Genomic DNA, 57,671 nt, shown 5'->3' on the forward strand with positions numbered 1-57,671 from the left:
ACGATGCGAGTGAGTTGGATCCCGGGTTGCTCGTCGGCGTGAAGATCGTCGGTTTGACCGCCGGCGCCTCGACGTCGGAGATGTTGGGTCCGACTTGTCGGCGAAGTCCGGCATACAGATCCCTGATCGAAAAGGCCATGCGGATCGCCGAGGAAGTCGGGCCAGGCGATCGGCGAGTGTGAGCCCACCGTCACCGCCGGCCGAGGTGGTGGTTTCAGCGGTGTACATGTCCTATTCGGATGGAGAACAGTGGAGTGAGAGCGGGGTACGACTTTGTGCGAGGACGGACGGTATCGCTGCCCGATCGGCGTGTGTGTGCTGGTGACCCGCGACGATGGCGCGCTGCTGTTGGTGGAGCGACTCGGCACGGCCTACGCGGACGGAAAGCTGTGCGTGCCCGGGGGGCATCTCGAGCAAGACGAGTCGCTTGTCGGCGCAGCGGCCAGGGAGGTGTGGGAAGAAGTTGGCGTACTTGTGGAACATCCGGATCTGCAGTTCGTCCATGTAGCGCATCAACGGGACAGCGATAGACAGGAACGCCTCATTTTCTTTTTCAAGGCGTTGCGCTGGAGTGGTGAACCATACAATCGCGAACCTGAGCGGTGTAACGGGCTTTACTGGGCCAGACCCGGCGAGCTTCCTCCCACGGCGATCGACTACGTGGCGGACGCGATCACCTTGGCCAGCGAAGGCCAGGCGCTCTCGATGTACGGTTGGTAAGTGGTGCGGGACCGCGGCCGCTCACAACGATTGTGCCCCGTGTGAGGTGTTGACCTTGTCGGCCTCGGTGTAGCGACGAGCGGTGCGGAACCACACGTGCAGGCCGCTCGCCCAGCCTGCTGTGGCTCGCATCTGCCGCCGCAGGGGGCTGAAAAGAGGCTCGGTGCGCTCGATTTCCTCGACAAGTGAGTCGAGCCGGTATACGTAGGCCTCGACGACGGCAACTGCTGATCTGATGGCCGTAACGAGGGGGACGTTCTGGTGGTGCGCCAGGACGAAGACGTAATTGCAGAGGTCGAATCGATTGGTGCAGGCGAGATCTTTCGGAACGCCAAGGATGTCATTGTCCAGGCCGCTGATCAGGGCGACGAGAGCCGCGGTGTCGCGGAGGAGAAGACCGGCCGACCCCTGGCCGACGGGGCCGCCCGCCACCCACTGGTGTAGTGCGATCATGGGGCCGATGCTCATGGCATCCTGGCGCAAGGACAGATAGGCTGCGGGGTCCGGCAGCCGGTCGTCACGCAGGTATTGCTGCTGGCGCGCCATGCCGCGCAAGCTGGCGACGGTCCGGTCGGCGAGGAGGGGCAGACAGGCGGTTGCGCCTAATTTCTCTGTCTGCTCGCGCACGATGCTCAAGCAGCGCGCCGTGGCGGAGTCGTCGTCTCCGGGGCAGTGCCGTCGGCGCAGGATTCGATTGGCGGTGCTACTGATCTCACGAAGCGGGTCTCCTTGTTCCGCGACGCCGTCGTCGACAGCGGTCACGAAGGCGAAGAGCATGGCCAGAGGAAGCCACAGATTCGGGCCACTGCAGGGCGCGCACAGGCGCACGGCTCGGCCGCACTCAAGTGCGGAGAGCTCCTGCCGCGTGCTCCCGCTGTAGATGCCGATGTTCAAGGCGCAGTCGTAAACTTCTTTGTCGAAAGGATCCTCCTCCGGGACGTCCGGGCTCTGGGGGAAGAGCGCGTCGAGCCGCGCCCGCGCCCAGGGCATGAGCGCTTGCACTTCCTCGGATTCGTGTTGCCACAGCGGGTGAAGCTCGCTGACATGAGACATGGGAACTCCCTGGCACTCTGGACCGTCGATAGGTCGCCCGAATCATGCACCGTAACGGCGCCGGCGATGGGCAAAGGCCTCAATGGCTTCCAGTAGGTCGGCCCGACTGAAGTCCGGCCAGAGCCGGTCGCAGAAGTACAGCTCTGCCCGCGCTGCCTGCCACAGCAGGAATCCTGACGTGCGGAATTCACCGGAGGGTCGGATGACGAGATCCGGATCGGGCTGGCCAGCGGTGGGCAGGCGCTCGGAGATCAGAGCCTCGGTGACTTCAATACTGTTGTCGGCACGCAGATCTTCGGCAAGTGTGCGCATCGCGGCGACGATGTCGCTGCGACCCCCGTGAGCGATGGCCAAGTTGACGTCCATCCCGCGGACGTTGGAGGAGCACCGCTCGGCGGTATCCAGCAGCGAAACCAGCCGGGCGGGGAGCAACTCCGTCCTTCCCACATGGCGTAGCCGCCACCGGCGGAACGCGATGAGTTCGTTGATCACGCGTTCGTTTATGGCGTGCAGGTCGCGGATTTCTTCCGCGTGCCGGTGGGCGATGTTGTCGTCGGAGAGCATCCACAAGGTGACGACCTTGATGCCCAGTTCGTCACACCAGGACAGCACCTCAGGGATCTTGCGGAAGCCGGTACGGTGACCATCCGCGGCAGTGGGCAGTCCGCGCCGCCGGGCCCAGCGGCGATTGCCGTCCAAGATGATGCCCAGGTGTTGCGGGACGCCCGGTGGCGTGACGCCGGTCAAGGTCTGAGCCGTGGTGGCGATGTCGTAAGCAGTCATGCCGGCTCGTTCTCCTGAGACTAGAGGGCGGCACATCTTCCAGAGCCGTGTTCTCCCTGGCGGTCGTTCGTTGGGGGCGCACGAATTCGTGGAAAGGCGTCGCCATCAAGGAAAGGAATTCGGAGGCTATGGTTTCATGGTAGCTCGTAACGTAGTCGTGGTCACTGTTCGCGTCAATGCCGTGACTCGCCATACTGGCCGATCGGACATTGTTCGCGATGTGCTCGGTAATCCTTTGGGTACTACGACGCCCCAGTGCCTGTGGGCGCACGGTTTCTTCTGCTTGCGTAGTCTACTGTCAGCTCCGAGGAGTGATAGCGTTGCTTGGCCTGTATCACTGCGGCGTTTTAGTGGAAACATGTGAAATTTGACAAGAATTTCATCTCAAGATAAGAGTGCGAATGCGTCCCAGTATTAATCGAAAGATTGTCGGACCGGGCGAGAGCAAGGTCGCCGGGAAACCGGGTTCCGGCCTACCGAGCGTGCCACCCGAGGTGGACACGGCCGCTGTCGGCCGATGGCGTGATTCCGGCGGCGACCTGATTGACCTGCTGACCCGGGCACACCTGCTCGGCGGAGTCAGCTCGTTCCGTATCGGCCCAAAACCGACGGTTCTGGTCACGGATCCGCAAGCTGTGCAGCACGTTCTCGTCCGCCACACCGATCGCTACGTCAAACATCCACACCGGGCTCGTGTCCTGCTCGGCGACGGGGTAGTGGCCATCGCACCTGACGATAAGTGGAAGAGGCAACGCCGGCTGCTGCACTCCCAGTTCACCGGTGAAGGAATCCTTCGTTACGAACAGCGGATCGAAGACGCTGTCCAGCGTGTCGCCGACAAATGGGCTTACAGTGCTCGCTCCGGCCGACCACGTGATCTGGCGGAGGATATGGAGTTCTTCGCCATGGACACCATCTGGCGTACCTTGACCGGTCATCTTCTGGACACGGAAACTCACCGCGAGCTGCGTGCTCTGGAAACAGTGGTCACAGCCATTGCTTCGGTGTCCGCGCCCCAAGTCGAACTGGCGCCCCATGTAGCCGCTGAGCTAGCGAGGGTCGACGCCGTGGCCGAGCGTGCGATCGAGGCAGCCCACAGTGAACCGATGGGGCCGGCAGGCCCGGGAGTGCTCCATGTGCTGTTGGACGCTGTGGCGGAGTATCCTCAATACACCCGAAAACTGGTGCGCGATGAGCTGGTCACCCTGTTGTTGGCCGGCCAGGAAACCACCGCCACTACCTTGACTTGGGTGTTCGTTCTGCTCGCCGGCCATCCTGAGCTGCGTGAATGGGTTCTGGACACCGAGCAGACGGGATGCCCCGCTCGTACCAGCGTGATCCAAGCTCTGATCAATGAGACCTTGCGGCTCTATCCGGCTGCTTGGATAGTGCCGCGCACTGCGGCTGAGGACGATGTTCTCTGCGGATTCCGCATCGAGGCGGGCAGTAAGGTCGTGGCCTGTCCCTACCTGACGCACCGTGATCCCGCCATCTGGCCTGACAGCGACCGGTTCATCCCGCGGCGCTTCCTCGCCGCGGAACGCCCCAGGCGAACTGGCGCTTACTACCCTTTCGGCATCGGCCCCAGGACGTGCATCGGCATGCAGTTCACCATGCGTGAGATGACTATGCTGCTCGAGCATCTGCTACCGGCCTTCCTGCCCACGTTGCATGTGGCTCCCCAGGCCGTCTTCGGCAGCATTACAGTCAAACCTGAGGGCCCTGTAGTCGCTACCGTCGAGGCTTGTCCATGACCCGGTTCCGTTGGTGACACGGGGACGCTGTGATGCGCAGCCCAAGGTAGGACCGGCGGGTACGACGTATGACGATCAGCCGCACCCCAGCCAATCCGGCCGCGGCCTCAGCAGTCACCGACCGCTTTGCCGAGTTCCTGGCGTGTGAGCGCCGCCCACGGCGGCCCTAAGGTTCCCGTCTGCATCGGGCCCCTCGTCGCCGGCCACGGAGCGAACAACGCGCCTGTCGGCTCCTGGCGATCCCCGACCTCAACCACGTAGCCGAACACCTCGGAATCAGTCTGTCAACTCGGACATGCTGTAGGCAGAACCTTGATCGAGGCCGCCCGGTCCCCGTGGGCTCACGCTGACTCCCGCAAGTGAACAGCTCACACGGGACGTACTCCCTGTTCTCGAGCGACCCGACCGATCCGCCTGAACCCGGGCCGCGAAATGATCGCTCGGCAGATTCGGCGTGTGCGCGCCGCGCCGTCAACACCTCGTTCGGACTCGACAGCCGCTTATCAACATCGCATCAGTGGCGCACGTCTGGCCTGGTCGATCGGCTTGTATGACCTCTGCCCCGATGACAACGGCAGAGGACGGCGATGTATACCCCGAAGCGCTCCCGCTTTCGGCGCAAGGCTCACCCAAAGCAGCACCGGGACGGCGCGGCGCGGAATGTGGTGATCGGTGGTACCGTCGCCGGCCCGGCTCGGGGTGACAGCACAAGCGTCGTTGACGCCACGTGCTCCGCTCCACCGGTCGGAAGTTCGATGGACTCGGCCGCCCCCGGTAAGCCCGTACGGCCGCTGATCGCGTTCGTCCGTTTCCTCAGCGGCCTAGCCCAAGTGGGCTCGGTGACCGCGAGCAGACCGCTGGTCATGCAAGCGATCGACGACCTCCCCGAGGCCGTGCCGGGCGGTTGGCTGGGCGCGGTCGGCACGGGCGACAGCGGCGGGAACGCCTCGACCGGCGGCGCTCGGGAGACGTCCGCGATGGGACGGAAGCCGGAGCTGACGATCCCCAATGCTCCGGTGTCCGCGAGGCCGGCCGTCGACCACCGGGACACGTTGTCTCCGGCCAGCGGCGCCGTGCTGTTCCCGCTCCTCGACGCTACCGCAGGAAACGCGGCGCTCGCCGGAGCACAGGAACTGCTTGCAGGCCCAACTGCGGCGGCGATCGAGCTGGAACGGGAGCTGTCCGCGGTGCTACCGCCGCACGACGGGACGGCGCGCGACTGCGTGATCCGGCTCGACGCCTTGCGCCGGCACTTCTGCGGGGATGCGCTCGTGACCCGTGACGACTTCGCTGGTGGATCGTCCCGGCCTGAACTTGAACTCGCCACGGCTGTCGGCGGTGTGTGGTGCCCGGTGCGCGGCGCGATCCTTGATGTCGTCCGGCAAGTGCGCGAACTCGGCCCTGGCGCGATGGCGTTCGTGCTGATCAAATCCCCCAGCAGGGAACCCCACGGAATCGTGCTGCGCAATCACGGCGGAACCCCGCTGTGGTTGGAAACCCAAGCCCCTCCGGGCTCCCGGGTGCGGACCGTACCGCCGCCGCTGCTGGTCGACGCCCGGGTGCTCGTGGTCGCTCCGACAGGCCGGGCGGTAGCGCCGACCGCAGGACCGTCCGGGGCCGTGGACGGCCTTCTGCACCCCAACGACGGGCTCAGCTACGGGTTTTTCACGCGTGTGTTCGGGGACAGCGGCCGTGCGAGCACCGCAGTGCCCGTCCCGATCGGCCCGATCATCTCTTCCACAGGACGGACCGTCCGCGCCAAGGGCCCGGATGGCCGACCGATCAACTTGGCGCTGCACGACATCGTCTACCAGGTAATGCCCGGCACCGGGCACGGCGTCGCCTTTACCCGAGACAAGACCTTCCGGCTCACCGGCCGCTACCACAACGCGATCAAGACTCTACCCGGCGAGACCGTGCACGACGCCCGCAGGCGCACCAGCCGCCCCCGATCGCAATTCCGGCTCGACGGGGACTTCCACGTGCACGCCGAGGGAACTCGCGACGGGTTTGCGGTGCCACTGCGCAACGGCACCTGGGCGACCCTCGAACCTCGCCAATTCGCGACCGCGCTCTCCCGCATCGAACAGCTGCGGACGCTGATCCGCGCAAAATCCGGCCTCAAGGTCGTGCTGCTTTCCTCCGGCGACCACAACGCGAAGGACACTGCGCGCGGACTGTTCAGGGAGGGGATAAACGTGTCCATGCTCAGCAATAACGGTACTGTCTCCCAGCTCGCCGACGGACGCTTCGGCGTCGCCCACAACCGTGGCTGGAGCACATACAAGTCCAGCCCACGGCCCTGGGACTGGTGGAAGCCGCAGCACCACCGGTTCGGCGTCTACTCCGACGGCAACATCAACAATGTCACCTTCTTCGAGAAGCACCTGCCGACGGCCAGATACATCCCCGACGCCGATCCCGACGCCGAAGTTGCGCTGCAAGGCAGGAACAAGCACGGTGACGTAATCGGCTTCTTCCCGCATGAGGTCGTACGCATCGGCCTGACTAGTACCAGTACCGGGTACGAACGCACCAACGGCCTCGACCTAACCGGCGACCACGAGGAACTGCTCGCGGAAATGGTGGGCCACCTCGATCAGATGACCCACGTCGTCCGGACCTTCCCCGGCGAAAGTGCCTGCGACATCCGCCGTGTCGAATGGGACAAGCTGCGCGATCGCGACCCGAACCGCCGACTCGTGGAGGTACCTTGGCCACCTGTAGTGCTCACCACCACCGACCAGAGGTCCGGACGGCCCAGGAAAGTCCGCGTCGGCCCCAACGCGATCATTGCGCATGGCCACTCGCGTGCCGTCCGGATCGCGATCGAGCGGGACGGCAAGGAGAGGCACCTCAGTGTCAGCGGCGACACTCTCATCGGCCTGCTGGTGCAGTTGCCGGAGTTCCAGCAGATGTACGCCGTCAACCCGCATAGCCCCTTTCTTCTGCTGATCTGCGGCACCGCGCAGTACGGCGCGCCGGTGCTGAAGGGAGCGGTGAAAGCAGCTCGGTACCTGACGCTGCCCAATACCTTCATAGGCTCGGGCAGCGACATCGTCGTGCGCAAGCAGAAGAGCGGGCCGATGCTGTCTGTGATGGACGACGCCGGTTTCACGATCAGCTCTCGCGTCCACAGCCACGAAGTCACGAAGACCCACGCCCGCTATCGGGAACCAGGGCCTGTTGGTGGCACCTCAAGTGAGACGCCTCAGCCTCGGGCGTCTCGCACCGAGCGTTCCGCACTGGAGGAGTTCCTCGACCCTGTGAACCCACCAGCCCACCGAACCGCCTGCACCACGGGCAGTTCGCGCCCGCAGGCTTGAGCAACCGGTGTTACGAGCTCCCCGCTCTGCGGCTGGGATGTCGTCGTGGACGTGGCTTCGTTCCTGCTGGCGTCGCACCCTGCGGCCAGGAATCCGGCGGCCCATGTCTCTGTGTCGGCGCCGCTGCTGTTCCTCGCGACATGGAGAACGACATCCGACTGTCCGATTCCTGAGCTTGCTCACGCCCGAGCCGCCCTGTAGTGGACCGAGCGTCCCCGGCCAGCCGGCTGTGCCCGCGATCGACGACTGATGATTTACCGCGTATAAACCAGGCCGATCGAGAGCGACTGGCGTCGAGTCAGAGCGTGAGCAAACGCAAACATCCCAGTTGAGTGCAACCGAGAACGACCGAGGTCAAGACCCGCCGATTAACCGGAGGGTTCTTGGTTCGAGTCCAAGCGGGGGAGCACAAGGCCCAGGTCGTCGACCTGGGCCTTCTTCGTGTCTTGTGATCCACGCGTCAGCCGGGCTCGCCCGGCAAGGCGTGCGTTTCCGTATGGCAGAGCGGGTCAGCCGCCAACGCGGCCCAGGTCTCGCCGGGATCGAGGAACCGCCAAGCCGGGTACGTCCCGGCGGAAGCGCTCGCGAGGACGGCGTGGACGGTGTGCGCGGCGACGACACCGCTCAGGCGGTATGGGTCGGTGGTCCGGAGCAACCGCCACGTTGTGGGGCCTTGCCGGTCGAGGTCGCGCCGTCGCACGAGGATCGTGTAGTGGGGCGCGTGTTCGGAGAGGTCTTCGGCCGCGGCCTTGGCGAGCTCTTCGGCCCAGGTCGTGGGGTCGTCGGGAGATTCGGCCCAGGCGGTGGCCAGTGTGGTCGGGATCCGTTCGGACACGTACACCGAGTGGCTCCGGAGCTCGCCGACGCCGTGGTGGCGCGCGAAGTCCACGGATTCGGCGGTCAGATAGGGCAGGGCGTGCACGGCATGGCCGAAGCGGGGCAGGGTGACGTTCCATTGTGGACTCTCTGATCCCTTGACGACTTCACCGTCGCGCCACGACGCCAGCGGCGTGCCGAAGTCGGGTCCGGTGGCCAGCAGGATGTCCTGCGCCGAGACCGGCGTGATCCGGACGGGCCCGCCGACGTGCAGGTCGATGGCGGTGCGCGCGGGATCGTCGCCGAGCAGCCCCCGGGGCAGGATCGCGGTCAGGCCGGGCATGACGCCGGCCGAGATGACGGCGAGGCGATCGGAGGGCGGCAGCGCGACGAGCCTGCGGAGCAAGGGCTGGTCGCCGGCGACGTCGACGTAGTGGGCGTTCGCGGCACTGGCGGCGAGTGCGACGGTGTCGAGGACCCGGTACGAGGGGCCGGCGCAGTTGAGGACGACGGTGGCTCCGGCGCAGAACGTGGCCAGGGAACGGTTGTCCGTCAGATCGACGGCATGCGCGGAAGCGTTTTCGCCTAGTTCTTCGCACAACGCGGACGCGGAGCGAAGATTCCGGCCGCCGACGCGGATCGGGATACCGGCCGTGGCGAGTCGGCGGGCCGCGGTGGCGCCGACGGCGCCATAGCCGCCGAGGATCGCGATGGTCATTGCCAGGGCCTTTCCGGGCGGGGGCGTCGACCGCCCAGACGATTTCTGATATTGATAGTCATTGTCGGAAACTGGGTGAGGGAGTGTGACCGTGTTCGATGTCATCGTGATCGGCGGCGGGGCCGCCGGGTTGAGCGCCGCGCAAGTGCTGGGCAGGCAACGGCGTTCGACGCTCGTGCTCGACGCGGGACGGCCGCGGAACGCGCCTTCCGACGGCGTGCACATGTTCCTGAGCCGGGACGGGTTCTCCCCGGCGGAGCTGCTGCGCGCCGGCCGGGAAGAACTGTCCCGCTACGAAACGGTCCGGCTGGAAAGCGTGGCGGTGACGGCCGTGTCCGGCGAACTGGACGACTTCCGCGTCGAGCTGGCGGACGGCCGCGTCGAGCGGGCCCGGCGGCTCGTGCTCGCCACCGGGCAGGTGGACGAGCCCTGGGAGATCCCGGGGCTGGCCGAGCGGTTCGGCGAATGCGTGTTCCACTGCCCGTTCTGCCACGGTTACGAGACCACCGGCAAAACCCTCGCCGTACTCGGCCGTGACGTGCCGCAGGTGATGCTCGGGCTGTACGTCGCCGACCGGTTCGGCAAGGACGTCGTGGTGCTGACCGACGGCGCGCACGAACTGCCCGTCGAGGCGCTGGCCCGGTTGGACAAGGCGGGAATCCCGGTGCGGACGGATCGCGTCGAGCGGGTGGCCGGTGAGCTGGACGCGGTGGAGATCCGGCTGGCCGGTGGCGAGGTCGTGCGGCGCGAGGCGCTGTTCCATCGGGCTCCGACGCGCCAGGGCGCGCCGTTCGCCGCCGACCTCGGCTGCGAAATCCTCGATGACGGCTGTGTCCGGGTCGACGAGTTCCAGGCCACCACGGTGCCCGGTGTGTCCGCGGCGGGAGACCTGGCGAGGCTGCCTGCGCTGCCCGACGCGTTGACGCTGGTCAGCCAGGCCGCCGCCGATGGGGTGCGGGCGGCGGTCTGGCTGGAGCAGGGCCTGTTCCGCGCCGGGCTGGCCGGCGCGGAACAGGCTTAGCGACCGGCTCACGACGAATGTGGCCGTGCGGCGCGGATCCGGGCGGCCACACTCGCGAGGGTCGGCGAGGCGAGGAAGTCCCGGACGCTCACCGCGGTGCCGGTCTCGCGGGCGACGCGGGCCAGCGCGCGCACGGCGAGCAGCGAGTCCCCGCCCATCGTGAAGAAGTTCCCGGCCCGATCGACCTCCGCGACGTCGAGGATCTCCTGCCACAGCGCGGCGATCCGGCGTTCCACCTCGTCCCGCGCGGGGCCGGATTCCTCGGCCGCCGCCGCGTCGGACCGCGCGTACCGGCCCAGCACCAGGGCGTCCGGAGCGGGATCGGGATGTTCCCTGTCGGGCAGCGGCACGGGAGAGTCCCAGGTACGCGGCTCGGCGAGCGTCCGGACGTGATCGAGCAGTTCGGCGAACATGCCGGTGACGAGGCCGGGTTCGAAGATCTCCTCGACGTAGGAGAACACCGCGGTCATGGTGTCGTCGAGTTCGAACAGCCGGACTTCGAGCGCGACCTGCGGGGTGCGGAGCTGTTGGTGGTGGTCATGCATGTCGATCACCCCGAGCGGCCCGGCGTCACCGGGCAGCCGACGGCCCATCGCCGCGTCCATGCCGAGCGTGCTTTGGAAGACCACGGGTGCCACCGGCCGGTGTGTTCCGCGGTGCCTGCCCAGTTCACGGGACACCTCGACGCCGCTGACCAGGTTGTGTGCGGCGGCGTCGCCGAACTGACGTTGACAAGCCAGCGCGAGATCCGCGAAGGAAGCCGAAGGATCCAGCTCGACAGGGATCAGCATGGTCGAGGCGAACGCGCCGATGATGCGGTGCACGTCCTGATGCAGCGGCAACCGGTTGAGCTGCAAGGAGTTCAGCAGCATCACGCGATGCCCGGCGGCACGGGCGAGAACACCCGCGTAGGCGGTGAACACGGCCGCGGAGGGGGTGACGCCGTGCGCGGCGCACTGTGCCCGCACGGCGGCCCAGGTCGGCGCGTCCAGGGTCCGCTGCGTCGTGGCCATGAGCTCGGGACGCGCTTCGGCGGGGTCGAGACGCAGCGGCAGCGCGGGCGGCTGCCCGAAGCCGGGGAGCCGGTCGAACCACCAGTCGCGGTCGGCCTCCCACGCCGCGGTGCCGGGCAGGCGCCGTACCGAGGTCACGTAGTCGCCGTAGTCGATCTCCAGCGGTGCGAGGGTGGCGTTCCAGTCGGCGACCAGTGCGAACAGGTCGCGGTAGAACACATTGGACGACCAGCCGTCGATGATGAGCAGGCTCACCGCGCAGTGCAGCCGCGCGTTGCCGTCGTCGAGCAAGGTCAGCCTGATGTCGATTCCCGGTCCATCGCCGGGATTGGGGCCGTTCGTGCTCATCTCGTGCCGCAGGGAGGCCAGTGAGCGCGCGACGTCGTCGGCCGGAACCCCGCGAAGGTCGGTGACGACGAGGCCGGGCACGGTGGCCGGATCGCCGGCGGGAAGGATGCGCTGCCGTCCGTCGGGCAGCACGCGGGCCCGTAGCGTCGGCTGGTGCACGACCAGTCTGCGCAGCGCGTCCCGCAGCGCTTCCGGCGCGTCGTCTGTGTCTACTTCGGACAGTCCGATGTCGACGTAGTGGTGCGCGGACGGGTAGGACAGCTCCCAGCCGTCCTGCTGGCCGACGAAGTACCCCTGCTGCAAGGGAAGCAGGGGGAACGGCTCGTCCGGGTCGGCGCGCTTGGCGACTTCCACGGGCAGCGCCCGGCCACCGCCGGCGGCGCGGCGGGCGATCAGCCCGGCGAGCTCGGCGAGCGTGATCTCGACGCGGATGTCGGACAACGCGAGTACGACGCCGAGCTGCTTGCGGACCTGCGCGGACATGCGGACGGCGAGCACGGAGTCGCCGCCGAGGGTGAGAAAACCCGCGTCGTGCGGGACCTCGGCGGGGTCGAGACCGAGCAGCTTGCCCCAGATCTCGGCCAGAGGCTCCCGGTGGTCAAGGGTGGTGGTCATGAGAATGCTCCCGGTTCCGAAGGGGTGGCGGCCAGCAGCGACTGGCCGAGTGTGCTGAGCGGGTGGTCGCGATGGGGCAGGTCCAGCAGCGGCCGCAGGCCCGCGTGGCGGAATTCGCCGAGCCATTCGTCGCGGGTGAGGAAGATCCGGTCGCTCCCGGCACGCAGGTCCGCCGAGCCCGCGGCGGGACGGCCGGATGCCGGGGACATCAGGAACTGCATGGAGACCGCGGCCTGGAGGAGATCGCCGCACGACTCGACGACCAGCAGCAGCCCGCCGGGCCGCAGCCAGGACCGCACGGTTTTGAGAACGGCGCCGACGTCGACGGCGTTGTGCAGGACGTTCGCCGCGATCACGGCGTCACAGGATTCCGGTTCGACCGGGTGCGCGCCGGGGTCGTTGATGTCGAGCCCGCCGAACCGCACCCGCCCGTCGTGCGCCAGGATCTTCCGCGCGGTGGCGAGGAAATAGCGGGACACATCGGTGAACAGATAGTCGAGATCGCCGGTCAGTCCACTGAGGACAGGAAACGCGGTGGCCCCGACACCCGCGCCGAGTTCCAGGATGCGCGGCGCCGCGGGCGATTCCGCACGGAGGATCTCCACGAGGGCCGCGTTGAGGTAGCCGTTGATCACGTTCTCGCGGTAGACGCCGTCCGCGGTCGCCGTGCTGTCGGTCCCGAACAGCACGGACTGCAGGGTGACTTCGTCGCGTAGCAACTCGGGCAGCCGCGCCGCGGTGGCGTCGAAGAACCCGCTCACCTCGGCCGGATAGCCCAGCCGTGCGCACAACTCGGCCAGTGGCGCGGGATGCGCGGGCGCCGGGGCGAGGTCCCGCAGCACGGTGCCGTCGTCCGACGCGCGCAATCTCCCATGGCCGGTCAGGGCGCGCAGCCAGCCACGGACGATCCAGCGATGTCGTTCGGCGACCCGCAGCCGCTGGAGGATCTGCTCGGGGCGGTGGCTGACGCCAGGGCGGAACAGCCCGGCGCGGCGGAACGTGGCCGCCATGGTGTCCAGCGCCGCGTCGTCCAGGCCGCGCATCGCCTCGGGAAGGGCGGCGAGGTCGGCGCCGTCGATGGCGGTCAGCCCGGCCTGGTGACCGGATTCCACGGCGATCACGACGTGCTCGCCGGATACGGAGCGGGGTCGACCTCCACCGTGACACCGCGGGCGCCGGGCAGGTCGCGCAAGCAGGCGCGGGCCGTGGCACGCATCCGCTGCACGGTGAAGCGCCGCAAGGGTTCGTGGGTGTTCCCGCCGGGCAGGGCGGCGACTTCGGCGGCCGGGCGCCAGGCCGCCGAAGCCGGGGACACCACTTCGAGCAACCGGGGATCGTGCGCGGCCAGCGTCACGCGCGCGTCGTTCCGGTCCACCAGCGCGGCCAACCGGGCGGCCGTGATCGAGGACTCTGGCGCATCGGGAAGAGCGCCGTTGGGGATGTCCGGGATCCGGACGCCGGAGCCGTCGAGCACGGTGTCCAGCCGGTCCGCGACGTCCGGCCAGCGCAGCGGCCGGGGATCGGTCTCGGGGAAGCCCGGATCGACCGCGAGAACACAGTCGAAGCGATAGCGGGTCAGCTCGGAATCCGCGTCGAGGAGCTTGGGGAACGTCGCGATCCTGATCTCGCGCCCGGCGTCGGCACCGGCTTCGGTGGCGATCCGAGCCAGCGCGACGGGGTCGAACAGCAGCTCCTCGTCCCGGGCGGCCCTGGCCTCGGCACGGTCGCCGAGGTCGGGACCGGCGCCGCGCCGCTGCTCGACCCACGTGCTGAACTCGGTGTGCAGCCCCGCGTGCCGGTTGTCGCCGAGCACCACGTACCCGCCCGGGGCCACCGTGCGCACGGCCGCGCGCACGACCGCGTCGAGGTAGCCGGTGCCGGGGAAGCACTGGGTCACGGAGTTGAGCACCACGCAGTCGGGCCCGGCGGCGGGGAAGCCGGCGGCGGTCATCGCGGAGGAGACCACGGGACCGTCCGCGTCGTGGGCGGCGGCGCGCACGGTCGTCACGGTGCCCGGTCCGGAGGGGAGCGGGCGGACGGAATCGGCGACGACGTCGGTGCCGACATAGCCACGGACGCGGGGTGCGAGCCGGTGCAGGAGCATGCCGGTGCCGCAACCCAGCTCCAGTATCCACTCCGGCCGCAGGCCCGCGATGAGGTCGACGGTGCGCTCCACCCACTGTCGCATATGGACAGTGGGGAGCGGTTCGCCGGTGTCGGACGCCCGCCAGCCGCTGAGGTCGAGGTCACCGGGGGCGTCACGGGGAGCGGCGGTATAGGTCAGCTGGTAGACCTCACTCCAGTGCTCGAGGTATTCGGCGATGAGCGCGCCGGGTGCGGGCGTGGTCGCGAGCAGGTGCGAGGCGGGATGGACGCGGACGCCCGAGGCCGTGGGCTCGGCGTGGCCGATCCACGGGTGGGTGCGCAGCTTCGCCGCCACCGCGGTGAAAAGCGCGGTGGCGGGCCTGGTCAGCGGTTCGGGCACAGCGTGATTCCTCCTTCGTCGCGCGGGTTCGCCGCGGCTTCGGTGAGCCGGCGGTCGTGCAGCCGCAGGATTCGGTCCGCGCGGCGGACGACGCGGGGGTCGTGGGTGGCGGCCAGTACGGCCATGCCGTCGGCTCGATGACGGACCAGGACCCCGAGTACGGCCTCGGCGGTCTCGTCGTCGAGTGCCGACGTCGGTTCGTCGGCGAGCAGCAACCGCGGCCGGGGGGCGAGCGCGCGGGCGAGGACGACACGTTGCCGCTGCCCGCCGGACAGCGTGCCGGGGCGGCGTCGTCCGGCTGCGGGGTCGAGCCCGACGGCGATCAGGATCTCCTCCGCCGCCGAACGGGCCTGGTGACGGGAAAGCCCGCACAGGAGCCGGGCGGGGCGGGCGATCGTGGTGACCGCCCGGTGCGCGGGGTTGAGGGCGTCGAGCGGATCTTGTGCCAGGTACTGGATCGCGCGCAGCTGCCGCCTGTCACGCGTCCGAAGCGACGGCAGTGGCCGTCCGTCGATGGTGATCTGTCCAGTGTGGACATCGTGGAGTCCGGCCAGCGCACGTAACAGCGTCGTCTTCCCGCTACCGGAAGCGCCGACGAGCGCGACCAGTTCGCCACCGTGTACGGCGAAGTTCGCGTCACGGACCAGGGCCACGGGCCGCTCGATGCTCAATCCGGACACCGTGAGGACGGCTTCGGTGGTCGGTGGCCGGGACGGCGACGAAGGCAGGACGATCGGCGGGGAGCCGAGGCCGATCACGCGATCGGCCAGCGCGGCCACGAACTCGCGGTCGTGCGAGATGATCAGGGTGGCGCCGATACGTTCGTCGCGACGTCGGCGGACCAGATTGGCGACGCGGCGGACGGCGTCCGCGTCCAGTGCGCTGGTCGGCTCGTCGAGCAGCAGGAGCGGGGGACGACCGGCGATCGCCCGGGCGAGGGCGACTCGCTGGGCCTGTCCGCCGGAGAGCTGATGCGGTCGTTTCGTCCTGACCGAGGTGGGGTCCAGTCCCGCGGCCGACAAGGCGTCGTCGACCTGACTCCGGTCCGATTCGGACACCAGGCGGTCGACCGTCCACAGCGGATTCAGGGTGCCTGCCGGGTCCTGGCCGAGAAGTCCGGTGGCCTGGCGTCGCCAGACGGCCGACGGGCGGCCTGGTGACACCGGTGTCCCCGCCCACGTGATCTCGCCGCTCATCCTGCGCAGCCCGGGCGGCAGGACGTCGAGGATCGTCCGCAGCAACGTCGTCTTCCCGCTGCCGGACGGGCCGGTCACGGCCACCACCGTGTTCGCGGGTACGTCCAGGCTGACGTCGCCGAGCACGGTCTGACCAAGTCCGTTGTGGACGGTCAGGCCGCGCACGATCAGCTCCGCCGGGGTCATGCCGTCACCGATTCCCGGCGGCGTGCCCGCAATGCCCACGTGACCAGGCAGGCCAGCGCCGCGAGCAGGAGCGCCGGAGTGGCCACGGCCGCGGGGTTGTCCGCGGCGCCGGGCAGGTTTTCGCGCAGCATCAACGCCCAGTCCGGCGCGGGCGGCTGGGCACCGAACCCGAGCAGCGTCATCGTGCAGGCCAGTTGCAGCCCGAGCACGAACCGCAGGCCCGCCTCGGCCACGATCAGCCCGGCCATGGCCGGGGCCATTTCCCGCACCAGCAGCACCGCGGTGCGCTCGCCCCGGCAGCGGGCGGCGTCGGCCCAGCCCGCCGCACGGGTCCGGCGGGTGGTGTCGCGGACGATTTGCGTCGTCAGCGGCGCTCCGCCGCATACCGTGGCCACGACGACCGCGACCGGACCGGGCACGGCCACCGCGAGCACGAGCGCGACCAGCAGCAGTGGCAGTGCCACGAGGACATCGGCGAGGCCGGTGATCAGCTTCCCCGGAAGGCCGTCGTTCCAGCCGGCGATCAGCCCGCCGGCGACACCCACCACGCAGGTGATCGCTCCCGCCGCGGCCGCGAGCAGCACCAGGCCCGCCCCGCCCGCGAGCGATCGCGACAACACGTCCCGGCCCAGCACGTCGGTGCCCAGCACGTGGCCGAGACCAGGCGGCGCGAACGGCGTACCGGCGACGGCCGCCGGATCGCGTGGGGCCAGCAGGCCCCCGGCGAGCGTGACGACCGCGAGCGCCGCGGCGAACCACCCGGTCTTCATCGCCGTTCCCGCCGGACATCGGCGGCCGAGGCCGCGAGGTCCGCCAGTGCGGTGCCCGCGACGACGATCAGCGCGCCGATCAGCCCGACCGCCGCGACGACCGGCGTATCCCGGCCCGCGACCGCCGTGACCAGCAATTCGCCCAGCCCCTGGTAACCGAGCATGGTTTCGACGACGGCCGCCGCGGTGACGGTACCCGCGGTCAGCGTCGCGGCCGCGCGGATCGCGGGGGAGAGCACGAACGGCAGCACGTGCCGGACGTGCAGCCGCGGGCCGGTGACACCCCGCGCCACGGCGTCACGGACGTGGGGTGCCGCGCAGGCGTCCGCGACAGCGCCGCCGAGCAACCCGCCACCCCACGCCGCGGCCGGCAGGGCGAGCGCGAGCGACGGCAGCACCAGCAGGTCCGGCCGGTCCAGCGGCGACCCGCCGGGCGGCAGCAGTGACACCGGCGGCAGCCAGCCGAGCAGCGCGCTGAGGACGACGACGAGACCGGCGACCACGACGACCTGCGGGATCGACGAGACGGTCGTGCTCAGCGCGGCCCACCGTCGTGCCCATCCGGGCCGGCTGCCGCCGATGGCCCAGCCGAGCGCGAACATGAGCGGCAGCGCGAGCAGCACCGCCGCCGCCGTGAGCACGGCCGTGGCTTCGAGCCGGGGCAGCAGCAGATCGGCCACCGGCCGGTCGGTGACGAGCGAACGTCCCCAATCACCGCGCAGGATCGCCGCGGTCCACTGCCCCCAGCGCTGCCACAGCGGTGCGTCCAGTCCGAGGGTTTCCCGTAGCCGCCGCAGGGTTTCCGCGTCCGCGCGGCTCCCGGTCCGGGTCTCGGCCGCGTCCGAGGGCAGGGCACTGACGGCGGCGAACACCACGGCCGAGACCACGACAGCGGTCGCGGCGGCCCGCACCAGCACGAGGCTCGCCGTGCGGGCCGGCGACGAACGAGCGCTCACGCGGTGATCCGGACCTGGTCGATGAACAGCCGCGCGAACCCGGGCCCGGTCGGCAGGCCGCCGACGCCGGGACGGGACAGGTCGAGCCCGTCCCCGACGCCCCAGACGAGGTAGCCGCCTTCGTTCCGGAGTTTCCCTTGCAGGACACCGAAAGACTGGGTTCTGCGCGCGGTGTCGGGGTCGGCGAGGGCGGTATCGAGGTCGCGTTCCCAGTCAGGGCGTTTCCACGCGGTCTCGTTGGTGGGCGAGGCCGCGCGCAACGCGATGCGGGAGACGTCGAGGAAGCCGATCCCGCCGAGGTAGCTGACGTAGAAATCGGCCTGCGCGTAGGTCTTCGTCCAGAAACTCTCCGGCGGATCGACCTTCACGGTGACCTTGAGGCCGATCGGTGCGAGCTGCTGGGCGAGCAGTGTCGCGGTGGAGTCCATCCCGGGGTAGGCGGTCGTGGTGTGCAAAGTGACGTCCACCCCGCCCTGGTATCCGGCTTCGGCCATCAGCGCGCGGGCTCGATCGAGGTCGCGAACCCGCTGGGGGAGCTGAGGGCTGCTCGGATCCGCCGGGGTGAGCAGGTCGTTGCCGACCTTGCCGTAAGCGCCGAACACGGTGTCGGTGAGTTGCCGCCGATCGGTGGCGAGCTTGACGGCTTCGCGTACCTGGGGCTTGTCGAACGGTGCTCGGTCGAGCCGCATCACCACGGGGTAGGTGGTGACCGCGGGGCGGCGGACGACCTGGGTGCCGGCGCGTTCGGCCTGCGCGGCCGCGGCCGGGCTGACACTGCCCGCGACGTCGGCCTGTCCCGAACGGACCGCGTCCGCGCGGGCCTGCGGGTCGGCCAGCGCACGGATCTCGATCCGTTTCGTCGGCGGTTTCGTTCCCCACCAGCCGTCGTTGCGTTCGAGGACGGCGTTGGCGGGGTCACCGCCGGTCATCCGGTAGGGCCCGGACCCCGGCGCGGGCGTGCTGAAGTCCGTCGTGCCTTCGGGTACCACGAAGGTCGCCGACTGCAGCGCTTCCGGCACCGCCGCGAACGCCGTCCGCGTGCGCAGCTCCAGCGTCGACGCGTCGATCGCGCGGGAGCCGTCCAGATCGAACATCGCCATCCGGCCGTAGTTCTCGGCCGCCTTGGCCTGCATCCGGCGCAGCGAGTACAACGCGTCGGCGGCGGTCACCTTCCGGCCGTCGCCGAACGTGGCGTCCGCGCGCAGGGTGATCTTCCACCGGGTCTGTGAGGCGTCCGGTTCCCACGCCGTGGCCAGGCGGGGCGCCGTGGTGCCGTCGGGGCCCGCGACGGTGAGCACGTCGTAGAGCAGGGCGAACCGCAGTGCGTCGGATTCGTTGCCGAGTCCGCCGTGCGGGTCGTTGCTCGCGGTGGCCGCCGAGCCGACCGCCGCGTAGCGCAGGAGATCCCCCGAGGCCGGGGTGGCGTTGCCCGAGGTGCAGGCGGTGGCCGTCAGGGTGGCCGCGACCAGGAGGGCGATGCGGCGGGGAACGCGGGTCACGAGATCGGCCTTTCGGGGTGGGAGAGTTCGTCGTTGATCAGCGCCGCGATCGCGGCGACCGGTTCGCCGCGCAGCAGGGCGTAATGGTGTGCGTCCACTGTGGACGTGATGGGCGGCCGGGCGAGGAGAGTTGTCCAGCCGAGGTCGGCGGGGTCGCCGGGGACGTCGTCGACGCCCATGCCGATACCGGAATTGACCGGAGATCGCCGGCCCGCCTTGACGATCAGGGTGCGGGTTTCCGGATCGCCCAGCCGCGATGGCCGGTAGGCGGCCAGTCCACGCAGATGCCGCGCGAACACCTCGACGCGTCCGGCGGCGCTGGTGCCCGCGCGAAGCAGGCCGTGCTCTCGTAACACAGTGTCCACTTCGGACTGTGTGGGCTCCTGGGCGGCGGCGAGTTCCGTGCCGAGATATCCCGCCAGCGACGCGACATAGCGGCGGCGGATCTCGGCGGGGCCGCCCGGGACATCGGTGATGTGATTCGGATCGTTGGAATCCAGGAGCACCAGCAGTTCGGTGTGCTCGCCGATCTCGTGCAGCAGACACGCCACCCGCTGGGCCAGATCGCCGCCCATCGACCAGCCGCCCAGCAGATACGGGCCGGCGGGCTGGTGGCGGCGGATGACACCGAGATACAGCGCGGCCAGCGCGTCCACACTGCCGGGCGCGTCGCCACCGGACAGGCCGGGGTCGGTCAGGGCGATGACGGTGGTCTCCCGGTCGAGCAGCCGGGAGAGCTCCGTGTAGCACAGCACGTCCCCGCCGGAGGGGTGCAGCAGGAACAGGGTCCGGCCGTCCGGGACGCCTTCCCGCAGCAGCAACGCGATGTCGGCGTCCTCGACCGGCGCCTCCGATCCGCCGGTCCACGACGCCGGATCGTCGGCGAGCCGCCTGACCCGGGCGATCTGGTCGGCGATCGCGGTGGTGACCTGCCCGGGCGGCACCACGGGGTCGAGGACATCCCACTGAAGCAGCAGTTCACCGCCTTCTTCGAGCACCTGGTGGTCGAGCAGGGTCTGCGGGGTCTGGCTCAGCGCGGCGACCTTGCGGCCGATCCACCGCGGGTCGTGGTCGGCGCCGATGACCTCGGTCAGCCCGAGCGCGCTGGTGAACACGACGGGCACGGCCGCGACCGCGCCCTGGGCGCTGGACTTCTCCGCGAGCACGTCCAGCGCCGAGAACTCGCGGTGGTCGAGGTCGTCGAACAGCCGCCGCTGGGTGCGGCGGGCCCGTTCGGCGAAGGTGCCGAGGCCGGCTTCCTCGGTCGCGTGCAGGACAAGGGAGGTGAAGTCGCCGACGACGTTCGGGACGTCCGGGTGGATGTCCGGCCGGTCGAACAGCGTGAGCATCACACTGAACGCGTCCCGGCCCGACCAGGCAGCCAGCATGTCGGTGTACACGGTGAGCAGAACCGCGGTGAGGGTGACGCGGTGCTCGGCGGCGAGCCGCCGCAGCCGTTCCCAGCTCGCGGTGTCGAGCGTCGCGGCGTGCCGGACGAAACGGCCTGAGGTGGCGTGCTCGTCGACGGGGACGGGCGGTGCCTCGGGGATCGTCGTCAGCCGCGCCCGCCAGTACTCGGCGGCACGGGCGCCGTCCGCTCCGTCGCGTCGAGCTTCGAGCGCCTTGACGCAGTCGGCGGGGTGGATCCCGACCGGATCGAGCACGCGGGTGGGATCGGTGTAGCAGGCGTGCAGGTCGCGATCGACGATCCACCAGCTCGCGGCGTCGCAGATGAGCACGTTCACGCCGAGGAACAGGCGGGTCCGGCCGCCGGGCAGCAGGGCCGCTTGGACCGTGAACAGCGGCCAGCGGTCGGCCGGGCCGGGTTTGAGACCGACGCGGTCGCGGACAGCCGAAAGACGTCGGTCGCGGTCTGCTTCGGACAGTGCGCGCAGATCGTGGGTGCGGATCCGGTACCGCGGCAGGTCGCGCAGCACCCGCGCCTGACCCTGTGAGTCCACGATGGACCGCAGCATCGGGTGCCGGGCGATCACCTTGTTCCACGCGTCCTCGTAGCGCGCCAGGTCCAGCTCGGCACAGTCGTACTCAAGGAAGAAGTGACACGGCACGTCACCCCAGCGATAGCCACCGTCGCGGCCGATCCAGTACGCGTGCTGGACCCGGGTCAGCGGAAAGGACTCGGGCTCGGCCGCGGTCACGGGAACCGGAGTCTTGGGCGATGGGGGAGTGACGTCGCGTGCGCGCAGCAGGTCCGCCAGCCCGGCCACGGTCGGGGCGGTGAGCAGATCGGCCAGCCGTAGCCGGACGCCGTGGTCTTGGGTGAGGGCGGCGAGCATGCCGGTCGCCAGCAGGGAATGGCCGCCCAGGGCGAAGAAGTCCGCGTCCGGCGAGGTGATCGCGACGCCGAAGAGGTCGCTCCACAGCCGCGCGATCCGCTCCTGCAGTGGGTCGGCGAAGCTGCCCGCGTCACCCTGTTCACCTGGTGCGGTGTACGCCGCGGCCGCCATCCGTTCGGTGAGATCCGTGCGGGAAACCGCGACGACCGGCGGCACGGATCCGGTGAGATGCCGGTCGAGTACCAGGTCGAAGGCGTGGCCGCCGGTCGTGGCGTCGAGCGCGTCGCGCAGGGCCACTTCCCGGTCCGCGCCCCCGGGCCCGGCGCTCCAGCCGTCCCAGACGACACTCGTCCAGCCGGTGTTTGTGGTCGCGAGCGCGTCGAGCGCGGCGTTGGCCGCCGCGTACGGGCCGGTACCGATCCCGCCGACCAGCGTGGCGGCCGAGGACATCAGGATCACCAGGCCGGGCCGGGACGCCTCGGGCAGCGTGTCGATGGCCGCCTGGAGTGCCCGTGCGCCACCGACCTTGCCCTGCAGCTGCGAGGTGACCTGGTCCGGCGTGACGTCGCGAAGCGGAACCGCCCGGGTGGTGGCGGCCGCTCCGGCGGCGTGCACGATCACTTCGGGCTGGTGTTCGGCGAGCAGGTCGCGCCAACCGTCCACATCGGACGCATCGAGCGTTCGGGTGCGGATGTCGAGGCTTTTCCCCGCGTTGAGGACTTCGGCCGCGCCGGGGACGTCCGAGACCGGTCGGCGGGACGTGATCACGACCGAGGCGCCACGCCGGGCGAGGCGTTCCGCGACGACGAGCCCGACGTCACCGAGCCCACCGGACACGACGGCTCGCCGCGGTCCCCGGACGGTCGTGGACGGCGGGGTGAGTGGCCAGGTCTCGATGTCCCGTTGCCAGCGGACCCCGGATCGCCAGGCGATCTGCCCGCCGCGTTCATCCCGCGACCGGACGAGATCCGCGAGCTCGTGCAGTATCGCTTTCGCCGCGAGGTCCGGGTCGGTGGCCGGGGGAAGATCCACCGTGCGCCACCGGATCCCGCGATGTTCCTGCGCCAGGACCCGGCTGAGCGCGCGGGCCGCGGCAGCGCCGGTCGTCACCGCGTCGAGGCTTTCGACCCGGTCCGCGCCGAACGTGACCGCCAGCAGCTTCGGCACGGTCATCCCGCTGAGCTTCCTCGCGAGCGCGGCGTGGGCGAGGACGACATCGCTCACGTCCTGCCCAGGGCCGGTCAGCACGACGACGCCGTCGATGGGTGTTCCTGGTTCGTGATCCTCCACTGTGGACATACCGAGCGCTTCGGCGATCGGTGACGGTGAATCGGCGGCCAGCAGGAAGCGGCCCGACGGCGTCGTACCGGAGAGCGGGGGAAGCTGACGCCACCGGGGCAGCCGCAGGAGCCCGGGAGCACGGGAAGGCGTCACCGGCCCGGCAGGTGGGTCGATCCAGAGCCGGCGGGGCCGGAAGGCGTACCCGGGCGCCGCGATACGCGCACGCTGACCGCGGCGTTGCGCGCCGAGCCTGACTTCGCCGCCGTGTGCCCACAAGCGGGCGACGGCGGCGCGAACGGATTCGGCTTCGAGGTCGGCGCGGTCGTGGTCGAGTGTGCTGGCCGAATCGAGCAGCGCCGGGTCGCCGTGCGCGCGGGCCAGCGTCACCAGGCTGCTGCCCGGTCCGACCTGGACCAGTACGGCCGGTGCCGGATCGAGCGCGACCCGCAAGGCCCGGGAGAACACGACGGGATCCCGCAGCTGCCGCGCCCAGTGCCCGGCCGTACCGAGTTCATCGGTGACCGTGGTACCGGTGAGTGTGCTGACCATCGGGATTTCCGGCGTGGTGGCGGCGAGCTTCGCCGCCGCAGCGCGGACGGCGGGAATCGCGGGGTCGACGAGCCGGGAATGCAGTGCCGTGTCCACGTGCAGCCGCCGACACCGGATTCCCGCGGCGACCGCTTCGGCTTCCAGCGCCGTGATGGCGTCGGCCGGACCGGACACCACGGATCCGGCGGGCCCGTTCAGCGCGGCGAGGTCGACATCCGGATGTGCCGCCAGCAGACCGGAGACGTCGGCGAGGTCCAGCGACAGCATCGCCCCGCCGCCGGCGGCACGCGACACCTCGGTGCAGCGCACCGCCACCAGCCGTGCGGCGTCCGGCAGGGCGAGCCCTCCCGACACCATGGCGGCGGTGTACTCGCCGAGGCTGTGCCCCAGCACGACGTCCGGCCGGACGTCCCACGACTCCAGCAACCGCGCGGTGGCCAGCGACACCGCGAACAACGCGGGCAGCCCGACCGCCGCGTCCCGGATCCGGTGATCACGGCCGTCGATGACGTGCCGGATGTCGTTGCCGGTCAAGGGAAGCAGCAGTTCGGCGCAGGTGTCGACCGTCCGGGCGAACACCGGTTCGCTCGCGTAGAGAGCCGATCCCATGCCCGGGTATTGGCTGCCCGCTCCCGGGAACGCGAAGATCACCCGGGGGCGGGAAGCGGGAACAGGCCGCGCTTCACGCAGGGCGGCCGCGGCGGCGTCGATCCGGCCGGGCGCGCAGACGACGGCGATGCGCCGGCTGTGCCGGGTCCGGCCCTCGTCCAGTGTGTGCGCCAAGTCCGCGAGGCCGGCGGAGTCCTTGAGGCTGGGGAGGTACTCGCTCAGATCGCGGGCTGCTTGGCGGGCGGCGGCGTCGGTCTGCCCGGACACGACGAGGATCTGCGGCCGTTCGTCCGGTGTGGACGGTGGCCGCGCCGGTGCGGGGCCGAGGACGACGTGACAGTTGGTGCCGCCGATACCGAAGGAGCTGACGCCCGCGAACTCCGAGTCCGCGGGCCACGGCCGGGCATCGCCGGAGAGCGCGAAGGCGGATCCCTCCAGTCCGAGCCGCGGGTTGACCGGCTCCGAATGCGGCGCCGGGGGCAGCACGCCGTGGGACCGGGCGAGCACGGTCTTGATCAGCGACGCGATCCCGGCGGCGGTGTTGGCGTGACCGATGTTCGCCTTGACCGAGCCGAGCCCGCACCACGGCCGGTCGCTCGGTCCGAACACGGTGCGCAGGGCCGAGACCTCGATGGGGTCGCCGAGCGCCGTCGCGGTGCCGTGGCCCTCGACGTAGCCGACCTGGCGTGGCGCGACGCCCGCGACCGTCTGCGCTTCCGCGATGACCCGGGCCTGACCCCGCGGTGATGGCGCGGTGAATCCCGCCTTGACCGCACCGTCGTTGTTAACCGCCGAGCCGTGCAGGACCGCGAGTACCGGGTCGCCGTCGGCCAGCGCGTCGGCCAGCCGCCGCAGCACGACCGCGCCGACGCCCTGGGTGTAGACGATTCCGGTGCCGTCCGCGCTGTAGGGCCGGACGACGCCGTCCGCGGCGTAGATCCCGTCCGGTACGTGGAGATAGCCGTGCCCCTGCGGGACGATGAGTGAGGCCCCGCCCGCGAGCGCGGTGTCGCATTCTTCGGCCAGGAGTGCCTGGGCCGCGGTGTGCACCGCGACCAGTGAGCTCGAACAGGTGCTGGTGATCGACATCGCGGGCCCGGTCAGGTTCAGCCGGTACGCGACCTGCAGCGGCAGGTAGTCGCCGTGCGTGGCCATCGCCGTGCGCAGACTCCCGACCGGGTCGGCTCCGCCGCCGGTCGGGTCCCAGCGGCCGCCGAGATTGCTGGCCAGATAGGCGCTTTGCGACGCGCCCGCGTAGACGCCGACGGTGCCCGCGCCGACGCCGCCGCCATGGCCCGCCTGCTCCAGCGCCTGCCAGGACATCTGGAGGAACAGCCGTTGCTGCGGGTCCATCAGCGCGGCTTCGGCGTCGGTGAGCCCGAACGGCTCGGGATCGAACATGTCCTGGCCGTCGATGAGCCCGCCGACCGGGACGTACCCGGGCGCGGTGGCCAGGTCTTCGGGGACGCCTGCCGCGCGCAGTTCGTCCGGGCCGAACCGGGTGAGGCCGCTGCGGCCTGCCAGCAGCAGGTCCCAGAACGCGGCGGCGTCGACCGCGCCGGGGAAGCGGCAGGCGAGTCCGGTGATCGCGATCATCGGGCGACCTGCTCGGCCTGCTGCCGGGCGGCGCGGCGTCCACGCGGTGCCGGAGGTGCTTCGCTGACCGGCGGGCTCTGGCGTGGTGCCAGGAACGCCGCGAGCGCGCGGACGGAGGGGTGGCCGAACAGGTCGACCACGGTCAGCGTGTCGAATCCGTGCGCGACGAGCTGCCGGTGCGCCAGCACCAGGGTCAGGGAAGTGGCACCGAGCTCGAAGAACGCGGTCGTGGCATCGACGCCGGAGCCGAGCAGGGAGCGGAACACCCCCAGCACGGTTTCTTCCAGCTCGGGGCTGGCGGCCGCCGGTGCTGTTTCTCGTTGCTCGGGTTCGAGTTGTGCCACCGCGGCACTCCCGGCGTCCTTTGTGGACGAGGGAAGGACGAGGTGCAAGAGACCGTCCGCGCTGAGCTCTTCCCTGAGGTCGATGCCGTGGACCGAGGACGCCGCTTTGGTACGGCGGCTCCATTCCGCGGCCGAGGCCAGCGCGTCGGCCGGGGTGAGCGTGCCGGGGGAGACGGTCAGTGACACCTCGAGCCCCAGGTCCGCCGCGCGCGCCAGAGCCTCGGCGAGCCAGGTCTGCGGGGTGGCGGGTTCCTTTGCGTCCACTGTGGACAATTGCGTGGGAGCGGGGGCTTCGGCGCGACGATAGGGGTTGGGCAAGGCGGCGTAATCGATCTTGCCGTTCGCCGTCACCGGGAACCGGTCGAGCACGGTGAACCGCGAAGGCACCATGAACTCGGGAACCCTGGTCCGCAGGTGTGCCGCGAGTTCCGCGGTGTCCGGGGTTCGCCCGGTGTCGGCGGGGACGAGGAAGGCGACCAGCCGCGGCCGGTCGTCGGGGCCGGGAACGGACAGCGCCACGGATTTGCGGACGCCGTCCGCGCGGTCGAGCACGGACTCGATCTCGCCGAGTTCGATGCGGTGCCCGCGGATCTTGACCTGCCGGTCGACGCGGCCGAGGAACTCGATCGTGCCGTCGTGCCGCCATCGACCGAGATCCCCGGTCCGGTACAGCCTGCGGTCCAATACCGGATGCCGCACGAACCGTTGCGCGGTCTGCTCCGGGTCCCCGATGTAGCCACGGGCCAGGCCGTCGCCGCCGATGTGCAGCTCGCCCGGCACGCCGACCGGCACCGGCAGTCCCGACGGGTCGAGGATGTCGAAGCTTTGCCCGCGCAGCGCACGGCCGTAGGGGATGCTGCGCCAGGCCGGATCGACGTCGCCGATCGGGTGGCAGATCGACCAGATCGACGCCTCGGTCGCGCCGCCGAGGCTGACGATCTCGACCTGCGGTGCGAGGGCGCGCAACCGGTCGGGCAGCGTCACGGGGATCCAGTCGGCGGAAAGGAAGACCAGCCGCAGCGACCGCAGCGCGCGATCGGCGAGGCCGGGATCGATCTCGGCGTATTCGACGAGCATTTCCAGCAGCGCGGGCGCGGTGTTCCACAACGTCACGCGGTGCTGTGCCATGAGTTCGAGCCAGTGCCCGGGGTCGCGCTGGTGGTCGGCGCTCGGCAGGACGAGTGCTCCGCCGGCGCCGAGGACACCGAACACGTCGTGCACGGACAGATCGAAACTGAACGCCGAGAGCGCGAGCATCCGGTCGTCGCGGGTGAGGGGGAAGCGGTCGACGAGGTCGTCGATCGTGGTGCGGGCCGCGCGGTGCTCGATGGCCACGCCCTTCGGCTTTCCGGTGGAACCGGAAGTGAAGATCACGTACGCGAGGTCGTCCGGCGCGGGACGGTTCGGCCGCTCGGCGGTGCCGGCTGTGGCGTCCAGCGCGACGGGGTGGACTTCGACGGTGCCGGGCCAGCTCAGCGTGACGTCGTCGGCGACGAGCGCGTGGCCGATCCCGGCCTGGGCGCACACCGAGGCGACGCGCTCGGCGGGCCAGGCCGGTTCGACGGGGACGTAGCCCGCGCCACTCGCGGACACCCCGAGCATCGCCGCGATCTGCGCCGGGCCCTTCGGCGCCGACACCGCGACGAGGTCACCCGGGCCGGCACCGGCCGTGGTGAGCCCGTGCCCGATCGCCTCGGCCGCGCGGAGAAGTTCGCCGTGGCTGAACGCGGACTCGGCGGTCAAGAGCGCCGGCGCCTGCGGAACGTCCCGCGCCGCGGCGCGCAGCGGGTCGTCCAGCAGCGGACCGGCCTCGCCGAACGGCGCGGCGTCCAAGGTGGCGCGTGGCGCGAACGTGGGAATCCAGCCCAGCGCCGGATCCGGCCAGCGGTCCGGATGATCGGCCAGCGTGGTCAGCAGCCGCAGATGCGCGTCGGCCATGCCGTCGACGAGACCCGCGGGATAGGCGCCGTCGACGCTGTCCCAGCACACGCGAAGGCGGCCGTCCTCCTCGTAGACGATGTGGTCGAGCAAGACCTGGGGCGTCTGCGAGATGCCGAACACCTCGGTGCCGAGCCAGCCCGACGGGTCGTCGCCGCCGGGCGAAAGGCCGAGCCCGCTGGTGAACACCACAGGATGCGCCGGCGCGCCGAGCGAGGCAGGACTCCGGCGGGCGGCCTGCATGCCGTCCACCTCGCGATTGTCCATATCGGACCAGAACTGCTCGTTGACCGCGCGCACGTAGGCGCCGAAACCGGTCTTCGGTTCCCACGCGGGCATCTGCACGAGAACCGTGGAGGTGAAGTCGCCGACCACATGCGCCAGCTCGGGATCATCCGGCCGGTCGAACAGGGTGGTGTTGAGGCAGAAGGCCGAGGTGGCACCCCAGCGGGTGAGGGTGAGCCCGTACGCGGCCAGCAGCAACGCCGTCGGGCTGACCCCGTGCGAGGAGGCCGTTTTCTTGACCGCCGCCCAACGAGCGGCGTCCAGTTCGGCGGCGCGTCTGCTGAATCGGTGCGCGCTGATCGTGGCGACGTCCGTGACCGTGGGCAGGGCCGGGCCCGGCGGCAGGGTGCGGTCGGCCCAGTAGCGGCCGGCGCGTTCGGTTTCCGGGCCCGGCGGGCGCGCGGCCCGGCGGCGCGCCAGCTCGGCGAACGTGGTGCCGGGTTCAGGCAACGCGGCGGCGGGATCGGCCACCAGGGCACCCCATTCGGTCATGATCTGCATCCAGCCCGCGAGGTCGAGCGCCAGCACGTCCACGCCGACACACACCCGGGTGCGCTGTCCGGGCAGTAGCACGACATGGAGGTCGAACAACGGCCAGCAGCCGGTGGGCCGGGTCTGGTGCGACCACTCGGCGCGCAACTCGCCGGCGACCCGCGCGGCGTCGGGATCGGGCAGTGTCCTCAGGTCCGTCACCGGGATCCGGTAGGGCGGCACCTTGGCCAGTACCCGGCCGGTGGCGTCGGCGTCGACGACCATGCGCAGCGCGGAATGGCGCTCCACCAGGGTGTTCCACGCCGCACCCAGCAGAGCGGCCTCGTCCTCGCCTGGCCGCGTGTCACGCTCGAATTCCCGGTAGTAGAAGGTGGCCACGCCGCCGAGCGGAAAGGCCGGATCGCGTCCCACCCAGTACGCGGTCTGGATGGGGGTGAGCGGAAAGGTCTCGTCGCGCGGTTCCGGATCGGGTCGTCGTGCCCGGTCGCCGAGCGCGGTGGCGACGGATCGGGCCGTGGCCTGGTCGAGGAAGTCGGTCAGCGCGAGGGTGACCCCGGTGGTGTCCAGCAGCAGCCGCCGCAATCGCACCGCGGTGAACGACTCCAAGCCCAACGCCATCAGCGGGATGTCCGCGCCGACCGTCGCGGGCGCGATGTCGAGTGTTTCGGCAACCGCCTCGATCACGTCGTCGAGGGGGTTCGCTGCCTCTGCCGGGACCGCGCTCACCCAGATCTCCTTCACGGTCGTGGGAACGAAACGGCGGAAACCGTCACGCGCTGTCCTTCATACACGAAAACGGCTATCATTTTCATCTGATGGAGCAGTATTGCTCCGTGTGGACGAACACCCTGTGTGTCGAATGAAGGGGGACGCATGAATCGCGCCGAGACGGCGGACCGGGCGTGGCGATGTCCCGCGCCGAACCCCGGCGCCCGGGTGCGGCTGCTGTGTTTCGCCCACGCGGGCGCCGCGGCGAGCGTGTTCCGGCCGTGGACGGAACTGCTGCCGCCGTGGATCGAGCTGCACGCCGCCCAGCTCCCCGGCCGGGAGGACCGCTGGGGCGAACCGGCGCGGACGACGATGTCCGGTGTCGTCACGGATCTCCTGCCCGGGCTGACCGCGTTGGCCGACCGGCCGACCGTCCTCTTCGGACACAGCCTTGGCGCGACCATCGCTTACGAAGCCGTGTGCGCGCTGGGCAACGCGGGGCATCTGGTCGTATCAGGGAAAGAGACGCCTTATCAGCATCAGAGCGGTACTTTCCATACCGGGCCGGACGCCGAACTCGCCGCCGAGATCGCCCGGCTGCGAGGTGACCGGCCGACGTCGATGGCCGCGCTCGGCGGCGATTACCTGCTGCCCATCCTGCGCGCGGACTACGCCGTCAACGAAACATACCGGCCGGTCATGGGCCGGGAACGGCTGGCGTGTCCCATCACGGCCCTGACCGGCGTCGACGACGGCGAACTGACATCCGCACACGTGCACGCCTGGGCGGAATACACCCGCGCCGAGTTCCGGGCGGTGTTCGTGCCAGGCGACCACTTCCACGTCTTCGACCATCCCGCCGCCACGATCGCCGCGATCACCGCGGCCGCCGGCCCGCTCGCGGAAGGAACCACATGACCGAGGACTTCTACCACCGGACGGCGGAGTATGTCGCGGTGCTGCTCCGGCAGGCTTGGCGCGCCCTCGGCCCGGCGCTCGCCGACGCACTGTCCGATTTGGACACCAGTGGCGGGCCGGTCGTCGACATCGGCGCCGGAACCGGGCTCGGCACCGCGGTCCTCGCGGCCGCACTGCCCGACGCCGACATCATCGCCATCGAACCGAACCCGGCCCTGCGGACCGCGCTGCTCGCCCGATGCGTCGAGGACGACGATCTCGCCCGCCGCGTCACGGTCCTCGGCACCGATGCGCACTCCGCCCCGTTGCCGGACCGGCTCTCCGCTGTCATCGCGATGAACGTGCTCGGCCACTTCGACCCCGGTGAACGCCGGGCCCTGTGGGAGATCCTCGACGGCCGGCTCATCCCCGGCGGGCGGGCGCTCCTCAACCTGCAGCCGCCCACGACAGCCGTCACCGTACCCACGACCCCCATGGCGCGAGTGCGTATCGGTGGCCTCGAGTACTTCGGCGCCGCTGCCGCCGAACCCGCCGGCCCGGACACCATCACCTGGCGGATGACCTACCGGGTCGAGCGGCAAGGAGACGTCGTCACCGAGTTGACCGCATCCGATCTGTGGCACGTGATCACCGCGTCGGCGCTGGCGGACGAAGTCGCCGAGTACGGTCTCCGGCTCGCGGTCACCGACCCGGAACACGAGCTGTACGCGATAACCCGAGTGTGAGGTCGGAGTGTGGTCTGGAAACATCGTGGCCGCCCGCGGCCAGAGCTTCGATCGCCGTCTTGGTCGTCAGGCGTCGTCGTGCTCGGTGGCGGCGGGCTGCGGCGTCGGGTTCGGACCGGCGGCCAAATGCCAGTCGTTTTGGCCAGATGGCTGGCCATCGTGCAAGAACCTCAGTGCCGCCACCGGATCCCGTAGCAGTTCGCTGTGTTTCTCCAGTACGGCGGCCTGCATCTCGCTGACGGTGAAGACGACGAGATCGCCCGCTTTCTTGATCATGACGATGGAGCCCATGCGGACGATGGCGTTCTCTTGCTCTTTCACGACCGCGTGCAGCGCAGCGACGGCATCGGCCTTTGCCTTGTCGATCTCGGCTTGGCGCTTGCCGAGCCCCTCCAGTTCAAGAGCGCGCTCCAGCTTCGCCAGCCGGTCCCGCACCGGTTCGGATTCGGCGACCTCGCGACTGCGGGCCCAGAAGCGCTGCCACCAAGACCCCCGAACCGAGGGCTCTTCGACCGCGACCTCCAGTCCGAACTCCCGCAGCACGCGCACGACCGCGTCCTTCAAGACCGTGCCTTCATCGGCAGAGGTATAGACCGACGCCGGCGCCCACAGTCCGGCAGCGGCCATCGACCGTGCGAAGGACTTGAAGTCGGGTGCCGCCCAGGTCGGCCGGTTGTCGGAGACGGCCTCGTGCACCTCGTTTGCGAGGCTCGCGCGCCACTGCACGAGGTCCAGGCTCAACCGGTCGCGCATCGAGGTGAACTCAAGGCGTATGAGATCGGAGACAGTCACCGCGACCAGGCCGGCTATCTCGGCCGCCATCGACGAGTTCATGTCCCGCTGCCAGCTGGCGTCTTGGACCACATTCCGGAGCATGCTCTGGGTTTCGTGCAGATCGAGTCGTAGTACCGGGGAGTATCCGCTCGCGTCCCCAAGTTCCACCCGAACGGACGCGAAATCCTTGTTCAGACGCTTTACCTGACTTTGCAGGCCCCTCAGCTCCTGCAACTCCGCCGCGATGCGCTTCGACTCGCGTGCCATCTGGCCATGTACATTCTCCAGCCGCAATAGCGCGAACGTCGCGAGGCACACGGCTCCGGAGAGGACGGTCAGCCAGCTGAGCCGTCCTGTGGTCACGGCGACCAACACCGCGCCACCGAGTAACAGCAGCGGGCCCACCACCACGGGAGACCACATCGCGATCTGTCCGGCAAACCGTCGGCCTGGACGAGACGGGTGATCGGGGTCGGGGGAGAGGGCAGGGAACACTGCCCTGGAGGCCGCCCCTGCCGCACTCAGCCCTCCGAGGCAGAAGAAGATCCAATTCGCCGTGTCGGACGCAACCCAGGGAACTGTCACAGCGAGCGACTGTACGCGCACCCACGATCATTGTCTGCGGAATCGGTCGCCTCACGCGCCAAGATGAGTCACGGCAGGCCCGAAGTCCGTTGAAGGGATGGCCTGGGCTTCTTCGGTCAGGCGGCGAAGACGGTGCGGACGGCGGACTCGTCCCCGTCGATCTCGGCCAGCCCGAGGGCTCGGGCGTCTTCGAGGGTGAGGGCGCCGGCGGCGAGCCCGAGGACGCAGGCGGGGACGGCGCGGACCGTGGCATCCAATTCGCGGCCGTCATGCGGGTCGACCTCGAAGCCGGAGCGCGTCGCGCGGAGCTGGTAAGGCGGGCCACCGATCTCGAGGCCGATCGTCACCGCGGAGCGGACCTTCACCCGGGCACCGAGCAAGGCGGGGACGGCGAGCGCGAGCCACTCGGGCCGGAACGAGTCGTCGCCGGGGCCGCGCGTCATCAACGGGGTGGACCAGCGGATCAGGCTCTCGATCGGCTCACGAAGCTCGGCGCCCCACGGCGTGAGGGCGTACTCGACCACGCTGCCCGAGCCGGCCAGCCGCCGCTCGACCACGCCAGAGGCCTCCAGGTCGCGGAGGCGGTCGGCGAGCAGGTTGGTCGCGATACCGGGCAGGCCGTCGATCAGCTCCCGGTAGCGGGCGGGGCCGATGAGGAGCTGCCGGACGATGAGCAGATTCCACCGATCGCCCACGACTTCGAGGGACCGGGCGAGCCCGCAGTACTGGCCGTAGCTCCGCATCGTGTCCCTCTGCTTGTTTTTCTCAAGTGTGCGTGACAAGCTCAAGTCTACCGGAAGCCGGCGGAGAGGGGCAGCCATGTCGGACGTCGCCGCGAATGTGAGGCCCTCCTGGGTCGACGACGGCCTGTTCCCGTTCGAGAGCCGTTTCGTCGACATCGATGGGAACGCCGTCCATTACGTCGACGAGGGGTCCGGCCCCACGCTCCTGTTCCTGCACGGCAACCCGACCTGGTCGTTCCTCTGGCGCGACGTGATCCGCGCGCTGCGCGAAGACTTCCGGTGCGTCGCCCTCGACTACCCGGGCTTCGGGCTGTCGACACCGAAGCCCGGCTACCGCTACTGGCCTGAGGAACACGCCGACGTGGTCACCGCGTTCGTCGACGCGCTCGGCCTGAAGGAGGTCACTCTGGTCGGGCAGGACTGGGGCGGCCTGATCGGCCTGGCCGCCGTGCAACGGCGGCCGGGGATCTTCACCCGGCTGGTGCTCGCCAACACCTGGGCCTGGCCGGTCAACGGCGTCTTCCACTTCGAGTACTTTTCCCGCATCTTCGGCGGCCCTCCTGGCCGTTTCCTGGCCAGGAGGCTGAACTTCGTCGTCAACATGTTCGTCCCCTTTGGCCACCGGCGCCGCAAGCCGAACGCACTCGAGATGACCCACTACCGGCGGCCCATGGACACCCCCGAGCGACGCCGGGCCTCCGCCATGTTCCCCCACCGGGTCCTCGCCAGTCGCGCGTTCTTCGCCGAGATCGAGGCGGGGCTTCCGGGCATCGCCCACTTCCCGGCGCTGATCGTGTGGGGTGACAAGGACATCGCTTTCCGCCCCCAGGAACGCGAACGCCTGGAAGCCACCTTCGACGACCACACGACCGTGATCGTCGAAGGTGCCGGTACCTATGTGGAATCCGACGCGCCCGAGGAGTTCGTCACCGCGTTCCGCGACTGGGCGGCGGCGGTTTAGCCGCGGTCGTGGAGGGTGATCTGGTAGCCGTCGGGGTCGGCGAAGGTGAATGTCCGGCCGAAGGGGCCGTCGATCGGCGCGGAGACGATGGTGCGCCCGTCGGCGACGAGGGCGTCGTGAATGGCCTGGACGTCCGTGGCATGGAGCCAGATCGCGGTACCGATGCCGGGCTGCGCGACGGATCCGAGGTCGGTGCCGGGAATGACCTCGCGGAGCGCGAAAGCGATCGGCTTCGTCTCGAAGACGACGGCGTGCGGAGGTCCGGCCGGTGAGCGGACGAGGCCGAGGTACTGCTCGTAGAACGCCTGCGAAGCGTCGAGGTCACGCGCTTGCAGCGAGATGAAGTCCGGTCCGGTGGCGGGCAAGGTGATACTCCTGTTCGTCGTGTCAGCATCCTGACATAGACAAGAGTATGTCAGGATGCTGACACGAGTCAAGGTGCCCGCTGTTGACCTCTAGTTTGGTCGAGGTTCAAGGATGGGGGCATGACTCTCGAAGCGGACGAAATGCTCCTGTTCCGGAACACCATGCGGATCACCGACGGCCACCTGGAGGAGTTCACCGCCGCGGTCCGTGAAGCGATCGGCTTCGTCGAGCGCAACGCGCCACAGGTGATGGTGCAGACCTTCGTGGACGCCGAGCGCATGCTGGCCTACAGCTACCAGATGTACGCGGACTCGGCCGCCGTTCTCGAGCACTGGCGGGTTTCCGAGGACCAGATCAACGCCGTGTCGGCGCACTGCACGGTGGTGGACTTCCAGGTGCACGGCTCGCCGGACGAGCGGGTGCTGGCGGGACTGCGGGGCATGATCGACGACGGCACCGCTGTCGTGACGCCGCGGATCGCGGGTTTCGTGCGCGGCGCGGTCAGCCCTTGAAATAGCCCTTGAACAGGATCTCGCTGATCTTGGTGGTGGTCTCCTGGCCGGTTTCGTAGCCGTTCTGGATGACCTTGGTGTTGTTCATCAAGGCGAGCGTGTACCGCTCGTGCGGCCCGACGAAACCGACCGAGTTCATGATCCAGGAGCCGTCGTCGTTGTCGTCGGACCAGCCGTCCTTGTTGCCCGGGCGCGCGGCGGGCCCGGCGCCCCAGACACCCCACTGCTGGTTGACGTCGACGGTGCGCATCTCGTGGACGATGTAGTCGCGATGACGGCGGGGCAGCTTCGTCAGGACGTAGTTGACCAACCGGTCCAGGTCGTTCGCGGTGGTCAGGATCCAGCCCCAGTGGTGCGGGTGCTGGTCGGTGAACCGCATGTCGGTCATCCCGTAGGACGGGAAGCGCCGGGCGAACTCGGCCTCCCCGCCGTAGCGGGTCCACAGGGTGTGGGCGGCGGCGTCGTCGCTGGAGTTGAGCATGCGGTGCATCAGGTCGCGGTCTTCCGCGGTCAGCTGGACGGCGCCGGAGTCGTTGCGCAGCAACAGATCGACGACCATGGCCAGCTTCGGGGTGGAGCAGGCCCAGATGAGGGTTCCGGCGGCCGCGCTCCGGTAGACGGCGCCGGTCCACCGGTCCCGCAGGACGATCCCGGTGTCGCCGGGCCTGCTGTCGGCGTAGGCCTGGGCACGCGTGATGCGGGCCTGGAGTTCCCGGTCGAAGCCGGTCGTCGCGCCCGCGGGCGCGGCAGGTGTCAACGCGAGTACCACCAGCATCGCGGTCAGGATGGCGGAAAGCCTCTTCATGTGTTCCCCAGGTTTCGGTAGTGGTTCTTCCTGAGGTGCAAGACGTTCACGGGCGGCGGAGGTTGTCACGGTCACAGCGGCGGGTCGAACTTGCCGCTGATCGTGTCCATCTTCGTGCCCACGGGCGGGAATTTCGTCAGGAAGTCGTCCTTCATCCGGAAGTCGATGAACTTCTGCAGATCGGGCGTCAGGTTCTTGTATTCGGCGTTGAGCACGACGTGGTCCCGGATGCCGCGCTCTTCCGGGTTGACGGCGTCCTTCCATTTGACCTTGTCGCTGGCGGTGACCGAGTAGTCCACCTCCAGACGCCCGGCCTCTTGCCGGAACTCCGCCGGGGTCTTGTTGATACCCAGCACGTCCAGCTTTCGCTGCAGCTCCGGATCCTTCATCCCGCCGACGGCTTCCTTCACCTGGCCGATCTTGATGTCGGCCTCCTTGAGCTTCCCTTCGAAGTTGCCCGACATCTGGGCGTTCGCCTTGCGGGAGAGGGTGGTCATGTTGTCCGCGGTGCCGGAGCCGCCGAGCACCTGGTTCTGCAGGTGCCCCTTGATGAAGTAGCCGTTGGGGTGGTTGGGTTTGTACCCGATCTTGTCGTTGGGATCGGACGAACGCAGCTTGTCGAGTTCGGCCTGCAGGCGCGGATCGTAGTTCGAGTGGCCCTTGCCGTTCAGCCCGTCGACGTCGGTGAGGTGGTTGCCCGCGGGGTCGGTTCCGCCGGGGTACTCGCCCTTTCCGGAGCCGTTGAGCGTCCCCTTGCCCTCCTTGCCGCCGCCCTCCATCACCGTGCGGCCGGAATCGCCGTGCGACTTGTTGGCGTCGCCGGTGATCGGGGGTTCGTGCCTGCCCGTCTTGGGCTTCTTGGCGAAACCGGCGCCGTTGCCCGCGTTGCCCGCCCCCGGGTTCTGGTTCGCCGCGGGCCGCTTGGCCTTTTTGCATGGCGCCGGGGCGTTGAAGGCGTCGTCGTCGTCGAGGTAGGCGTACGGGTCGTCGGCGTAGTTGGTCTGCTTGCCCGAGTTCCTGGTCAGACCGAGCGGGTCGGCTTCGAGGAACGGGTCGTCGACGTAGGTCTCCGGATTCGGCCCGGGGGTCAGGCCGAGCGGGTCCGGCGAGATGTAGCGGGCGTTGACCGGGTCGTAGTAGCGGAAGAGGTTGAAGTACAGCCCGGTTTCCGCGTCGTGGAACTGGCCGGGGAACCGGAGCGGCGTTTCCGGGCGGGTGCCGGGAGCGACGAGACCCCAGACGCTCGTCCGGACCAGGCTCACCCGGCCGTCCACCGGGCCGACCAGCTCCGTGGGGGTGCCGATCTCGTCGGTGATCACCGCGGCGACCTCGGTCCGCCCGTCGGGCAGGGTGCGCGCCTGCGCCACCACCCGGTCCCCGTACGGATGACGGATCCAGGTCAGGGTCTCCACCGGGGCACCGCCGAAGGTGTGCCGGGCTTCGACGAGATCGTTGCCGTCCCAGGTGAAGTCGACCCGTTCGGCGACCGCGCCCGCGAGGTCCAGCCGCTCCTTGGCCACGCGCCGGTCCAGCGCGTCGTAGCGGTATCTCCACCGGGTGCCGTCCGGCGTGTGCACGGTGACCAGGTGGTCGTGCGCGTCCCAGCCGAACACCCAGGTCAGCTCGGTCCCGTCCGGTGCGGGCAGGGTCCGTCGGATCAGCCTGCCCTGTCCGTCGTGGACGTAACGCGCCGCGCCCGGGCCGAGCGACGAGGAGAGCAGATTGCCGAGCACGTCGTAGGTGTAGCGCTCGGCCGCGCCGTGATGGTGCGCCGCGGTGACCCGGCCCGCGTAGTCGTACTCGTAGCGCACTCCGCCCGCCGGGTCCTCCCGCGCGGCGACGCTGCCGTCCGGCCGCCGGTGGTAGTGCTTGACACCGGCCGGGGTGTGCTGCGCGACGAGCCTGCCCGCCGGGTCGAATTCTTGCCGCAGCAACGGGTTCGCCCCGGCGGAGACGGCGACCGTGCGGCCGTCGGCGTCTTCGCGCAGGGTCAGTTCGGTGCCCGCGATCCGCAGCAGTTCCGCCCCGTCCCCGGTCTGTCCCCAATGGACGTCCACTCCGGACGGTGTGCGCATGGTCTTGGTGTCGAGGGAATAGCCGACGGCGGTGTCCCCGGCCGTACTCGTCTGGCGGACGACGCGGCCCGCCTCGTCGTGTTCCAGCTCCACGACACCGTCCGGACCGGTGGCGCGCACGAGGCGCCCCACCGGGTCGTAGCGGTAGGTCTCGGTGCCCGACGGGCTGATCCGCTCGATCGGGTTGCCGAGCAGGTCGTACCGCCACTCCACGGTCTCGCCGGCGGCGTTGACCCGCCGCACCCGCTGCCCGGCGGCGTCGTAATCGCACCGGGTGACCCGGCCCGCGAAATCCTGCTGGGTGAGCAGCCGGCCTTCGGCGTCGTAGGTGAAGTGCCAGGTCTGCCCGGCGGGGTTGGTCACCGCGACGAGCCGCAATTCGGTGTCGTAGCGCCAGATGGTGCGCGCGCCGCCGGGATCGATCGTGGCGGTGATCGTGCCCATCGGGCCGTTCTCGGTGCGGGACGTCCTGCCGAGTTCGTCGGTGCGGGCGGTTTCCCGGCTCTCGCCGTCGAAGGCCCATTGACGGCGGGTCCCGTTCGCGGCGACGACCTCCCGAAGAGAGCCTTCCACCGTCCACGCGTACGTGGTCCGGCCGCCGGCCTCCTCGACCGCGCGCGGCCGCCCGAAGAGATCGACCTCGAGCCGGGGCACCACGTCACCCGGGGCGGGATCATCGACGTAGGCGTCCTCGAGGTGCTGGTCTTCGGTGACGCCGAGCGGGTCCGTGTACGGATCCGGCACGTTCGGGGCCGTGTACCGCCGCCGGAACACCCGGTCGCCGTCGGCCACCTCGATCGCGAGCTCGGTGGGGGTCCATTCCGTGAGCACCACGCGCGAGCCGTCGGCGCGGAGCACCGAGCGGAGCCGTCCGGCCGCGTCGTGCTCGAACTCCGTCCGCCTGCCGAGCTGGTCGGTGCGGTTGAGGAGCACGTCGCGCGGCCCGTACTCGCTCCGGATCACGCCGCCGAGCCGGTCGGTCACGCCCGCGGTGTTCCCGTCCTCGTCGAACTCGTACACCGTGCGAAGGCCGAAGGAGTCGGTGACCGTGGTGGTCCGCTCGCCGTAGCCGAGTGAAGTGTCGAGGTAGCCCTGGTCCCCGACACCCCGCACACAGCGGCCTCGCTCGTCGTAGACATAGCGGTACCAGGCGCCGCTGTGGTCGGTCCAGCCGGTGATCCGGCCTTCGGCGTCATGGCTGTAGCGGGCCGGATGGGGCGAGGAATTCGTGCGGACACTGAGATGTCCTCGCGTGTCGTAGTCGTAGCGGGCGACGGGGACCTCGGTGGCTTCGGCCAGCGCGCGGATCGCGCGGATCCGGCCGTCGGAGACGTCGAAGGCGATCCAGGCGCCGCCGGAGTGCCTGAGCTCGGCAGGGGCGCCGTCGTCGTCGTGTTCGAGTTCGACGTAGGCGTGATCCTCGGTGCGGATCTCCTTGAGCAGGAACAGATCCGGATCGCCTTCGGCCGGGACGAACCGGCGTTCGGTGCCGCGCCCGGGATCGGTCAGGAAGTACTCGGCACCCTCGCCGCGCAGCCGGCGCGGCGGACCGTGCAGGGCGGTCGCCTCCGTTCCCGGCGCGGGGACCGGGAACCGCAGGATCATCGCGTCGGCGGAGTAGTAGGTGACGGTCCCGTTCGCGACGGTCAGCCGCTCGTCCACCAGCGACGCCCACGACGGGCCGAACCAGCGCCCGCCACGGTAGGACGAGACGTGGTTGCGGACGACGAGCTGGCCGAGCGGTCCCGGCACGACCAAGTCGCTTTCGGTGACCAGCACGTCCCCGCTCTGGACGTCGATCGGGTCACCGCTGCCTTCCTTGCAACCCGGTTCGTTGGTCTCGGTCCGATTCCGCTTGTCTCCACCGCCTTTCGCGCCGGAGGTGGTGGTCGAGCCGTCGCCGTGCGAACCGTCGAGGCCACGCGAGTTGTCCGGCGGATCGTTCTTCGGCGGATCGTTCTTGGGCGGCGGGTCGTTCTTCGGCGGGTCGTTCTTCGGGGAGGAGTGGTCGCCCGACGGCGTGGTCGACTCGTCGCCGCCCTTGTCCTTGTCCTTGGGCGGTCCCTTGGGCTTCGTGTCCAGGTCCTTCGGCTTGCCCGAGGGTGTGACCTTGCCGCCCTTGAGGTTCTTCAACGCCTTCGCCGCGTCGTCGAACAGGTCCCCGGCCTTCTTCAACAGCGGGACCAGCGCCTTGAGCGCCTTCACCAGTTTGGTCGTCAGGTTGGTGATCTTCGCCGCCGTCTTCGCCACCGCGGCCACCACCTGCGGTACCACCCAGGTCAGCCCGATGCCGAGGGTGAACACCACCTGCAGCGCCCACGAGATCAGATGCCCGATCAGCTCGGCGATGATGTCGCGCACCAGGGTCCGCACCGCGGCGACGACCTCGCCCGCGGTCTTCACCCCGGACGACGCGCCTTCGGATCCCTTTTGCGCGGATTGGATCACGGTGGCCGTATCGGTCGCTTGTTTGCGGTAGGCGTCCGCCGCCTCGCCCTTCCACGACTCGAGGTCCTTCTTGACCAGGACGGTCAGCTCCTCGCTGACCTCGCCCAGTTCCTTGGCCACGTTCGCCCACGTCTGCGCCTGCGCCTGGACCTCGTCGGCGTTGCCCGCCAACGCGTCCAGCGCGTCCTTGAGCGGACCGACGTGCTCCATCAGCCACGACACCCCGGCCGCCAGGATCGCCCCGAACGGGTCCAGCGCCATCGAAAGCGCGTCCAGCGCGGTCCCGACCGCGCCCATCGCGACGCCCGCCCAATCCCCGGACTCGATCGCGGTCTTCAACCCGTCCGCGGTCTCCAGCAACGAGACGCCGGTGAACCACTTCGTCGAATCCTGAGTGGGCGCGATCAACGGATTGGACACGTGACTTGCCTCGCTTCAAGGTGATCAGGACGCCGGGGTGACAACCTTGTCATTCAATCATCAGGAGCGCGGCCGGATCCGGCGGCCTGTGGCGAGATCGCCGGTGAAGCGGGACAAGTCTGCCCGAACGGGCAGTCGGCCCGAACGTTCGAGACCGCGCCGTGCGCTCAAAGGGGGAGTGGCGACACGGAGTCGGCCTTGCGTACCAGCGCCGCGCCGAGGGCGCGGGCGGTGCGGGCGACGGCGTCGGGCATCGCGGCGAGTGGCTGCGGCGGCGCGAGCATGGCCGCGATCGAACCGACCGCGCGGCCGGTCGGCAGCGTGATGGCCGCTTCGATGGCGACGAGTTCGTGTTCCGCTTGCCAGACCGGGCAGAAGCGGCCGATGCGTTGCGGCACGGTCGATCCGGGGCGGAAAAGGAGGTGGTCTTCCGGCCGGGCGAGGCTGGCGGCGGCGATCAGGATATGCCCGTCACAGGGCACGGCGAGCACCGAACTCGCTCGCGTGGTCGCGGTCAAACGCCGGAGCTCGCCGCGGGCCAGCTCCAGCAGCCGTGGATAGGGTTGCCACGATTGGCCGAGCCGGAATGCCTGCGCGCCGACGCGATAGCGGTTTTCGCTGCGCTGGACAACCTCCAGTTCGGTCAATTGCTCGAGTAATCGGTGTGCCGTCGCTTTCGGTATCGAGCAGGAATTCGCCAGCTGGGTCAATCCCGCTTCACCTTGATGTCGTACCAAGGCATCCAATAGGGTGAAAGCGCCTTCGAGCACGCTTCTCGCTCTTCTCTTGGTCTCCACTGAAATCCCCTCGCGCGGTCCACTGGACGGAATCCTTGCTGACAAGGCCAACCCGTCGGTGTCAGGGTGGAACGGTCCCGGTTCGTATCGTCGGTCAAAAAGCGCGAACTGGGAAGAGTGCATCCACCGATCGGAAAGAGGTTCGAGCAAAATGCGAAGATCCATTCGGCTGGGGACGGCGTTGGCGGGTTTGCTCGCCGGTCTGCTCGTGGCGCCCGCGGCGGCCGCGGACGAGAGCGATGTCCGTGTCGCCGCCTCGCCCCCGTCGCAGAAGACCGCCGCGGACTTCGACGGCGACGGGTTCGCCGACAAGGCGGTTTGGCGCCCTGGCAACGGTATCTGGTATGTGATCCGCAGCAGCAACGGCAGCGTGGTGACGCAGCAGTGGGGTGTCTCGGGCGATGTACCGGTCGCCGCCGACTACGACGGTGACCATCGGGCGGACTTCGCCGTGTGGCGGCCGTCCAACGGTATTTGGTACATCATCCAGAGCAGCAACGGCGCGGTGGTGACCCAGCAGTGGGGCGTGGCCGGTGACGTTCCGTTGACCGGCGATTTCAATGGTGACGGCCGCTCCGATTTCGTCGTCTGGCGGCCGAGTAATGGGACCTGGTACGTGCTGGGTATCGCCACCGTGCAATGGGGTGTGGCCGGTGACGTTCCGGTGGCGGACGATTTCGACGCGGACGGCCGCACCGACTTCACCGTTTGGCGGCCGAGCGACGGCGTCTGGTACGTACGGGGAATCGCGACCCAGCAATGGGGTACCGCCGGCGACATTCCGGTGGCGGGCGATTTCAACGCGGACGGCCGGGCCGATTTCGCGGTTTGGCGGCCGAGTAACGGCGTCTGGTACGTGCTGGGTATCGCCACCCAGCAATGGGGTGTGGCCGGCGACGTGCCCGTGGGCGGCAATTTCGGCGGCGACCCGAGGGCGGACTTCGTGGTGTGGCGTCCGTCGAACGGGACCTGGTACGGCCTGAACCTGTTCACCACCCAATGGGGGACTCCGGGCGACATCCCGGTCTGAGCGCCGATCCGCCGCCTTCCGAGTGCGGAAGGCGGCGGGCCGGTCTACCACCTGACGAGCTGCCACTTCCCGTCGCGCCGCTCCATGGTGGCTTCGCGCAGTTCGGATTCGATGAAGGTGGCGTCGGCTTTCACCGCGTCGACCGGGATCGTGACACCCGTCGAATCCTCGGTGACGCGGGACCGATCCACCGTGGCGCCTTGCAGCGCCCGCTTTTCCGCGGGGGAATAGAACTGGAACGTGCCTCGCAGTGTCTCTTCGCACGGCCCGAGGCCGCGCTTTTCGAGTTTCTTGGTGGACAGCCTGCCGATCTCGCACGCCGTCGTGATGTCTTCGTCTCCGATGGCGTGCAGGAAGGCTTCGTATCGTCCGACCGCGTCGTCGGCGGGCTTGGCCCTCGACGGGGTGGCCTGCGTGGTGGCACCGGATTCGGCGGACGTCGCGGCCGGGAACGAGGGGGCGTTCGACGAGGTGTCGGCTCCCCCTGAACAGCCGGTGAGGAGCAGAGCGAACCCCGTGGTCAGGGGAAGCAGGCGAGCGAACATGGAACACCTTTCAGGTCGGCGTGACGCTGTGACCAGTCAATAGTTGCACTTTAGCTCAAAGTGTCACAGTAGTTCGGGCTTGTCACGCCGCCGGGCGTCGGCAAGTGGTCTCCGCGACCCTGGTTGTTTTCCTGAACCGTCGCCGAGGTGAATCAGGCGTGGCGGCCGATTCACTCTTCAGTGTTGTTCGCGCGGTTTGATTGTCGCTTAAAATTACGAACACGTGTTCGACTGGATTGCGGTATTATGGAGGTGTGTCCGAGACCTTCCTTCCCGAGTTGCCGCAGGAGCTGTGGCGCGCCGGCAAGCTGGAGCTTGCGCATGGCGTGGAGCAGTCTCTGCAGGTGATCAGGGTGGCGACCGCTTGTTTGGGGCGGTTTCTGGCGGAGATCGAGTCTCGTGGTGCCAAGGATTTGTATGGGTATGGCCGCACGGATAAATGGTTCGCCGATATGGCGGGATTATCGGTGAGTGAGGCGCGGGCGGTGGTGAACCGGGCCCTCGCCCTGAACCCGACCCGCGCGTTGGATGGCACAGAAGTTCCACCTGTCGCTCCCGCGACTGCTGCGGTGGCGGCGCAGGGGTTGGTCGGGGATGAGCGGATCGATCAGATCCTGGAGATTTTGAAGAATCTTCCGGCCGAGGTTTCGGCCGAGGAGCGGGCAGGTGCGGAGCAGATTCTCGCGAACCTGGCTCCGAGCGCCGGTCCGCGGCAGCTCGCTGAGGCCGAGGCGAATCTATTGGGCTTGCTGGATCCGGATGGCAAGGAACCGAAGGAGCCTGAGCCGAAGGAGCCGCGCCGCGAGATCACCCTGGAACGGCGGAAAGACGGGTTCTGGAAACTGACCGGCCTCCTCGATGACGAAACCGGGGCCCGGACGGCGGCCGCGTTGGAAGCGTATGCGCAGCCGCGGCCGGTGGATGAGTTCGGGCAGGCGGATCTGCGGATGAAGTGCGAGCGCATGGGAGATGCCTGGGTCGAGCTGTTGGACCTGGCGGTCGCCTGCCCGGATCAACCGGGCACCAGCGGCTACCGGACCTTGGTGCATGTCACCATCGGACTTGAGGAACTCAAATCCGGTCTCGGCACCGCCTGTCTCGATTTCGTGGGGACGATGACCGCGCGGGAAGCCCGACTGGCGGCCTGCGATTGCCTGATGTTGCCGGTCGTGATGAGCGCCGCGGGTGAACCCCTCGACCTGGGACGGCTACGACGGTTCGTCACGCCAGGCCAGCGCCGGGCGTTGAACATCCGGGACGGGGGTTGCGCGTTCCCGGGCTGTCATCGGAGACCGAAGAATTGCCATGCCCATCACATTCATCACTGGGCAGATGGGGGTCCGACAGATCTCCGGAATCTGGTGCTGCTGTGCAGCTTCCATCATCGCCTGATTCATCATGGTGATTGGGAAGTACGGATGGCGGCCGATGGGTTACCGGAGTTCATTCCTCCTCAGTATCGGGATCCGCTCCGGCAACCTAGGCGTAACACCCTGCATCACGTCTGAGCCTCGAGGCGCCCGTCGGCCATACCGGCGACGGGCCTCTCGTCATGCCCGGTGGTAGACCGTGTGGGTTTTGGGACATCTGACGTCCCAAAACCCACACGGTCCAGGACCTCAGGACCCTGCCCGCCATCACGCGGGCGATTCGCTCCGCAGGGCCCAGAAGAACCGCCACGCTTACCGCATACTGATGCCACTCCACGGTTCCATCATCGCCCGACCCGCCACAGCGACCGTGTGGATTTCAGGACATCTGACGTCCCAAAATCCACACAGTCCACGGACCTCAGGACCCTGCCCGCCACCACGCAGGCGATTCGCTCCGCAGGGCCCTCACCGTCCCAGCGGCCGCCCACCAGCGAAAAGACCCGGCTGCTGATGGCCGATGACCCCGACCAGGCCGAACTGTGGGCCGCGGTTGATCGCGGGTCAGGTCCGTGAAGGCCCCCTTCCCTCGGCTCAGCCGAGGAAACTCGACCTTCACACCTTCCCAAGTACGGCCGCATCAGGCAGCGAGTGACATTCGAGGGAGAACGGCAGACGAACCGGAAGAACCCGCCGATACCGAGTTCTGCCGGTCCTTCCTCATGGTCGCGAGCTACTCCGACCGGTGGAATCGAGGCCAAGGACGCCAACTAGTCAGGGAGGTCGGCGTGACAGGCCACCGCGGTACTCAGGTGACTTCGCTGGCGGACAGGGCGCCGTCGGCCGAAGGGAGCGCTTTCCTGGCGACGGTGCACGCCGAGCACCGAGACCACCTGCTGCGCTTCACCCGTAGCCTGCTTCCCGCCGACCCTCATCGGGCCGAGGACGTCGTGCAGGAATGCCTGTTCCGCGCCTGGCGCAACAGCGAGACCCTGATCGAGAAGCGCATCCCGCCGCGGCCGTGGCTGTTCAGGGTCGCCCGCAACCTCATCGTCGACTGGGCCCGCCGCGACAAGGCCCGCCCGGTCGTGTTCGGGGACGACGACTTCGACCTGCTGCCGGGTGACACCGACTTCGCCGACGAGGTCGTCGAGCGGTGCGTCGTCGAAGAGGGGTTGGCTCGGCTGACGCCGATCCAGCGCGAAGCACTCGACGAGGTCTACCGGCTCGACCGCACCCGCCAGCGTGCCGCCGCGAGCATCGGCGTGCCGGTCGGAACGGTCAAGTCCCGGGTGCATCACGCGACGATCGCCATGACCGAGGTGCTGGCCTGCAGCGGGGTCACCGCGGCGGGATGGTGACCGGTGGGCTCAGGCCGATTCGGGCATCGCGACACCGAGTTCGGCGGCCAGTTCGTGACCCATCTTCCTGACGAGCGGCGTCTCGTACCGGGCGCATTCGGCGAGGGCGTGCACCCGGTGAGCCTTGGCCTCGGCGGGTTTCCCCGCGGCCTCGGCCATTTTGGCCAGCTGGATCATGATCTCGATCTTGGTTTCGGATCGGCGTTCTTCGGTCAACGCGGACAGCAGTTGTACCTCGGCCTCGGCAGGCCGGTCGGCCTTGAGCAGGATCTGGCCGCGCAGGCGCTGTGCTCTCGCGACCGCGAACATCGCGCCATGTCGGCGGAACAGCGACTCGGACTCGTCCAGCAGGTCCAACGCGGTCGCGGTGTCTCCGGCCGCCGCGACACTCTCGGCGAGCCGGGTCAGCACCATCGACAGCAGTTCGTCGTTACCCGGCGCGGCGGCCGAACCACGGTAGTAGGCCTCGCTTTGCCGTTGGATGGCCACGGCTTCGTCGAATTCGCCGAGGGTGTGAAGCTGCTGGCCGAGCATGGACTGGGCCAGATAGTGGCCGTTCGGATACCCCGCCCGCTCGAACAGATCCGCGGCCTTCCTGCACAGCTGGACGGCCTCACGCGGGGAGCCGAGCCGCCGGGTGATCGCGGATCCGTAGTACCAGGCCCAGGCCTGGATGACCAGGTCGCCCGCTTCGGCGGCCGCGGCCACCGCGCGTTCATGCGCTTCGCGTGCGGTGTGCGAATCCCCGCAGAGCATGTAGTGCGCCCACGACACGTAGTTCAGCTGTTCCGCGGCGGACCGGACGTCGCCCAGTGCCTCGGCCGCCGCCGCGCCCGCGCCGTACACCTCTCGCCAGAGCGGGCCGGTACCGCGTAGATCCGAGTACCAGTGCATGGCCTGCGCCAGTTCGAGGACCTGTTCGTGCGCGCCGAGCGCCGCGGCCGACCGCAGCGCCCCGCGCCAATGGTGCAGTTCTTCGGCCAGCCACCGGCCCGCGGACTCCCGGTCTCGCACCGGGTCGGGCCCGTCGATCGTGCGGGTCACCTCGGTCCGGTCGTGATCGAAGTACTGCGCCGCCTTCGTCGCCACCGCGAGCAGCCAGTTCCGGAGCCGCTCGGTCGCCCTCCGCACCTCGTCGGCGCTTTCGGCGGTTTCGAGCTGCTCCTTGGCGAACACCCGCAGCAGATCGTGTGTGGTGTACCGCCCCGGAGTGCCGCTGAAGCCGAGCAGATTCGCTTCGGCCAGGTTTTCCAGCTCCGCCTCGACATCGTCCGCGGGACTGCCGGAAGCGATCGCGGCGAGCTCGACGGAGACGTCCGGGCCGTCCACCAGCGCCAGCCGCCGGAACACCCGGGCGGTTTCGGGGGCCAGATGGTGGTAGGAGAGCGCGAAGGCGGTGCGGATCTGGAGGTCGCCCGCGGTGAGCACGGACAACCGCCGCCGCTCGTTCTCGAGCTGGTCGGCGAGGTGCGCGATCGTCCACTGAGGACGGCTGGCCAGCCGGTTGCCCGCGATGAGCAAGGCGAGCGGCACGCCACCGCAGAGTTCCGTCACGCGCCGCGCCGCGGCCGGTTCCGCCTTCAGCCGTGTTTCCCCGGCGGCCACTCCGAGCAGGTCCACCGCCTCGTCGCCGGACAGGACGTCGAGGGCGAACCGGTGTCTCGCGTTCAACCCCGTCAACGTGCTCCGGCTGGTCACCAGCACCATCGAGCCGGGGCTGGTGGCGAGCAGCGGTCGCACTTGGGCCTCGTTGGCGGCGTTGTCCAGGATCAGCAGGATCTCGCGGTCGTGCACCAGCGACCGGTAGAGGGTGAGCCGGTCTTCGGGATCGTTGGGGAACTGGCGTTCGTCGAGTCCCAGCCCGCGCAGCAGCCGGCGGACGGCCCTGTCCGGGGTGAGTGGTTCGGGGTCCATGCCGCGCAGGTCGAGAAACAGGCAGCCCTGGGCGAAGCGGTGGGCGTGCCGGTGCCCGGCGTCCACGGCCAGCGCGGTCTTGCCGGCACCCGGAAGCCCGTGCAGCACCGCGACCTGGAGCCGGGAGGAGGCGGCGGCGGACTCCGCGACCTCGTCCAGCAGCCGTTGCTCGGCCTTCCGGCCGGTCAGTTCGGTGAGACAGGGCGGCAGGGCGGCGATGAGGACGGGATGGGGTGCCTCGACGGGAACGGGCTCTTCCGGTGCGGTCACCGGCCGCCGTCCGGACCGGGCGAGATCGGCGAAATCGCCCGCTTCCTTACCCGCCAGCCCCAGGCCCTCGACCAGCAGTTCCGCGGTGCGCCGCTGCGGGGTGCGGACCCGTCCGCGCTCCATGTCGCTGATGCTGCGGACGCTGATCCCGGTCCGCTCGGCCAGTTCCTCCTGGGTCATCGGGACACGCAACCGGTAGAAGCGAAGGAAGTCTCCGAACGCGGTCTTGTCCACGCTGCGTGGAACTCCTCTCAACGACGGCCATGCCGCTGGCAATCCTGCCATGGCACCGGTGAACCGCCGATGGCGGAAACGTCACAGGCCGGTCGTGAGGAGGCTCAGGGAAGGTCGGCGGGGGACAGCAGGCGCAGATCGGCGATGGTGGGAGCGCCGCTCGTGCTGAGCCTGCCCGCTTGGCGCGTCATCATGATCTCCAACACTTGTCGCGCGTAGCGGGCGTTGCCGAAGGTTTCGTCCCGTTCCACGCCCGCGAAATGCCGGCGCAGGGCGATGACCGTCTCCGGCGCGCATTCGTAGCCGTTCGAGGAGGCCATCCGGTGCACGATGGTGACCAGGTCGTCGGTGGAGTAGTTCTCGAACTCGATGTGCCGGGAGAACCGCGAGGCGAGACCGGCGTTGGAGGCGAGGAACGACCGCATCGCCGCCGAATACCCGGCGACGATCACGACGGTGTCGTCGCGGTGGTCCTCCATCAGCTTCACCAGCGTGTCGACGGCTTCCTGGCCGAAGTCGCCGCCCGTGGCGCCTTCGGGGGTCAGCGCGTACGCCTCGTCGATGAACAGCACGCCGCCGCGGGCGGAATCGAAAGCCTCCCTGGTCAGGTGGGCGGTGTGCCCGACGTAGCGGCCGACCAGGTCGGCGCGTGCGACCTCGACCAGGTGACCCTTGCGCAGCACGCCCAGCGCGGCGAGCAGCTCGCCGTAAAGCCGGGCCACCGTGGTCTTACCGGTACCGGGCGCGCCGGCGAAGACGAGATGGTTGCTGATCGCGGGGACCGGCAGTCCGGCCTGCCGCCGGGCGCGTGCGGTCGAGATCAGGTTCACCAGATCGTTGATCGCGTCCTTCACCCCGGTGAGGCCGATCATCGAGTCGAGTTTGGTCCGCAAGACCGTCAGTTCGTCGTCGTTGCCGTTTGTCGCGGCCTTCCCCGCGTCTCCGGGGACGTCGGCGGCGAGCAGGAGCGACAGGCTCTGGTCGTCGGCGTCCGGATCGCTCGCGAGCCGGAAAGCCTGCCGGTCCACCATCTCCTCGAACACCTTGCGGGCCGACCGGCCGTTGCCGAAGTCCACGCCGCGTTCCATCTGTCCGAAGTGGACGGACAGGGCGTTCCTGGTGTCCTCGGGCACCTGGTACTGGTGGGCGGTGCACATCTTCTCGACGATGGTGACCAGTTCGTCGGTGGAGTAGTTCTCGAATTCGATGGTCCGGGTGAACCGCGACGCCAGCCCGGGGTTGGACTGCAGGAACGAGGACATCTCCTGCGAGTAGCCCGCCGCGACCACCACGAGCTCGTCACGATGGTCTTCCATCAGTTTGACCAGGGTGTCGATGGCCTCGCGGCCGAAGTCCGGTCCGCTGCCCTTGCTCTGCGCGCTGAGGGTGTACGCCTCGTCGATGAACAGCACGCCACCGAGGGCCTTGGTGAACGTCTCGGTGGTCTTGATCGCCGTGCCGCCGACGATCTGGGCGACCAGATCGGCCCTGGCCACCTCGACCAGATGACCTTCGCGCAGGACACCGAGTTCGGCGAGGATGCTGCCGTAGAGCCGGGCGACGGTCGTCTTGCCGGTGCCGGGAGGGCCGGCGAAGATCAGGTGCCTGCTGGTCGGCGGTGCGACCATCCCCGCCTGTTCCCGCCGCCTCGCCATCTTGTTCAGGTTCACCAGTGTCTTCACCTGATGTTTGACGCCGCTGAGGCCGACGAGCTCCTCCAGCCTGGCCAGCGGGCCGGCCTCGCCTTCGGTGTCCTGGGGTGCGCCGCCGGGTTCGGTGACCGCGGTCGCCTCGGCGGTGGCGGTGACCGTGCCGTCGGTGTCCGGGGCGCCGTTGGCCTTGCTGGTCAGGTTCTCCACCGACAGCCGCGCGCCGGGCACGGTCGTCCGGAGACCGCCGCCGGCGTTGTCGGAGACGGTGCAGTCCACCACGCTCACCGTCTCGGCCGACTCGATCCGCACACCGTCACGGCGGTTCCCGCTGACGTCGTCGGCGGTCAGCTTCGCCCGCGCGCCCGCCTCCACCAGCACACCGTTGCCGCGGGAGCGCCGCACTGAGGAACGGGACAACATCAGCTCCCCGCCGTCCTGCACCAGCACGCCGTCTTCGCCGGCTTCGACGATTTCGCAATCACGCAGGGAACCGACACCACCGGGGCCGACGAGCACCGCGGACCGTTTCGGCTGATACACCCGAAGTGTGCTGACGTAAGGACTTCCGCCTTCGGAGACACTGAGCCCGGCTTTCCCGGCGTCGCGTACTTCGCAGTCTTCGACCCGGCCGCGGCCGTTGCCGGTGACCTCGATGCCGTTGCCCCGGCAGGCGTTGAGCGTCGCCCGGCGCAGCAGCGGGTTCGCGGCCGCTCGCACCAGCACACCGTGGCCCGCCACGTCCCGGATCTCCAGCCGGTCGAACTCGGCCGTCGCGCCGTCGGTGACCACGAGACCTTCCGCCGCGCCACCGCGGACGGTCGTCCGGCTGAACGCCGGCCCGCTCGCCTCGTCGACGTGGATGCCGGCGCCGGTCGCGTCGGAGACCTCGCAGTCCTCGAAGGTGCCGCGGGACCGGCCGGTGACCCGGACTCCCACCCCGCCGGTTTTGGCCGTGCGGCAGCGGCGCAGCATCGGATCGGCGCCGTCGGCCACGATGATCCCGTCACCGGTGGTGTTCGTGGTGCGGCATTCTTCGAGGACGGGGGAGGAGTGCGTGCTGATGAAGACGCCGCTCGCGGTGTCGCGGACGGTGGTGTCGAGCACCTTCGTCGCGCTGTCCTCTTCGAGCGCGATCCCCGGCCTGCCGGTCGAGGAGATGTCGCAGTGCTGGATGGTGCCCTGCGCCTGCCCGTTCGCGCAGACGCCGTTTCCCTCGGCGTGCCTCAGCGTGCAGTCCCGCACCATCGGATTCCCGCGTTCCGCGATCACGACGGCGGAGGTCCGCACGTGCTCGATGACGCAGTCCTCGATCGTGCTGGGCGCGGGCGAGGTGACCACGATCCCCGCGCCGCCGGGGTTGGTCACGCGGCAGCCGCGCATCGCCAGCGAACCCGAATCGCGGGCCAGCACCGCCGTCCAGGCCGCGCCGATGATCTCGCAGTCCTCCACCGCGGCCTGCCCGCGTGCGACGTCGACGGCGGGCAGGGTCTCGTGCTGCCCCCGCAGCACCAGGCCGGTGAGCTTGACGGCTTCGGCGGCGAGCTGGACCGCGCTGCCCTGGCGTGCCACGACCTCGACGGTTCCGCGCGCGTCGCTCGCCGCGATGGTGACCACCTTGGTCACCACGAGGGATTCGTCGTAACGGCCGGGGAGCACGGAGATCACCGTGCCGTTGCGTGCGTCCTGCAACGCCGCCGAAATCGTGCGATACCCCTGGTCACGGTCCACCGTGAGCACGTGCCGCGACACGAGCGCTCCCCTCGTCGTTCTCCGAACGGAACCCGTCCAGCGGCTCCACCCTGGACAACGCGGCGGAGGTCCCATTGGGTTCATCGGCCCGGCGATCCTGCCGGTGGTTCTTCCTGGGCGGGCCACGCGGCCCGTGCTGGACTGGGACGATGAGGCGACCCCTGGCCGTGGCGTGCGTGACGCTCACCTTGCTGGCGAACGGCGGTCTCGCGGCCGCGCAGGACACCGAGCTCCCGCAGATCCCGCAGACACTGAAGGCCGGGCAGGCGTGCACTTCCTCCTCGGGCAAGAAGATTCCTTCGGCGCCGTGGCAGCTGCCTTATCTCGGCGCGGACCGGCTTTGGGCGCTGTCGACGGGCGAAGGCGTCACCGTCGCCGTGGTGGACACCGGGGTCGACAAAGCGGTCCTGCCGGTCCAGCCGATCGGTGACGCCGGCACGGACTGCGTCGGGCACGGCACCGTCGTCGCGAGTCTGATCGCGGCGCCCCTGGCGGACGGTGCCAAGGTTTCCGGGCTCGCGCCCGGGGCACGGGTGCTCGCGGTGCGCGGGACGGAGAAGACCGGCGCGGCGACCGCGGCGAGTATCGCGGGCGCCCTCGACGGCGCGGTCGCGGCGGGCGCGCGGATCATCTGCGTCGCCACGGCCGTCACAGAAGCGGATCCCGCGCTGAAACAGGCGGTCGACCGGGCCGTGGCGGCGGGCGCGCTGATCGTCGCGGCGGCGGGCAAGGACGCGACCAAGGCGCGCGACGCCTCGCCGGGTCCGTTCTACCCGGCGGCGTTCCCCGGCGTGCTCGCGGTGTCCGCCATCGGCCCGGACGGGAAACCCGACGGCAAGGCCGCCCCCGGATCCCTTGCCGCACCGGGAAATCTCGTCGTGGGCCAAGGGCCGGGCGGCGGCGCCGCGATCGGCGTGGGCCCGGCGTTCGCCGCCGCGCACGTGGCGGCCGCGGCGGCGCTGATCCGGTCGTACCGGCCGGAGACGACCGCCGCCGACCTCGTCCGGCGGCTGCGGGACACCGCGTCACCGCAGGCCGGGGTCGCCGTGCTCGACCCGCTCGCGGCCCTGACGTCGCTCTCGACCGCGGCGGGCGCCGCCACCGCGCGCCGGGAACCGGTGGTGGTAACGCCCGGAGCGGACCCGGGGCCCGTGCGGCAGACGGCTTGGACGGTGGTGACGGTGGTCGTGGTGGCCGTCGCTTTGCTGGGCGCTGCCGCCGCCGTGGTGCCGCGGGGACGGCGGCGAGGATGGCGTGCCGGGCCGCGGGAGTCGTGAGCGGCGGTTCGGGATCTGTTGAGGGATAAGGCGAAGGTGGGGTGTCGCGAAAGCCACTTTCGCGACGTGTGATGTCCGGAAAGTGGCTTTCGCGACATGATCGCAGACGGCCGCGAGTTCACCGCGAAGCGAAAGACGGAGCCCCGGACCTCACAAGCAGGTCCGGGGCTCCGCGGCGGCAGGACCGGCCGCCAGGGAAGCCCTTCCGCCACTGATGGGGGGCGATGGCGGAAGGGCGGGTCCGGTCATTTCGCGACGAGCGCCGCCTCGTGGGCCGAGAGGGTCGTCTGCACGACGGTCGTGCCGCGCCGGGTGGCGTACTGTGCCCGCCCGGGGATCAGGACGCGCGGCCGCAGCTCGCCGAACACGATGCCTTCCGAAAGCGGGCACGAGAGCAGCATCACCGGGGTGTTGACCTCGGTGAGCCGCCGCAGCAGCGGATCGTTCGCGCCGCGCCCGATCCCGTTGGCGCCTCGGGCCACGATCAGGTGCAGACCGAGCGCGTTGCCTTGCGCCAGCGGGTCGAACAGTTGCTGGAACAGGGAATTCGACGACGAGGACACCATGTCGTAGTCGTCGATCACGACGAACACCTGCGGCCCGGTCCACCAGTCACGCAACCGCAGGCGCGCCGGCGTGATGTCCGGGCCGGGTATCCGGGTCTGGACCGCCCGCGCGACGCCGTCGATCATGTCGTGCACCGAGTCCCCGGAAACCGCGTAGCCCAGCTGGAACTCCTTGGGTACGGCGTCGTACAGGCCGCGGCGGTAGTCGACGGTGATGATCCGGGCCTCCTGCGGGGTGTACCGCCGGGTGATGCCGTCGATCACCAGCCGCAGCAGGTTCGTCTTCCCGGATTCCACGTCGCCGACGACCATCAGGTGCGGGTTGTCCTCGAAGTCGTGCCACAGCGGTTCGAGACGCTGGTCGTCCAGGCCGAGCGCGAGGCGCACGTCCGCGTCCGGGCCGGGGAGTTCGGCCCGGTCCAGTACCGGCGGCAGCATCCGCACGCCGGGAGCGGGCGGGCCCTGCCACGCCGCGACGATCCGGTCCACCAGCGCCTCGACGTGGTCGGCGACGTCGCGGTCCACTCCGTCGATCGACGGCAGCGCGGTGAGGAAGTGCAGTTCCTTGTCGGTGAGGCCGCGGCCGGCGATCTTCGGCACGGTCGCCGCCGCGCGCATGTTGATCACCGAATCGACCGGGTCCCCGAGCCGGAGTTCGAGTTGGGTGCCGACGAGATCGCGGACGGCGCTGATGATCTCGCTCCATCTGCTCGACGCCAGCATCAGGTGGATGCCGTAGTTGAGGCCGCGTGAGGCCAGTTCGACGAACGTCGGCAGCAGATCCATGAAGTCCTGCCGGATCGTGGACCAGCCGTCCACCACCAGGAAGACGTCGCCGTGCCGTTGATCGGCGAATTCCCCGGCCGCCCGTTTGCGCCGGTAGGTGGCCATCGAATCGATGTCGTTGTCGGTGAAGAACCGCTCCCGGCGGGTCAGCAGCGCGGTGACCTCGCCGATGGTGCGGTGGATACGTTCGACGTCGAGGCGGCCGGTCACCCCGCCGACATGCGGGAGTTTTCGCAGGCTGGTCAGCGTTCCACCGCCGAAGTCGAGGCAGTAGAACTGGACCTCGGCGGGGGTGTGGGTCAGCGCCAGCGCGGTGATGAGGGTCCGCAGGGCCGTGCTCTTGCCGCTCTGCGGGCCACCGACGATCGCGACGTGCCCGTCGCTGCCCGCCAGGTCGACGAGCAGCGGATCCCGCGCCTGCTCGAACGGCCGGTCGATCAGTCCGATCGGGACGGTCAGCGCACCGCGGCCGGACCACTCCGGCGCGGTGAGCCCGTGCTCCGGGGTCTCCACCAGTGGTGGCAGCAGTTCGTCGAGGGAACTGGGCGCGTCCAGCGGCGGCAGCCAGACCTGGTGGGCGGGCGGACCGGCGTCACGGAGCCGGTCGACGGCCAGCTCCAGCAGGCTCGGCACCGAACCTTCGGGTTCGGGTTCGGCCACCACCGGATCGGGTTCGGGTACCGGTTCGGCGCGGGCGGCGAACTTCGAGGTGAACGGCACGACCTGCTGCGCCACCACCGCCTGTTCGACGTTCCGGCGGACCACGCGGTGCGGACCGGAGACGTAGGCCGCCTTGAACCGGTCCAGCGCGGCGGTGCCGCTCTTGAGGAACCCGTTCCCCGGATCGGACGGCAGCTGATAGGCGTCCGGCACCCCGAGCACGCCGCGGCTTTCCATGGCGGAGAAGGTGCGCAGGCCGATCCGGTAGGACAGATGCGATTCCAGCTGATGGATCCGGCTTTCGTCGAGCCGCTGCGAGGCGAGCAGCAGATGGACGCCCAGCGAACGGCCGAGCCGTCCGATCATGATGAACAGGTCCATGAAGTCACGATGCGCCGACAGCAGCTCGCTGAACTCGTCCACCACCAGGAACAGGGTCGGCAGCGGATCGAGCGGGGTCCCGTTCGCCCGCGCCCGTTCGTAGTCCAGCGCGGAACTGTAGTTCCCCGCTTTGCGCAGAAGTTCCTGGCGCCGCACCAGTTCCCCGTTGAGCGCTTCGCGCATCCGGCCGACCAGCGCGGCCTCGTCGGCGAGGTTCGTGATCACCGCGGAGGTGTGCGGCAGCCCGTCGAGGCCGAGGAACGTCGCGCCACCCTTGAAGTCCACCAGGACGAAGTTCAGGATCTCCGACGAATGCGTGAGCGCGAGCGCCAGCACCAGGGTGCGCAGCAGTTCCGACTTCCCGGAACCGGTCGCCCCGATCAGCATGCCGTGCGGGCCCATCCCGGACTGGGCGGATTCCTTGATGTCGAGATCGACCTTCTGCCCGCCCGGGCCGATGCCGAGCGGCACCCGGAGCCTGCCGCCGGGCCGTTTCGCCGCCCAGCCCGCGGCGACGTCGTAAGTCTGGATGTCGTTGATGCCCAGCATGGCCGTCAGGTCGAAGTTCACGGCCATCGGCTCGGCCGACTTGCGCCGCGCGCCGACCCGGTACGGCGAGAGCCGCATCGCCAGCGCGGTCGCCGTGTTGAGCCCGATCCCGTCCGGGCGGCCGAGGTCGCCCGCCACCTCCTTGTTGTGCTGATCGACCGTGATCAGCTTCAGCGTCCGGTCTTCGAGCCGGAGCCGCAGGGTCAGCGGATCGTCCTGAATGGACAGTGCGGAGGACAGGTCGACGAGGGTGGTGTTGCGGTAGCCCTCTCCGGCGAGCCGGGAGGTGGGCGGCAGCGTGACCCCGTCCACGAACAGCATCACGCAGGGTTCGTGGACGTCGGGCAGGGCGTCCGGATCGAATCCTGGCCGGATGGCGAACTCGTCGCCCATCGCGGTCTCCAGTTCCGCGATGGACTCCACCACGAGCCGGGCTTCTCCCGCCCCGTCGGTCTCACTGGGATGAAGGTTGTGCGGCAGCCACTTCACCCATTCCCAGGCCTCTTGGCGTTCCGGTGCGGCGAGCACGACGATCCGCAGTTCGGCGGGGGAGTGGAAGACCGCGATATGCGCGATCATCGACCGCGCGAGCGCCCGGATCCGGTCACTCTCAGCACCGGCGGCCTGCACCAGGATCCGGGCGAACGACGGCAGGAACACCGCGACCGGCTGATCGGGCACCGTGCCGTAGGCGTGGATGAATCGGCGCAGCGCGTGCGCGGACAGCGGTTCGAGGTCGTCGACGGGCTTGGTGGACAACGGGTTCAGCCGCCACGCGAGGCGTTGCGGACCCCGCGCGACGCGGATCTCGCCGAAGTCGTCGTCCTGCGCGTCGCGTTCCCACATGCGGGTCGTACCGGGCAGCGACCACAGCGAGGACGGATCGGGATGCCGCCAGGCCAGTGCCTGGCGCTGGCTGGTCACCACCTCCCTGACCTTGCGCCTCGATTGGGCCAGGTAGCGAAGATAGTCGCGCCTGGCGTCGTTGAGTTTCTGTTTGCGTTCGCCCGCGCTGCGGCCGAGCTGGCCGACCAGCATGGCCATCGAGGACACGGTCATCAGCCCGGCGGCCAGATAGCTGAACGCGCCGTTCTCACCGGGGCGGACGAACAGCAGCACCGTCGCCGTCGACGACAGCGCCATCGGCAGGTACATCATGACCGCGCCGGCGCTGCGCTGGACTTCGGGCAGCGTGGGCGGTTCCTGGATACTCAGCTCGCCCTCGGGCATTTCCGGTCCTGGCCGTCGCGGCCCCTTGCGGAATGTGATTACACTCAAGCCCGGATTCCTTCCCTCTCGGACGCGCTGTGGTGGCAGCTCCACTAGAGGTGACGAAATCCGACCACGCGACGGTTCACTCACGATTCCCCGCGTCGGTCGCCCGATCGAAGGCGTGTGCCATGGCGACCACTTCAGGACTGTGCAAGCTCCGTGTCCGTGCTCCGGCGACCAGTTTCGCGCTGGCCGTCCCGGTGGACATCCCGTTGATCGACCTGATGCCGACGATCCTCGCCCACGCGGGTCAGGATCTCGCGGAGGAGGGCGTGGACCACGACGGCTGGATCCTGCAACGGCTCGGCGATCCGCCGCTGGACCAGGACTCCACCGTCGACGTTCTCGAACTGCGCGACGGGGAGACCCTGCATCTGCTGCCACGGCGGGAACAGCTGCCCGCCGTGCATTTCGACGACATCATCGACGGCCTGTCCACCGAGGCCCGTGCCCGGCCGGATTCGTGGAGCGCGCAGGCCACGCGGTGGACGATGCTCGGCGGCGTGCTGGCCGCGGTGGCGCTCGGGTTCTGGTTGCTGGTGACCGCGCCCGCCACCTGGCCCGTCCT

At 69.5% G+C, this 57,671-nt stretch carries 36 protein-coding genes (2 of these 36 running past the window's edge); 14 read left to right on the forward strand and 22 right to left on the reverse strand.

The window, feature by feature from the left end:
- Nucleotides 1-182, forward strand: the 3' portion of a protein-coding gene (locus tag ACIBTM_RS36485) for a hypothetical protein (RefSeq protein ID WP_395881719.1). 166 nt of this gene lie to the left of the window's left edge; the window shows 182 of its 348 coding nt (coding positions 167-348); its start codon lies off the left edge, out of view; its stop codon occupies nt 180-182.
- Nucleotides 183-315: 133 nt separating this feature from the next.
- Nucleotides 316-720: an NUDIX domain-containing protein gene (locus ACIBTM_RS36490; protein ID WP_395881720.1), complete on the forward strand. Its 405-nt coding sequence runs from the start codon at nt 316-318 to the stop codon at nt 718-720.
- Nucleotides 721-741: 21 nt separating this feature from the next.
- Here ACIBTM_RS36490 and ACIBTM_RS36495 read toward each other — a convergent pair whose 3' ends face one another.
- On the reverse strand, nt 742-1,773 hold the full coding sequence (locus ACIBTM_RS36495; RefSeq protein WP_395881721.1) for a hypothetical protein: 1,032 nt from the start codon (nt 1,771-1,773) through the stop codon (nt 742-744).
- Between the two features lie 42 nt (nt 1,774-1,815).
- Nucleotides 1,816-2,556 (reverse strand): polyprenyl diphosphate synthase, encoded by a 741-nt coding sequence (gene uppS / locus ACIBTM_RS36500; protein WP_395881722.1) that lies wholly within the window; start codon nt 2,554-2,556, stop codon nt 1,816-1,818.
- Nucleotides 2,557-2,957: 401 nt separating this feature from the next.
- Between uppS and ACIBTM_RS36505 the strand changes: the two genes are divergently transcribed.
- Together ACIBTM_RS36505 and ACIBTM_RS36510 are read left to right on the forward strand one after the other, a co-directional pair.
- Entirely contained in the window at nt 2,958-4,310 is a 1,353-nt protein-coding gene (locus ACIBTM_RS36505) for a cytochrome P450 (protein WP_395881723.1), read from the forward strand.
- A 755-nt stretch (nt 4,311-5,065) separates the two neighbouring features.
- Nucleotides 5,066-7,636 carry a hypothetical protein gene (locus tag ACIBTM_RS36510; RefSeq protein WP_395881724.1) on the forward strand — a complete coding sequence of 857 codons (2,571 nt, stop codon included), beginning with the start codon at nt 5,066-5,068 and terminating at the stop codon, nt 7,634-7,636.
- Nucleotides 7,637-8,096: 460 nt separating this feature from the next.
- On the opposite strand, the gene ACIBTM_RS36515 is transcribed toward ACIBTM_RS36510, so the two are convergent.
- Nucleotides 8,097-9,170 carry a saccharopine dehydrogenase NADP-binding domain-containing protein gene (locus tag ACIBTM_RS36515; protein WP_395881725.1) on the reverse strand — a complete coding sequence of 358 codons (1,074 nt, stop codon included), beginning with the start codon at nt 9,168-9,170 and terminating at the stop codon, nt 8,097-8,099.
- An 85-nt stretch (nt 9,171-9,255) separates the two neighbouring features.
- Between ACIBTM_RS36515 and ACIBTM_RS36520 the strand changes: the two genes are divergently transcribed.
- A complete protein-coding gene (locus ACIBTM_RS36520) occupies nt 9,256-10,191 on the forward strand; it encodes an NAD(P)/FAD-dependent oxidoreductase (RefSeq protein WP_395881726.1) in 936 nt (311 codons plus the stop codon).
- Nucleotides 10,192-10,199: 8 nt separating this feature from the next.
- On the opposite strand, the gene ACIBTM_RS36525 is transcribed toward ACIBTM_RS36520, so the two are convergent.
- From ACIBTM_RS36525 to ACIBTM_RS36565, 9 genes are read right to left on the reverse strand one after another with little or no spacing between them, the layout of a single operon-like run.
- Nucleotides 10,200-12,167 carry a phosphopantetheine-binding protein gene (locus ACIBTM_RS36525; protein WP_395881727.1) on the reverse strand — a complete coding sequence of 656 codons (1,968 nt, stop codon included), beginning with the start codon at nt 12,165-12,167 and terminating at the stop codon, nt 10,200-10,202.
- A complete protein-coding gene (locus ACIBTM_RS36530; protein ID WP_395881728.1) occupies nt 12,164-13,288 on the reverse strand; it encodes a class I SAM-dependent methyltransferase in 1,125 nt (374 codons plus the stop codon). The genes ACIBTM_RS36525 and ACIBTM_RS36530 overlap by 4 nt, the downstream gene beginning before the upstream one ends.
- On the reverse strand, nt 13,285-14,652 hold the full coding sequence (locus tag ACIBTM_RS36535) for a methyltransferase (protein ID WP_395881729.1): 1,368 nt from the start codon (nt 14,650-14,652) through the stop codon (nt 13,285-13,287). Before ACIBTM_RS36535 ends, ACIBTM_RS36530 begins: the two co-directional genes overlap by 4 nt.
- Entirely contained in the window at nt 14,637-16,034 is a 1,398-nt protein-coding gene (locus tag ACIBTM_RS36540) for an ABC transporter ATP-binding protein (protein ID WP_395881730.1), read from the reverse strand. The genes ACIBTM_RS36535 and ACIBTM_RS36540 overlap by 16 nt, the downstream gene beginning before the upstream one ends.
- Complete coding sequence (locus ACIBTM_RS36545) at nt 16,031-16,804, reverse strand: ABC transporter permease subunit (protein ID WP_395881731.1); 774 nt, start codon at nt 16,802-16,804, stop codon at nt 16,031-16,033. Before ACIBTM_RS36545 ends, ACIBTM_RS36540 begins: the two co-directional genes overlap by 4 nt.
- Nucleotides 16,801-17,760 carry an ABC transporter permease subunit gene (locus tag ACIBTM_RS36550; RefSeq protein WP_395881732.1) on the reverse strand — a complete coding sequence of 320 codons (960 nt, stop codon included), beginning with the start codon at nt 17,758-17,760 and terminating at the stop codon, nt 16,801-16,803. Before ACIBTM_RS36550 ends, ACIBTM_RS36545 begins: the two co-directional genes overlap by 4 nt.
- Nucleotides 17,757-19,259: an ABC transporter substrate-binding protein gene (locus tag ACIBTM_RS36555; RefSeq protein WP_395881733.1), complete on the reverse strand. Its 1,503-nt coding sequence runs from the start codon at nt 19,257-19,259 to the stop codon at nt 17,757-17,759. Before ACIBTM_RS36555 ends, ACIBTM_RS36550 begins: the two co-directional genes overlap by 4 nt.
- Nucleotides 19,256-25,591, reverse strand: coding sequence for an SDR family NAD(P)-dependent oxidoreductase (locus ACIBTM_RS36560; protein WP_395881734.1), 6,336 nt, complete (start codon nt 25,589-25,591; stop codon nt 19,256-19,258). The genes ACIBTM_RS36555 and ACIBTM_RS36560 overlap by 4 nt, the downstream gene beginning before the upstream one ends.
- On the reverse strand, nt 25,588-29,376 hold the full coding sequence (locus tag ACIBTM_RS36565) for an amino acid adenylation domain-containing protein (protein ID WP_395881735.1): 3,789 nt from the start codon (nt 29,374-29,376) through the stop codon (nt 25,588-25,590). The genes ACIBTM_RS36560 and ACIBTM_RS36565 overlap by 4 nt, the downstream gene beginning before the upstream one ends.
- 147 nt (nt 29,377-29,523) lie before the next feature.
- Here ACIBTM_RS36565 and ACIBTM_RS36570 point away from each other — a divergent pair, with 147 nt between their 5' ends.
- Nucleotides 29,524-30,276 carry a thioesterase II family protein gene (locus ACIBTM_RS36570; protein WP_395881736.1) on the forward strand — a complete coding sequence of 251 codons (753 nt, stop codon included), beginning with the start codon at nt 29,524-29,526 and terminating at the stop codon, nt 30,274-30,276.
- Nucleotides 30,273-31,001: a class I SAM-dependent methyltransferase gene (locus tag ACIBTM_RS36575; RefSeq protein WP_395881737.1), complete on the forward strand. Its 729-nt coding sequence runs from the start codon at nt 30,273-30,275 to the stop codon at nt 30,999-31,001. Before ACIBTM_RS36570 ends, ACIBTM_RS36575 begins: the two co-directional genes overlap by 4 nt.
- 66 nt (nt 31,002-31,067) lie before the next feature.
- Here ACIBTM_RS36575 and ACIBTM_RS36580 read toward each other — a convergent pair whose 3' ends face one another.
- Complete coding sequence (locus tag ACIBTM_RS36580) at nt 31,068-32,186, reverse strand: hypothetical protein (protein WP_395881738.1); 1,119 nt, start codon at nt 32,184-32,186, stop codon at nt 31,068-31,070.
- Nucleotides 32,187-32,476: 290 nt separating this feature from the next.
- Nucleotides 32,477-33,103 carry a winged helix-turn-helix transcriptional regulator gene (locus ACIBTM_RS36585; RefSeq protein WP_395881739.1) on the reverse strand — a complete coding sequence of 209 codons (627 nt, stop codon included), beginning with the start codon at nt 33,101-33,103 and terminating at the stop codon, nt 32,477-32,479.
- A 76-nt stretch (nt 33,104-33,179) separates the two neighbouring features.
- Between ACIBTM_RS36585 and ACIBTM_RS36590 the strand changes: the two genes are divergently transcribed.
- A complete protein-coding gene (locus ACIBTM_RS36590; RefSeq protein ID WP_395881740.1) occupies nt 33,180-34,064 on the forward strand; it encodes an alpha/beta fold hydrolase in 885 nt (294 codons plus the stop codon).
- Here the strand turns inward: ACIBTM_RS36590 and ACIBTM_RS36595 are convergent.
- Complete coding sequence (locus ACIBTM_RS36595; RefSeq protein WP_395881741.1) at nt 34,061-34,429, reverse strand: VOC family protein; 369 nt, start codon at nt 34,427-34,429, stop codon at nt 34,061-34,063. The genes ACIBTM_RS36590 and ACIBTM_RS36595 overlap by 4 nt on opposite strands.
- A gap of 120 nt (nt 34,430-34,549) precedes the next feature.
- On the opposite strand from ACIBTM_RS36595, the gene ACIBTM_RS36600 reads away from it, so the two are divergent.
- Entirely contained in the window at nt 34,550-34,942 is a 393-nt protein-coding gene (locus tag ACIBTM_RS36600; protein WP_395881742.1) for a hypothetical protein, read from the forward strand.
- Here ACIBTM_RS36600 and ACIBTM_RS36605 read toward each other — a convergent pair.
- From ACIBTM_RS36605 to ACIBTM_RS36615, 3 genes are all read right to left on the reverse strand, one after another.
- Complete coding sequence (locus ACIBTM_RS36605; protein WP_395881743.1) at nt 34,932-35,747, reverse strand: serine hydrolase; 816 nt, start codon at nt 35,745-35,747, stop codon at nt 34,932-34,934. The two genes, ACIBTM_RS36600 and ACIBTM_RS36605, sit on opposite strands and share 11 nt — an antisense overlap.
- 71 nt (nt 35,748-35,818) lie before the next feature.
- A complete protein-coding gene (locus tag ACIBTM_RS36610; RefSeq protein WP_395881744.1) occupies nt 35,819-40,690 on the reverse strand; it encodes an RHS repeat-associated core domain-containing protein in 4,872 nt (1,623 codons plus the stop codon).
- 167 nt (nt 40,691-40,857) lie between these two features.
- Nucleotides 40,858-41,460 carry a helix-turn-helix domain-containing protein gene (locus ACIBTM_RS36615; protein WP_395881745.1) on the reverse strand — a complete coding sequence of 201 codons (603 nt, stop codon included), beginning with the start codon at nt 41,458-41,460 and terminating at the stop codon, nt 40,858-40,860.
- 178 nt (nt 41,461-41,638) lie between these two features.
- Between ACIBTM_RS36615 and ACIBTM_RS36620 the strand changes: the two genes are divergently transcribed.
- A complete protein-coding gene (locus ACIBTM_RS36620; RefSeq protein WP_395881746.1) occupies nt 41,639-42,517 on the forward strand; it encodes an FG-GAP-like repeat-containing protein in 879 nt (292 codons plus the stop codon).
- Between the two features lie 44 nt (nt 42,518-42,561).
- On the opposite strand, the gene ACIBTM_RS36625 is transcribed toward ACIBTM_RS36620, so the two are convergent.
- Nucleotides 42,562-43,062, reverse strand: coding sequence for a hypothetical protein (locus ACIBTM_RS36625; protein WP_395881747.1), 501 nt, complete (start codon nt 43,060-43,062; stop codon nt 42,562-42,564).
- Nucleotides 43,063-43,316: 254 nt separating this feature from the next.
- On the opposite strand from ACIBTM_RS36625, the gene ACIBTM_RS36630 reads away from it, so the two are divergent.
- Together ACIBTM_RS36630 and ACIBTM_RS36635 are read left to right on the forward strand one after the other, a co-directional pair.
- Nucleotides 43,317-44,570: a DUF222 domain-containing protein gene (locus ACIBTM_RS36630; protein ID WP_395881748.1), complete on the forward strand. Its 1,254-nt coding sequence runs from the start codon at nt 43,317-43,319 to the stop codon at nt 44,568-44,570.
- A gap of 650 nt (nt 44,571-45,220) precedes the next feature.
- Nucleotides 45,221-45,793, forward strand: coding sequence for a sigma-70 family RNA polymerase sigma factor (locus ACIBTM_RS36635; RefSeq protein ID WP_395881749.1), 573 nt, complete (start codon nt 45,221-45,223; stop codon nt 45,791-45,793).
- A 9-nt stretch (nt 45,794-45,802) separates the two neighbouring features.
- On the opposite strand, the gene ACIBTM_RS36640 is transcribed toward ACIBTM_RS36635, so the two are convergent.
- Nucleotides 45,803-48,211: an ATP-binding protein gene (locus tag ACIBTM_RS36640; RefSeq protein ID WP_395881750.1), complete on the reverse strand. Its 2,409-nt coding sequence runs from the start codon at nt 48,209-48,211 to the stop codon at nt 45,803-45,805.
- Nucleotides 48,212-48,315: 104 nt separating this feature from the next.
- On the reverse strand, nt 48,316-51,612 hold the full coding sequence (locus ACIBTM_RS36645; protein ID WP_395881751.1) for a right-handed parallel beta-helix repeat-containing protein: 3,297 nt from the start codon (nt 51,610-51,612) through the stop codon (nt 48,316-48,318).
- A gap of 149 nt (nt 51,613-51,761) precedes the next feature.
- Here ACIBTM_RS36645 and ACIBTM_RS36650 point away from each other — a divergent pair, with 149 nt between their 5' ends.
- Nucleotides 51,762-52,889, forward strand: a complete 1,128-nt coding sequence (locus ACIBTM_RS36650) for a S8 family serine peptidase (RefSeq protein WP_395881752.1) — start codon at nt 51,762-51,764, stop codon at nt 52,887-52,889.
- A gap of 245 nt (nt 52,890-53,134) precedes the next feature.
- Here ACIBTM_RS36650 and eccCa read toward each other — a convergent pair whose 3' ends face one another.
- The gene (eccCa, locus tag ACIBTM_RS36655) at nt 53,135-57,109 is read right to left on the reverse strand and encodes a type VII secretion protein EccCa (protein WP_395881753.1); all 3,975 of its coding nucleotides are present in this window, start codon (nt 57,107-57,109) and stop codon (nt 53,135-53,137) included.
- A 122-nt stretch (nt 57,110-57,231) separates the two neighbouring features.
- Here eccCa and eccD point away from each other — a divergent pair, with 122 nt between their 5' ends.
- On the forward strand, nt 57,232-57,671 hold the 5' portion of the coding sequence (eccD, locus tag ACIBTM_RS36660; RefSeq protein WP_395881754.1) for a type VII secretion integral membrane protein EccD. 934 nt of this gene lie beyond the right edge of the window; 440 of the gene's 1,374 nt are visible here — the first part of the coding sequence; it begins with the start codon at nt 57,232-57,234; its stop codon lies off the right edge, out of view.

This window comes from Amycolatopsis sp. NPDC049868 (genome assembly GCF_044461365.1).
Lineage (GTDB): Bacteria > Actinomycetota > Actinomycetes > Mycobacteriales > Pseudonocardiaceae > Amycolatopsis.

Coding starts and splice junctions, on each gene's coding strand:
- ACIBTM_RS36495 (WP_395881721.1), bottom strand. CDS start 1,773: ATGTCTCATGTCAGCGAGCTTCACCCGCTGTGGCAACACGAATCCGAG.
- uppS (WP_395881722.1), bottom strand. CDS start 2,556: ATGACTGCTTACGACATCGCCACCACGGCTCAGACCTTGACCGGCGTC.
- ACIBTM_RS36505 (WP_395881723.1), top strand. CDS start 2,958: ATGCGTCCCAGTATTAATCGAAAGATTGTCGGACCGGGCGAGAGCAAG.
- ACIBTM_RS36510 (WP_395881724.1), top strand. CDS start 5,066: ATGGACTCGGCCGCCCCCGGTAAGCCCGTACGGCCGCTGATCGCGTTC.
- ACIBTM_RS36515 (WP_395881725.1), bottom strand. CDS start 9,170: ATGACCATCGCGATCCTCGGCGGCTATGGCGCCGTCGGCGCCACCGCG.
- ACIBTM_RS36525 (WP_395881727.1), bottom strand. CDS start 12,167: ATGACCACCACCCTTGACCACCGGGAGCCTCTGGCCGAGATCTGGGGC.
- ACIBTM_RS36540 (WP_395881730.1), bottom strand. CDS start 16,034: ATGACCCCGGCGGAGCTGATCGTGCGCGGCCTGACCGTCCACAACGGA.
- ACIBTM_RS36545 (WP_395881731.1), bottom strand. CDS start 16,804: ATGAAGACCGGGTGGTTCGCCGCGGCGCTCGCGGTCGTCACGCTCGCC.
- ACIBTM_RS36560 (WP_395881734.1), bottom strand. CDS start 25,591: ATGATCGCGATCACCGGACTCGCCTGCCGCTTCCCCGGCGCGGTCGAC.
- ACIBTM_RS36570 (WP_395881736.1), top strand. CDS start 29,524: ATGAATCGCGCCGAGACGGCGGACCGGGCGTGGCGATGTCCCGCGCCG.
- ACIBTM_RS36575 (WP_395881737.1), top strand. CDS start 30,273: ATGACCGAGGACTTCTACCACCGGACGGCGGAGTATGTCGCGGTGCTG.
- ACIBTM_RS36585 (WP_395881739.1), bottom strand. CDS start 33,103: ATGCGGAGCTACGGCCAGTACTGCGGGCTCGCCCGGTCCCTCGAAGTC.
- ACIBTM_RS36590 (WP_395881740.1), top strand. CDS start 33,180: ATGTCGGACGTCGCCGCGAATGTGAGGCCCTCCTGGGTCGACGACGGC.
- ACIBTM_RS36600 (WP_395881742.1), top strand. CDS start 34,550: ATGACTCTCGAAGCGGACGAAATGCTCCTGTTCCGGAACACCATGCGG.
- ACIBTM_RS36605 (WP_395881743.1), bottom strand. CDS start 35,747: ATGAAGAGGCTTTCCGCCATCCTGACCGCGATGCTGGTGGTACTCGCG.
- ACIBTM_RS36620 (WP_395881746.1), top strand. CDS start 41,639: ATGCGAAGATCCATTCGGCTGGGGACGGCGTTGGCGGGTTTGCTCGCC.
- ACIBTM_RS36625 (WP_395881747.1), bottom strand. CDS start 43,062: ATGTTCGCTCGCCTGCTTCCCCTGACCACGGGGTTCGCTCTGCTCCTC.
- ACIBTM_RS36650 (WP_395881752.1), top strand. CDS start 51,762: ATGAGGCGACCCCTGGCCGTGGCGTGCGTGACGCTCACCTTGCTGGCG.